A 57,024-nucleotide genomic window follows, 5' to 3' on the forward strand; every position below is an offset into this window, starting at 1 on the left:
CGACGGTGCCGGTACGGATGATCCAGAACCGGTCGGCGCGGCCGCCTTCTTCGAAGAGGCGGGTGCCCTGCGGGAACGACACCTCCCGGGCGAAGCGCATCAGCCGCTGCCGGTGTTCGGCCGACAGTGCCCGCAGCATGCTGGCGGTGGCGGGAGCGTTCATGGCGACCTCCAGTGACGGCGTTCGGACCTGCCACCTCCAGCGTGTGCCCGTGCCCCCTCTCGGGACATGGGCCACCCGGCCCCATGGCCCGAGACCGCCTGGTACCCCGTGAGAGCCCTTGGGCCCCCTGCGCCGGAACGGGCCGGGCGGTTCGATGAAGACGCAAGACAACCCGCTGGAAGGGGGTGTTCATCGTGGGTACGTCACTGACCCCGGAGTTCTGGAGGCTGTTCACCGTCCTCCTGGTGATCTCTATGGCGGTCACCTTCGTGCTCAGCGCCGCGCTCGACGCGCTGGCGCTACGGGCACAGCGGCGGCGCATCCAGCGCCGGCCGACGGCCACGCGGACGGCGGCTGCGTCCCGCCCACCCGCTCGGACCCTGGTCCGGCACTGAGCCACAGAAGTGCGGAGCGTTGCTGTCGCGCCGGGAACCCATGGTGGCGTTGTTCCGGACATCCGAGCCTCCTTGGCGAAGCAGATGCCGACACGCCTGCGAGCCCTTAGCCGGGCTGGAGTGGGGCCGAACGGGTCCATGAAGGGCCTGTACGGCCCCTGCGTACGAGGCCGTTCCTGCACGACGCTCGAACCAGAAGTGCAAGACAGGCTCGGACGGAGGAGGCAGGCAGCATGCTTCGGCAGGTCACCGCAGGAGTTGACGGTTCTACCGAGAGTCTCGCGGCCGCGCACTGGGCGGCTCGGGAAGCGTTGCGTCGCGGGGTCCCGTTGCGGCTGGTGCACGCGTGGCAGTGGCATCCCCACCCGGCCTCCTCTGTACCGGCGGACGCGAGCGAGAGCGATGGGGCCGTGCGGACCCTGGACCAGATGGTCATGAGCGTCCGTGCCGCGCACCCCGGGCTGCGGATCGTCGATCAGCTGGTGTCCGGCTCCGCGGTCGACGCCCTGCTCGCGTCGGCCGAGGAGGCGGAGCTGTTGGTGCTCGGCTCGCGCGGGCTCAGTGGTGTCGCGGGGTTCATGGTCGGGTCCGTGTCCCAGCGGGTGGTCGCGAGGTCTCCGCGTCCCGTGGTGCTCGTGCGGGCGGGTGAGGCCGCCGCGGACGAACACCTTCCGGCGGCGGATGGTGTCTCGCCGGAGGAGATCCCCGAGACCCCGTACCGCGATGTCGTCCTGGGGCTGGACACCCGGCGCCCTTGCGACGAGCTGATCGAGTTCGCCTTCGAGGCGGCCCGCCGCTACGGCGCCGCACTGCACGTGATCCACGCCTTCAACGTTCCGTCGGCCGACGGCGCCGGCCTGCACGCGGTCACAGGGGCCGGGCCGGAGTTTCTCGCGGCACAGGAACGCGCCGTCGTCGCGACGCTGCGTCCGTGGTGCGAGAAGTTCCCCGGGATCTCCGTGACCGAGACCGTCTCCGAAGGCAGGGCGGCCACCGCACTGGTGCGCGCGTCGTCCGGAGCTTCCCTCCTTGTGGTGGGGCGCCGCGCACGCGACGGCCACCTCGGCACGCACATCGGGCCCGTGACGCACGCGGCGCTGCACCATGTCGGCTGCCCCGTCGCCGTCGTACCGCACGCCTGAACCGGCTCTCCAAGTGCTCCCGTCGGCTCCCGGCCCTGCCGACGCCTTGGACCACCCGCATAGAGCGGAACCTGCTCGATACGCACGGCCTCGACGGGCCGGAGGTCACCGACGAGATCTTTCCCCGCCCACCTACGCCTTCGACCAGGCGGAGAACCGATTGCAACTCATCAAGGCCGTGCTGGTCGCCACCCTGGAGGACTGAACCGTGCGCATCGTCATCGCCCTCGGCGGCAACGCCCTGCTGCGCCGGGGTGATCGCCCCGACGCGGCCGTGCAGCAGGCGAACATCGACCGGGTGGCCACCGCCGTCGCCGCTCTCGCCCTGGAACACGAGGTGGTCATCACCCATGGCAACGAGCCGCAGATCGGCCTGCTCGCCATGGAGAGCGCGGCCGACCCGGTCCTGACCGGCCCCTGTCCGCTGGACCTGCTCGGTGCCCAGACCGAAGGGCTGATCGGCTCGCTGCTGGTGCGGGCCCTGCACGACACGCTGCCCGGCCGCAAGATCGCCGCACTCGTCACCCACACCGTGGTACGGGCCGACGATCCGGCTTTCGCGCGGCCCACGAAGCGTGTCGGCCCCGCCTACCCCCGCGACGTCGCCCGCTCCCTGGCGCGAAGGCGCGGCTGGCACATCGCCAAGGACGCCACCGGGTGGCGCCAGGTCGTCGCCTCACCCTCGCCCGAGGGGATCGTCGAGACCGAGACCATCCATGACCTGCTCACTTGCGGCGTGCTGGTCATCTGCGCCGGCGGCGGGGGCGTGCCCGTCACCGCCGACAGCGACACCGGCGCACTGCACGGAGTGGACGCGGTCATCGACAAGGACCTCACCGCGGCCCTGCTCGCCGAGGAACTCAAGGCCGACTTCCTGCTCATCCTCACCGATGTGCCGAACGTCTACGACGGCTACGGCACCCACGACCCGCAGCCCGTCCTCGACGCCACCCCCGCCGAACTGCGCCGCGGCGGCTACCCAGACGGCTCCATGGGTCCCAAGGCAGAGGCGGCCGCGCGGTTCGTCGAACGCACTGGAGGACTCGCAGCCATCGGTGCCCTCGACGCGGCATACGAGATCGTCCACGGCAGATCCGGGACCCTCGTCCGCCCCGACCTGGCCATCGGCTGACGTCCGTCAGGCGGAGGGGTGTGACCCTAACGGGCGGCGAGCCGCTGCTCCAACCCGCCTTCACCGCCTCGGTCCTGCGACGCCGCAAGGAGCCAGCTGTGTGATGTCCGATGAGGCACTCAGGCGGCAGCTCGCGCCGGCCCGGCCGCCTGCTCCCGCTCGGCCGTCCGCAGCAACGGGCCCGGTGCGGCCATGGGTTCGGTCCAGGTGCCGCGCTGGACGACGCGGCCGTGGTCGAGGACGACGATCTCGTCGACGTCCTCAAGCCCTGCCAGCCGGTGGGTGATCAGCACGGTGGCGCGGTCTCGCGTTGCCGCGAGGAGGTCGGTCGTCAGCGCGTCGGCGGTGGGGAGGTCGAGGTGTTCGGCGGGTTCGTCGAGTATGAGGACGGGGAAGTCGGCGAGCAACGCGCGGGCCAGGGCGAGGCGTTGGCGCTGGCCTCCGGAGAGGCGGGCGCCGTGCTCGCCGACCGGGGTGTCGAGGCCGGCGGGCAGGTCCCGTACCCAGGCGTCGAGGCGGGCCGCGGCGAGCGCCGTCCACAGATCAGTGTCGGTGCAGTCGGGGCGGGCCAGGCGGAGGTTCTCGCGGAGGGTGCTGTCGAAAAGGTGCGCGTCCTGGGCGCACAGGCCCACGACACGTCGTACGTCGTCTCCGTTCAGGTTGGTCGCGTCGGTCCCGGCAAGGGAGTAGGTGCCCGCCGCCGGGTCGAGGAAGCGGAGCAGGACGTGGGCGAGGGTGGTCTTGCCGGAGCCGCTCGGTCCGACGACCGCGATCCGGCGCCCGGGGGAGAGGTCCAGGTCGATGCTGCTGAGCGCCGGTTCGCGGCGGTCGGGCCAGACGGCGGTCAGTCCGCGCAGTCGAAGGGGCAGGGACGGCTGGGGGAGTGGGGCCGGGTGCTCGGGTTCGCGGACCGGGACGGGAGCGTCGATGACGTCGACGACCCGTTCCGCGGCTCGGCGGCTGCGCTGCCGTACCTGGGCGGCGGCCGGGAGTCCCGCGACCGCCTCGAACGCGGCGAGCGGGGTGAGGATCAGTACCGCGAGCAGAACCCCGTCCAGTCGGCCGGTGGCCACCGCCTGGACGCCTACGGCCGCGCAGGCGGTGGTCGTGAGCCCGGCGAGCAGCGCGACGAGTCCGGAGCCGAGCCCCGCGGTGGCGGCCGAGCGGGCGGCGATCCGGGTCAGGCGGTGGTCCGAGGCTCGTACGGCGGCCAGTTGGCGGGGCAGTGCCCCGGTCACCGTGAGCTCGGCGGTACCGGACAACGCGTCCAGGACGGTGGTCGCCAGTTCGCCGCGGGCCGGTGCCTGGCGGCGCTCGGTGCGGCGAGAGGTGGTCGCGGTCAGCAGGGGCACGCCGACGCCCGCGAGCAGCAGTCCGGTGGCGAGCACGATTCCGGCGGCGGGCAGCACCGAGCCCAGCAGCGCCGCGGCCGCCGTTCCCACCAGGGCCGCTGCCGCGGCCGGTAGGCGGAAGCGCAGGAGGTGGTCCTGCACGGAGTCGACGTCGGTGACGAACCGGGAGAGCAGATCCCCCTTCCGGTACAGGTGCAGTCCGGACGGAGCCAGCCGCTCCAGGCGTCCGTAGACGGCTGTGCGCAGGGTGCCGAGACCGCGCAGTACGGCGTCGTGGGCCACCAGCCGCTCGGCGTAGCGCAGGACGCTGCGTCCGATGCCGAAGGCCCGTACGCAGGTCACCGCGACCATCAGGTGCAGCACCGGCGGCTGCTGGGAGGCGCGCGAGATCAGCCAGCCCGACGTGCCCATGAGCGCGACGGCACACCCGAGGGCGAGCGCGCCGAGCACGACAGCCAGGGCGAGGCGAGTGCGTATGCGCCCGGTGACGGTCATCCGTACAAGTCGGCGCAGTGGGGAGCCCGTTGAGCCATCGGGAACGAGGCTCGGGGCACTGGGTTCCGTCCGGTGTTCCGACGTCCTGGCAAGGAGATCCACGGACACCGGCCGGGCTGACTCACCCGTGCTCTCCCTACTGGTGGCCGGGAATCGGAGGTCCACGCACCGATCCGCGAGGGCCGTCAGCGCCGGGCGGTGAGAAGTCAGGATCACCGTGCGGGTGGCGGCCAGGCGGCGGACGGAGTCGGCGATCGCGGACTCGTTCTCGGCGTCGAGATGGGCGGTCGGTTCGTCGAGGAGGACGAGGGGGCGGTTGGCGAGGAAGGCGCGTGCGAGGGCGACGCGTTGGCGCTGGCCGGCGGAGAGGCCGGTGCCGTTCTCGCCGAGGGAGAGGTCGTCGGGGAGGTCGAGGGCGTTCGCGTCGCGCAGGGCCCGGCGCACGTCCGCGTCGCTGGCCTCGGGCCGGGCGAGCCGGACGTTGTCGGCGACGGTGCCGGCGACGAGACGCGGGTGCTGCGGGACCCAGGCGATCCTGCGGTGCCAGTGCTCGGGTGCGATGTCGGCCAGGTCCCGAGCGCCGACGGTCACGGTTCCGGACGCAGGGGCGGTGAAGCCGAGCAGGACGGACAGGACGCTGGTCTTGCCGGCGCCGGACGGGCCGGTCAGGGCGACCGTCTCGCCGGGGCGGACCGTGAAGGACAGGTCCTCGACGGCGGGCGCGGCCCGGTCCGAGTGGGTCACGGTCAGGTTGCTGACGGTGATGGGAGTGGCGGAGAGGTCTGGTACGTCTGCGTCGCCGCGCCGGGGGAGCGGGGTCTCCAGGATCTCGAAGATCTTTCCGGCGGCGGTGAGCCCTTCGACACTGGCGTGGTAGTGGACACCCGCCGCCCGGATCGGGGCGTACGCCTCCGGTGCCAGCACCAGCACCAGCAGACCGGTGTACAGGTCGAGCCCGCCCTCGACCATCCGCAGTCCGATGCTCACCGCGACGAGCGCGACGGACAGCGTGGACAGCAGTTCCAGGGCGAAGGAGGAGACGAACGCGATCCGCAGGGTGCGCAGGGTCGCCCGGCGGTACTCGTCGGTGATTCGCCGTATCGCTGCCGCCTGCGCCCTGGCCCGCCCGAAGACCTTCAGTGTCGGCAGGCCCGCCACCACGTCCAGGAAGTGGTGCGAGAGCCGGGACAGGGTCCGCCACTGACGGTCCGTGTGCGCCTGCGTGGCCAGTCCGATCAGCACCATGAACAGCGGGATCAGCGGGAGCGTCGCCGCGATGATCGCCGCTGAGAGCCAGTCCGCGGTCACGATCCTCGCCAGCACGACGACCGGGACCACGACCGACAACGCCAACTGCGGGACGTACCGCCCGAAGTAGTCGTCGAGCGCATCCACCCCACGCGTGGCGAGTGTGGTGAGCTCACCGCTGCGCTGCCCGGCCACGAAGTCCGGTCCGAGCGCGGTCGCGTGCTCCAGCAGCCGCCCGCGCAGCTGCGACTTCACAGCCGCCGAGGCGCGGTGCGCGGCGGACTCGGTGAGCCAGGCGACCGAGGCCCGCCCGAACGACACGGCGGCCAGCAGGAGCAGAGGGCCTTGCAGAGAACCCAGGTCCCGGCCGTCTTCGAAGGCCCCGACCACCACCTCGGCGATGGCCGCGGCCTGGACCACGAGCAGCCCCGCGCCGATCGTGCCCAGGGCCACGGAGGCGAGGAGAAAGAGCCGGGTGGCACTCGCGTGGCGCAGCAGCCGGGGGTCGATGGGTCTCATCGTGTGTGTGCCTTTCGGGCTCTGAGGACGCTGGTGCTCTGGGGCTCGGGGATTGTCAGGCGGCCGGGATGTGCTCGACGCCGATGCGCTTGCGGAACACCCAGTACGTCCAGCCCTGGTAGAGCAGCACGACCGGCGTCATGATCGCCGCCACCCAGGTCATGACCGTCAGCGTGTACGCCGACGAGGAGGCGTTGCTCACCGTCAGACTCCACGCCGAGTTCAGGCTGGAGGGCATCACGTCCGGGTAGAGCGCGAGGAAGAGCATCGCCACGGCCCCGGCGACGGTGATGCCGGAGAGGGCGAACGCCCAGCCTTCGCGGGCCCGTTGGTTCGCGGCGAGCGCGCCGAGCAGCGCGACGACCGTGAGGACGAGCGCGACGAGGCTGCGGACGTTGCCGCCGCTGCCCTGAGTCCACAGCAGGAAGACCAGCGCGAGCCCGGCGGTGGCGAGGCCCGCCCGGCCGGCCAGGGTGCGGGCTCGGCCGCGGATGTCGCCGCGCGTCTTGAGCGCCGCGAACACCGCGCCGTGGAAGGTGAACAGGGTGAGCGTGACGAGGCCGCCGAGGAGGGCGTACGGGTTGAGCAGGTCGAGGACCGTACCGGCGTACTCGCCCTCGGTGTCGATCTTCACGCCGTGGACGATGTTCGCGAAGGCCACGCCCCACAGGAACGCGGGCAGCAGGGAGGTCCAGAACAGGGCGTGCTCCCAGTTGCGCTTCCACTGGGCGTCGTCGCGTTTGCCGCGGTACTCGAAGGCGACGACCCGCACGATCAGGCAGACCAGGATGGCCAGCAGCGGCAGGTAGAAGCCGCTGAACAGGGTGGCGTACCAGACCGGGAAGGCGGCGAAGGTGGCGCCGCCGGCGGTGAGCAGCCACACCTCGTTGCCGTCCCAGACCGGGCCGACGGTGTTGATGAGCACCCGGCGCTCGGCCTCGTCGCGGGCGGGCGAGCAGCTTGGTGAGGATGCCGATCCCGAAGTCGAATCCCTCCAGGAAGAAGTAGCCGATCCACAGGACGGCGATCAGGGCGAACCAGACGTCGTGCAGCTCCATGGCCGTGTCTCTCTCCGTCTCTCCGGAAGTCTCAGACGGTCGTCAGAAGGTCTCGGTGGGTCTCAGTAGGCGAAGGTCATCGGGCGATCGGTGTCCTCGTCGGCGGCGGGACCGCGCAGCGAGGGGACTTCCGGCGGCGGCAGTTCGTCGACGGGGCCGGACTTGGCGTACTTGACGAGCAGTCGCACCTCGACGACGGCCAGGACGGCGTACAGGGCGGTGAAGACGCTGAGCGAGGTGATCTGCTCGGCGACGGAGACGCCGGGCGAAACCGCGTCGGCGGTGGTCATCAGCCCGTACACGCTCCAGGGCTGGCGGCCCATCTCCGTGAAGATCCAGCCGAAGGAGTTGGCGACGAGCGGAAAGCCCATGGTGAGGACGGCGAGCCGCCAGGCCCAGGTGTTCAGGGTCGGGCCCAGCTCACGGTTCGGGGTGAGCATCAGCAGCGGGCCCTCGTCCTCGCCGCGCCGCTTGTCGATGGCCAGCCACCGCTTCTTCCGGGTCAGCCACAGCCCGGCGAGTCCGACCGCGAAGGAGACCATGCCGAAGCCGATCATCCAGCGGAACGACCAGTAGGCGGTGGGGATGCTGGGCTTGTAGTCGTCGGCGAGATCGCCGTACTTGGCCTTCTCCAGCGCCTCGACGGTGCTGATGCCGGGCACCGCCGAGGTGAAGTCGCCCTTGGCGAGATAGGACAGCACCCCGGGTATCTCGACCTCGACCGTGTTGCGGCCCTCGTCGACATCTCCGTAGGCGAAGAGGGAGAAGGGAGCCGACTCCTCCGTCTCCCAGAGCGCTTCGGCGGCCGCCATCTTCATGGGCTGCTGCTCATACATCACCTTGGCGAGCGCGTCGCCGCTGACCGCCGTGCCGAGACCGGCGATGACGACCGTGACCAGGCCGAGGCGCAGCGACGTTCGCATGGCGGCGATCCGGCCGGGAGTGTCCGGCTTCGCGGCCTTCCCGGCGCGGCGCAGCTGGTACGCGGCGATGCCGATCATGAATGCGCCGCCCGTGAGGAAGGTCGCGGTGAGGGTGTGGAAGACGACGACCAGGGTGGTCTTCTGGAACAGCACGGCCGCGATGTCGTTGAGCTCGGCGCGGCCGGTGACCTCGTTGACCTCATAACCGACCGGGTGCTGCATCCAGGAGTTGGCGGCCAGGATGAAATACGCCGACAGGAACGTGCCGATCGCCACCAGCCAGATGCAGGCCAGGTGGATCCTCCGGGGCAGCCTGTCCCAGCCGAAGATCCACAGCCCGATGAAGGTGGACTCGAAGAAGAACGCGAGCAGCGCCTCCATGGCGAGCGGGGCGCCGAAGACGTCACCGACGAACTTCGAGTAGGCCGACCAGTTCATGCCGAACTGGAACTCCTGCACGATGCCGGTGGCCACGCCCATCGCGACGTTGATCAGGAAGAGCTTGCCCCAGAAGCGGGTGGCCTTGAAGTACTTGTCCTTGCCCGTGCGCACCCAGGCGGTCTGAAGCCCCGCGACAAGGAAGGCCAGGCTGATGGTGAGCGGGACGAACAGGAAGTGGTAGACGGTGGTGATGCCGAACTGCCATCGGGCCACGGTCTCCTGAGCCAGCGCCAGCTCCACGGCGGGCCTCCTCGTGTACGGGGTCGCACGCACCCCGGGTCCGGGGGTCGGCAGGGAAATGGCCGGACCGGCCACGGAAGGCGGCGGCCCGTGGACGACACCCTCGCGGGCGGGCGTACCGCCAGGACAGCGCCGTACGGTCCTGACAGTGGGGCCGAACGGACCACATTCCCGGCTTTTCTCTGGGCCTAATGGCGCGCGGGGCTCGCGGCTTCCGGGCAGACGCCTCGCCGCTTCGCATCGCCTTCCGTGTCCAGAGCCTCGAACCCGTCCCCGAAGCCCACCAGGGGCCGCAGGCCGGCATCGACGTCGGCATCACCGTGCCCCTCGCACTCTCTGACGGCCAGACGTACGGGCACGGCGCATGGCTGACCGGCAGGGAACAGGCCAGGCTCCTGGACCTGGAGCAGCGCGCCGCCCGCCGCGAGAAGCACCGCAAGCCGGGAGAGCGCACCTCCCGCCGACTGCACCGCACCTACGACCAGATCGCAGGGCTCCACGCGAAAGCCAAGCGCCGGGCCGCGGACTGGCAGCACAAGACCACCACCAGGATCGCCGACACGTACGGCACCGTGGTGGTGGAAGCACTCCAGATCACGAACATGGTCAAGTCCGCCAGGGGAACCGTGGACCAACAGGCAAGAACGTCGCCCGGAAATCCGGACTGAACCGCTCGATCAGCGGGGAGGCATGGGGCCGCACGGTCACGCTGCTGACGTACAAGCTCGCCCGACGCGGCGGCACCCTGGACAAGTCCCCGCCCCGAACACCTCCCGGCGCTGCTCCACGTGCGGCTTCACCACACCCGGCAGCCGGGAGACCCAGGCCCTGTTCGTATGCAAGAACCCCGACTGCGGATGGACGGCCAACGCCGACCACAACGCGGCCCGGAACGTCTTGCACCTGTACCGGACGGGCCACACGCTCGTCCCGGCTGCCGGAAGGGCAGTCGCCAGGCGCGCTCGCCGCGTCAAGCCCGCCACCGCAAGGCAGGCAGGAATCTCCCCGCTTCAGGACTCCGTTGGGGCCAACGGAGTCCTGAAGCGGGGAGAGCACTTCAATCGCCAGGTATCTCGACCGGTCCGTAATAGGCCGCTCGCATGAGCTGCTGCATGTCGTCGAGCATCGGCATGCGGGGGTTGGCCGGCGCGCACTGGTCCTCGTAGGCGTTGAGTGACTGTCGGGGCAGGGCGTCGAGGAAGGCGGACTCGTCGACGCCGAGGGCCTGGAAGGACGGCTCGATGCCGACGCCGGCCCGCAGCCGTTCCACCGCGGTGGCGAGGGATTCGACGCCCTCGGCGGGGGTGGCGGCGGGCAGGCCGAGGGTGCGGGCGATGTCCTGGAAGCGTTCGGGGGCACGGTAGTTCTCGTACTTGGGCCAGCCGGTGAGCTTGGTGGGGACGGTGCCGTTGTAGCGGATGACGTGCGGCAGCAGCACGGCGTTCGTGCGGCCGTGGGCGATGTGGAAGGTGGCGCCGAGGGTGTGCGACATGGCGTGGACGATGCCGAGGAAGGCGTTGCCGAAGGCCATACCGGCGATGGTGCCGGCGTTGTGCATCTTCTCCCGTGCCTCGGCGCTGCCCGCACGGTTGTTCACCGCGGCGTCGAGATGGTCGAAGATGAGCCGGATGGCGTGCAGGGCAGGGCCGTCGGTGAAGTCGTTGGCGTAGACGGACACGTACGCCTCGATGGCGTGGGTGAGGGCGTCGAAGCCGCTGTCGGCTGCGAGGGCCGGGGGCAGGTCTGCGGTGAGCAGCGGGTCGATGATGGCCACGCTGGGGGTGAGCGCGTAGTCCGCGAGGGGGTACTTCTTGCCGGTGGCGGGGTCGGAGATGACGGCGAACGGAGTGACTTCGGCGCCGGTGCCGGAGGTGGTGGGGATGCACACCAGGCGGGCGAGGCTGCCGAGGACGGGGAAGCGGAAGGCGCGCTTGCGGATGTCGGAGAACTTCTGCCGCATGTCGGCGAAGTCCAGATCCTTGCCGGCGACCTGCTGTTCGTACAGCAGCCACATCACCTTCGCCGCGTCCATCGGTGAGCCACCGCCGAGCGCGATGATTGTGTCCGGGCGGAAGTCGCGCATCAGGCGCGCGCCGCGCTGGACGGAATCGATGCTCGGTTCGGGTTCGACGTTGTCGATGATCTGCAGCGTCACGGGCTCGGGGCGGCGCTGCAGGACGCGGCTCACCCGGTCGGTGAAGCCGAGCCTGGTCATCGTCGCGTCGGTGACGATCGTGACGCGGTGGACGTCCGGCATGGACGCCAGGTAGCGGATGGACCCCGGCTCGAAGTAGATCTTCGGTGGGACCTTGAACCACTGCAGGTTGTTGTGCCGGATGGTGACCCGCTTGACGTTCAGCAACTGGGCGGCGGACACGTTGTTGGACACCGAGGTGCTGCCCCAGGAGCCGCAGCCCAGAGTGAGCGAGGGCAGCAGGCTGTTGTAGATGCCGCCAATGGCGCCCTGCGAGGAGGGTGCGTTGACGATGACTCGTACGGTCTTCATCCGCATGCCGTACGCCTCGGCCACCGCGGGGTCCTCGGTGTGCACGACGGCGGTGTGGCCCTGGCCGTGGAAGGCGACCATGTCGGCGGCCAGGTCGAAGCCCTGCTGCTGGGAGCCGGCCCGCAGCACGGCGAGTACCGGGCAGAGCTTCTCGCGGGTCAACGGCTCGTCCGGGCCGACCCGTTCGGCCTCGACCAGGATGAGGGAAGTGCCTTCGGGCACGCTGAAGCCGGCGTGCTCGGCGATCCATGCGGGGCTCTGCCCGACGGCCGCCGCGTTGACCTTGGGCTCGCAGCCACCGCCCGCGGCCTTGTCGGTCGGGAAGAGGAACGCCTCCAGCTTCGCCTTCTCCTCGGCGGTGGCCAGGTGGGCGTGCAGGGCGTGGAACTCGGCCAGGGCGGCGTCGTAGATCTCGCTGTCCAGGATGACGGCCTGCTCGGAGGCGCAGATCATGCCGTTGTCGAACGACTTGGACAGCACCAGGTCGTTGACGGCCCGACGCAGCTTGGCGCTCTTGTGCACGTACGCCGGGACGTTGCCGGCGCCCACACCGAGCGCGGGCTTCCCCGCCGAGTACGCGGCCTTCACCATCGCGTTGCCGCCGGTCGCGAGGATCAGCGACACCCCCGGGTGGTGCATGAGCGCGCCGGTCGCCTCGATCGACGGCGTCTCGATCCACTGCACGCAGTGCTTCGGCGCTCCCGCGGCGATGGCCGCGTCCCGCACGATGCGGGCCGCCGCCGTGCTGCAGCGCTGCGCGGAGGGGTGGAAGGCGAAGATGACGGGGTTGCGGGTCTTCAGTGCCATGAGCGCCTTGAACATCGTGGTGGAGGTCGGGTTGGTGACGGGCGTGACCGCGCACACCACGCCGACCGGTTCGGCGATCTCGATCATGTCGTCGATGTCGTCGCGGGCTATGACGCCGACGGTCTTCATGGGCCCCATGCTGTGCGTGACGTGCTCGCACGCGAACATGTTCTTGGCGGCCTTGTCCTCGAAGAGGCCACGGCCGGTCTCCTCCACCGCGAGCAGGGCCAGCGCGGTGTGCTGGTCGAGGGCGGCGACCGACGCCTTCTTCACGATGTGGTCGACCTGCTCCTGCGTCAGCGTCTCGTAGTCGGAGAGCGACTTGAGCCCGTTCGTGACCAGTCGGTCCACCGCGATGGCGGTCTCGGACGGCGCGCCGCCCGGGGTGGCGGCTGCGGTTCGGGCGTCCTGTCGGGTCATGGGGATTGCGCCTCCGTCGTCGAGGTCATGGGTCGGAAGACCGGCAACTTGCTGTGTCGGAAGCGGCGTCGCGGGGGATCAGTGCCGCTCCCAGTGCCACCGTCTCGCAGGCGGGAGCCGCCACCCAGGCGCCGGAGGTCCCGGCTGGGGCCCGATCGGCCCGGGATCGCTGGGGCCGGTCGGCACCTGACGGCGAGGTATGCCGGATCGAGGACTGGGGTGGGCATCCGAAGGTCCGGCTGGAGGCCTTCGCCTATGCCGCGGCACTCGGCGAGGTGGTGGTCAACGCGACCGCGGGCGTCGCCCGACCGGCAAGTCGGCAAGACGCTCGGCGAGCGCGCGGACGGCTGCGTCCTTGCTCTCCGCCGTCAGGCCGAGGCCGATCAGTTGGGGATTGATGAGGGGACAGCGGAGTCGGTCATGCGCTCCGCTCCTCGCGGGCTGGGCTGGGCTGATTGGGCGGGGTTTTGGGAGGTCGGCGATGATGCGGGCATCGCCGGGCGAGGGGACGTCGTGGGCGGCCGTGGGTGCCGTACCCCCTGTACGTACGCCGCCAGGGACTACCGCTCGGGGAGCCAGTGGTGGGCGATCCGGCGCGAGGGGTGCTTCTCGGGCGGCCGGGTGTCGTCCATGCGGAAGGTGAGGCTGTTCATCACGCCCACCACGCCGTCCACCCGCCAGGTCAGCTGGACCACCAGCGGGATGTCGCCGCGGCGTTCCAGGCGTCCCTCCAGCGTGGCCGTGCCGTCGTGGACCGAGACGATGACGGTGTGGGGCGGCAGGCACATGGCGCGGGTCAGGACCTCGTCGATGATCTCCTGACGGATCTCCTCGTCGGTGCGCAGGAAGACCCGTAGCAGGTCGCGACGGGTGGCGATGCCGATCAGACGGTCCTCCTCGTCCACCACGGGCAGCCGTTCGATGTGGTGGCGCTCCATTACTCGTGCGGCGTCCGCGACAGGCTGTTCCGGGTGCACGGTGATCGCGGGTGTCGACATCAGCTGCCCGGCGGTCATGGCGCGGGCCTTGGCTGCCGCGATACGCACCTTCCGGCGCAGCGCCGGCAGCCGGAGGTGGCGTCCCCGGCGGTCCTGTTCGGCCTGAGCCGCCTGGCGGCGTATCAGGTCGGTCTCGGAGATCACGCCGAGGACCTTGTCGTCGGCGTCCACCACCGGCAGGCCGCTGATCCGGTGCCGGGCCAGCAGCTGTGCCACGTCCTTGAACGGCGTCTGTCGGCGCACATCGATGACCTCGGAGGTCATCACCTCGCCGACCTTGGAGGCCTTCACGGCAGTTCCCTTCTCCTCTGGAGCGTGCGGAGCGCAACCGGTGTCCTTGCGTACGGCCCCCTGCGGGCCGACGGATCCCTGGAGGGCGTCGTGCTCCTGCGGTGGGCATCGGGGGCCGGAACTCTCGGGTGAGGGCGGCCGGTCCGGTCGCTGCTGTCCTGTTGGACTGTCCCGGGTAGCCGGCCCCCGATGCCTCTTCAGCCTCCCGCGCACCGGCTTGATGGCGCAGGGGCCAACCGGTCCCGAGTCCCCGGGCCGAACCGCCCTCTTCTCGGCCCGCACTCGGTCCGGTCACGGAACCGCCACACAGGAAGGCCGGCCCGCCGCGGTGTGGGCGACGACAGGTTCAGCCATCAAGCGGGGTCCGACAGTTGCCGAACGTCTTGTCACGACGGTGGCGGTAACCGCTCAGAGCGCGGCGGCGATGCGGAACGTCACCGGGGCAGAGGTCCGTGACGGCTCGGCCCGGCTGGACCCGGCCGGTTCTGTACGCTCTGGCGCCGAGCGCCGTCGGCGTGGTTGAGGTCGAAGGGGCCGTCGTGGGCTCTTTGGTCTGCGCAGCCCAGTACGCGGTGGGTCGTCCTGAGCGGTGCCGCGGTTCAGGCCCGGACCCTTGCCCGGGCGGGTCACGCCGAGCGGGTGTCCTGCTGTCCCGCGTCGCGGCCCGAGGGGGCTTCGGCCGGTTGCCCGCTGCGCCAAGGCGGGGTGACCGGCCTGTGGGCGGCGTTGCCCCCGTGGCCTGCTCGCTCCACCTGACGGCGCAGCCGGTCCTGCAGCCGGTCGGTGACTTCCTGGCTGGTGGCCTCCTGCGCGTGAACGACCACGCCGTTGCGGCCCACCTGAAGGTCGGCCACGGCCGACCACGGGTGATCGGCGTGATGGGCCGCCGCCCTGGTGATCCTCACCTCGCCGGTGACCGCCGGCAGCCCCGGCCGGTTCACGACAGCGTCGATCTTGGAACGGGCGTACGCGAGGGCCTCTTCACCGACCTCGCCTTCGGCCCGTACATGGACAACAGCGGTGGTGTCGCGGGCTCCAGCGTCCCTGTCAGTCATGCCGACCACTCCTTCTTGTTCTGGTTCTGTGTCGGCTCCAGCCTTTCGCCAAGGCTGACCGTGGCCCCAGGGCCGGTCGGCCCCGGCGGACGGGCCGTGGGTCCCGTCGTGATCACGGTCGGCCCTGCTGATGGAGCGGGCTCGCACCGGAAACGGAGACGACCCGTCCATGAGGTCTGGCACCCCGGACCCCATTCCGCAACGGGACGGACCGAAGCTCCGCCCGGTGGCGGACGGGGTGCATCGGGGCGCGCGTGACGGCGATGCCGGTGATGCGCCTGTCGTGGGGACCCGACGCGGCGAGAGGGGTTGTGGTTCGGTTGCCGACGAGCAGGGCGCGAGGGGAGGTCAATGGCGTGCGACAGCCGCACTTGCCGGTTCGTCCGTGCCGGAAAAGGGCGGTGCGGGCCGCGGCGCGTGCCTCCTCGGCGGTGTCCGCGGTGCGGGCCGAGGCGGCTGCTGTCGGCACTGGGCGAGGGTGTGCCGGGCCGGTTCGGCGCGTACGTGCGGTAGTGCTGCGGTGCCCATGGACAGGCTGGTGACACCGGGTCCGGTGAGCACGCAGGCGAGCAGGGGGTCGGTGGCGGCCTCGCCGCGCACCCCGCAGCTCTTGCCCTCGGCATTCGCGGCGTCGGCTGCGGCGATCAGGTCGAGCAGGGCGGGGTGCCAGGGCGCGCCTCGAACACCTGGCGATACGCCGCCGCCTGACGTTCCTCGGACGGCGCCTGCCTGCTGTCGTCGAGGAAAAGGAACTCGGTGCGGAAGAGGCCGACGCCCTTGGCGTCCGCCTCTGACCGTGCCCGCCACGTCCGCCGGGCCGCCGATGTTCGCCAGATGCGGCACCCGGTGTCCGTCCGTGGTGGCCCCGGGACCGGAAACAGCGGACAGCGCCGCCGCCTCGTGGGCGGTCGGTGCGGCGCCACACCACCGCACATCGTCATCTCGCGCTGCACCGAGCAGCCCGCCAGGAGGGTCGGAGCCGGGCCTTCAGCTCCGGCCCTCCTGGGGTGCGTCACCTGCTGTCGCTGGCCTCCGTCTCGGTAAGCGCGGCCCGACCCGCCTCCAGGCGGGCGACCGGGACCCGGAACGGTGAGCAGGAGACGTAGTCGAGGCCCGCGCCGTGGAAGAAGTGCACCGATTCGGGGTCACCGCCGTGCTCGCCGCAGACGCCGATCTTCAGGTCGGGGCGGGCGGCGCGGCCCTCGGCGACCGCGATCTCGACCAGGCGGCCGACGCCTTCGCGGTCGATCGTCTCGAACGGGGACACCTTGAAGATGCCCTTGTCGAGGTAGGCGGAGAAGAACGCCGCCTCGACGTCGTCACGGGAGAAACCCCAGGTGGTCTGGGTCAGGTCATTCGTGCCGAAGGAGAAGAACTGAGCCTCCTCGGCGATACGGCCCGCGGTGAGGGCGGCCCTGGGCAGCTCGATCATCGTGCCGACCGGGCATTCGACGAGGACGCCGGTGGACTTGCTGACCTCGGCCAGGACTTGCTCCACCTCCTCGCGTACGAGCCGCAGCTCCTCGACCGTGTCGATGAGCGGCACCATGATCTCGGCCCGGGGGTCCCCGCCCGCTCGTTTGCGTTCGACGACCGCCTCGGCGATCGCCCGCACCTGCATGGCGACCAGGCCGGGCGCGACCAGGCCCAGGCGTACGCCGCGCAGGCCGAGCATCGGGTTCTCCTCGTGCATGCGGTTCACGGCCTCCAGCAGCTCGGCGTCGTGCGCGCTGGGCGGGTTGCCGTGGGCCTCGGCGGCGGCGAGGCGTACGGCGAGTTCGGTGCGGTCGGGCAGGAACTCGTGCAGCGGCGGGTCCAGGAGGCGGATGGTGACCGGCAGGCCGTCCATCGCCTCCAGGATGCCGACGAAGTCCTGCCGCTGGAGCGGCAGCAGCGCGTCCAGCGCCCGTTCGCGTTCGGTGTCGGTGCGGGCGAGGATCATCGTCTCGACCAGCTGCCGGCGGTCGCCGAGGAACATGTGCTCGGTGCGGCACAGACCGATGCCCTCGGCGCCGAACCGGCGGGCCCGGGCGGCGTCCTCCGGCGTGTCGGCGTTCGCCCGCACGCCCAGACGCCGTACACCGTCGGCCTGTCGCATGGCACGGGCCACGGCGTCGACCAGCCCGGGCGACCGCTCACCCTGCCCGCCGGTCTCGAAGTACCGCATCACCGAGGAGTCGACCAGAGGAGCAGCGCCCGGGTAGATGGCGCCTTCGGAGCCGTCGACGGAGAGGACCGTGCCCTCCTCGACGGTGGTGTTGCCCGCGGTGAAGCGGCGGCCCTGCGGATCCACGGTGATCTCCTCGGCACCGCAGACACACACCTTGCCCATGCCGCGGGCGACGACGGCGGCGTGGCTGGTCTTGCCGCCGCGGCTGGTCAGCACGGCCTGGGCGGCGATCATGCCGGGCAGGTCGTCGGGGGTGGTCTCCTGCCGTACGAGGACGACCTTCTCGCCGGCGGCGGCGCGCCGGACCGCCTCGGCGGAGTCGAACACCGCCGCACCGACGGCGGCGCCCGGTGAGGCCGGGATGCCGTGGGCGAGCGCCTCGCCGACGGCCGCGGTGTCGAAGCGGGGGAACATCAGCCGGGCGAGCCCGTCACCGCTGACGCGCGCCAGCCCCTCGTCCGCGCTGATGAGACCCTCGTCGACCAGCTCGGCGGCGATGGCGAACGCGGCCTCGGCGGTGCGCTTGCCGACTCGGGTCTGCAGCATCCACAGCCTGCCGCGCTCGATGGTGAACTCGATGTCGCACAGGTCCCGGTAGTGGGTCTCCAACGTCCCCATGTGGTCGCGGAGTCGGGCGAACGCCTCCGGGTTCAGGCGGCCCAGTTCGTCCAGCGGGACGGTGTTGCGGATGCCGGCGACGACGTCCTCGCCCTGCGCGTTGGGCAGGTAGTCGCCGTACACGCCCAGGGCGCCGGTGGCCGGGTCGCGGGTGAAGGCGACGCCGCTGCCGGACTCGGGGCCGAGGTTGCCGAAGACCATGGTCTGCACGTTGACCGCGGTGCCCAGGTCGTCGGGGATGTGCTCGCGACGTCGGTAGAGGCGGGCGCGCTCGCCGTTCCATGACTCGAAGACCGCCAGAACCGCCCGGCGCAGCTGCTCCGCCGGGGACTGCGGGAAGTCCTCCCGCGTCTCGTACTTGATCAGATTCTTGTACGTCTCCACGAGCTGGGCCAGGTCGCCGGTGTCCAGGTGCAGATCGTCCGGGGCGCCGCGCAGGTCCCTGAGCAGCGTCATTGCCTGTTCGAACAGCGCGCTGTCGACGCCCATCACGGTGCTGCCGAACATCTGCACAAGGCGGCGGTAGGAATCCCAGGCGAAGCGTTCGTTGCCGGAAGACTTCGCGAGGCCGAGCACGGACTCGTCGTTGAGGCCGATGTCGAGGATCGTCTCCATCATGCCGGGCATGGAGAAGCGGGCCCCGGAGCGGACGGACAGCAGCAGCGGATCGTCCGGCTGTCCCAGCCGCCGTCCGGCAGCCTTCTCCAGGGTGGTCAGGTGGTCGGAGACCTCACGGGCCAGGCCGTCCGGCTCGGCGCCCGTGGCGAGGAAGGCACGGCACGCTTCTGTCGAGACGGTGAAGCCGGGCGGCACCGGCAGTTCCATCCGGGTCATCTCGGCCAGGTTGGCGCCCTTGCCGCCGAGCAGGTCGGCCATGTCACGGCCGCCCTCGGTGAACTCGTACACGTAGCGGACCATGACTTGTGTTCTCCTTCCGATATCCGACCCCCGGTACTCGACATCCGGGTGGACTTGCCGTACGCGGCCCCCCGGCGCCCGTGGTCCCCGTCGGGCTACGACGTGTGGCGGACAGGCGCGGGGTGTTTCACATCTCGAAGACGATGCGTGCCTTGATCTGACCGTTCAGAACCTGGGTGATGGACTCATTGACGCTGTCCAGCGGCCGGGTCTCGTAGATCACCTTGGTGCGTCCGGCGGCGTGGAGCTGGAACACCTCGTCCAGGTCCTGGCGGGTGCCGACGATCGAGCCGATGACAGAGGTGCCGTTCAGGACGGTGTCGAAGATCGGGACCTGGATGGTGCCGCCGGCGGGCAGGGCGACCATGACCAGCTTGCCGCCGCGCCGCAGTCCGCCGTAGACGGAGGCGAACGCCTGCTCGTTGACGGCCAGCGCGATCGCGGCGTGGGCGCCGCCGTGCTGCTTCAGCACCTTCGCCGGGTCTTCCTTGCGGGCGTCGATGAGGATGTCGGCGCCCAGTTCCCGGGCGAGTTCGAGCTTGTCGTCGGTGACGTCGATCGCGGCGACGGTGGCTCCGGCGATCTTCGCGTACTGCACGGCGAGGTGGCCGAGGCCCCCGACGCCGGAGATCGCCACCAGCTGGGTCGGCCGGACACCGGCGACCTTCAGAGCCTTGTACGTGGTGACGCCGGCGCAGGTCAGCGGGGCGGCGTCGCGCGGGTCGATGCCGTCGGGGACGACGGCGGCGAAGTCGGCCGGGGCGAGCATCTTCTCGGCGTAACCGCCGTCACAGCCGTACCCGGTATTGATCTGCTGCTCGCACAGTGTCTCCCAGCCGGACAGGCAGTGCTCGCACCGCCCGCAGGCCCAGCCCAGCCAGGGCACCGCCACCCGCTGCCCGACCGCCAGGTGCGTCACCCCGTCGCCGAGCGCCTCGACGATGCCGACGCCCTCGTGACCGGGGATGAACGGCGGGGTGGGCTTGACCGGCCAGTCGCCGTGCGCGGCGTGGATGTCGGTGTGGCACAGCCCGGACGCCTCGACACGGATCCGGACCTGGCCGGGGCCGGGCTCCGGGTCCGGGCGCTCCTCGATCACCAGCGGCTGGCCGAAGGACCGGACGACTGCTGCCTTCATTTTGATGCTCCTCGGGTCTGTCTGGTCAGTGCGGTTCCAGCGTCGAACGGGCCCTGACGTGGTGGGCAGGTCCTGGACGTCCTCGCCTGTGGGGCCGCTCGGCCCTCAGACCGTGCGGAAACCGGCCCTCAGTCGTGCGGGACGACGGCGTCCGGGGCGGCGGCGCGGTGCAGGAGGGCATGAGCGACCGGCCCGATGCGCATACCGAGAGCGGCCCGGTGCACCCTGCGGCCGACCACCACGAGTCCAGGCGGCCTGCACAACGACGCGGGACGCGCGGGCGAGATCGACCGTGTGAGCGACTGGGACCTGAGATGGGTACTTGTCGCGCGGCTTGAGCACGTTGGACAGTGCCTTCTCAGCCTGCCCAGTGATCCCGCCCTCTTGGCCGGCCTGCTGCCCGACCGCGGGGCCGTACCCGTACAGCGGCGGCAGGCTCGGCGCGTGCACGGCGTGCACGGCGTGCACTGCGGTCCTGCGGGTGGCGGCCGCGGCGCAGGCGAAAACCAACAGCGACGTGGCCGGGTCGCTCAAGTCGTCGAGCCCGACCACGACCTCCCCGCCGTCATGCTTGGCGGCCGAGCGGGCGTTCGCCCGCACCATGACCACCGGGCCGTTCGCCCGGGCGAGCACCCGCTGTCCGACGGAACCGAGCAGGAACCCGGCGACGGTGCTGTGACCGTTGGAGCCCAGCATCAGCATCTCCGCCTTCTCCGTCTGGCTCAGCAGCACCTCGGCGGCAGTGTCGGAGATCTGCTCGGTGCTGACGGTCAGTTCCGGATGCCGCCCGCGCAGCTCCTCCTCGGCCTCCCACAGGAGGCGCAGGGCCCAGTGCTTCCGCCGCGACCCCAGGGGCCGATGGTCCCGATCCGGACTGCCTGGCCTTGTCAGCCAGGGCCTGCCCGTCCCACACAGCGTGCGGCACCGCCGGAGGGGAAAGGGCCGATCGGCCCTGGCCCTTCGGCCCGGAATCACGCAGGATCTTTCACAGGGAAGGACCGGTCCCGCCCACCAGGCGGATTCCGGCGCGGGAGACAGACGACGCAGGACAGGAGCCGTCGATGACGGACAGCGAGCAGCCCACCCCCAAGACCCCGATTCGGGTCTTCCTACTGGACGACCACGAGGTCGTACGGCGTGGGGTGCACGACCTGCTGGACGACCAGCCGGACATCACCGTGGTCGGCGAGGCCGCCAATGTCGAACAGGCTCTGGTGCGCGTCCCTGCCCTGCGCCCGGATGTCGCCGTGCTCGACGTACGCCTGCCCGACGGCGACGGCATCACCGTGTGCCGGGAACTGCGCTCGCGTATGCCGGATCTGGCTTGTCTGATGCTGACCTCGTTCGATGACGAGGAGGCACTGCTGGACTCGATCATGGCCGGAGCCTCCGGCTACGTGCTCAAGCAGATCCAGGGATCGGACCTGGTCTCCGCCGTCCGCACGGTCGCAGCGGGCCAGTCTCTGCTCGATGCGAGCGCCACCACGAAGCTGATGGCCCGCCTGCGCAACGACCAACAGAAGGAAGAGGAACCTGACGCGCTGCCCGGCCTGACCAGCCGGGAGCAGGAGATCCTCGCCCTGATCGGCGAAGGGCTCACCAACCGCCAGATCGGCCAGCGGCTCTACCTCGCCGAGAAGACCGTCAAGAACCACATCTCGCGGCTACTGGCCAAGCTCGGTGTGGAGCGGCGCATCCAGGCCGCGGTCATCGCCACCCAGGTCCAGGAGCGGCTCAAGCACGACGGGGCCTGACAGTCCGTACGGCATCGAGGTCCGCCGGGCCGAACGTCCCTCACCTGGCCCCGGACGGCCCAAGCCCGAACCGATCCCCAGCCAGCAGGCTGGCAGCGCACACCAGAAGCGGATCGACCGGGAGGACAACGGACATGAGCGTGCGCGTAGGCATCAACGGCTTCGGCCGCATCGGACGCAACTACCTGCGCTGCGTGCTGGAGCGCGCGGAAGCCGGGGCGGGCACGCCCGTCGAGGTGGTGGCCATCAACGACATCACCTCGCCGGCGGCCCTGGCCCACCTCCTGACATACGACTCGACGTACGGCCGTCTCGGCCGCACCGTCGAACACGACGACGACTCGATCACCGTGGACGGGCATCGCATCGCGGTGACCGCCGAACGCGACCCCGCAGCCTTGGCCTGGGGCGAGTTCTGCGTGGACGTCGTCATCGAGTCCACCGGCCGTTTCCGCACCCGTGAGGACGCCGGCCGGCATCTGAAGGCGGGCGCACGCAAGGTGCTGCTGTCCGTGCCGGGCAAGGACGTCGACGCCACGATCGTCATGGGCGTCAACGAGGGCACCTACGACCCGGACCGGGACCACGTGGTCTCCAACGCCTCCTGCACCACCAACTGCGTCGCCCCCATGGTGAAGGTGCTGGACGAGCACTTCGGCATCGACAAGGGCCTGATGACGACCATCCACGGCTACACCAACGACCAGGTGGTTCTCGACGGCCCGCACAAGGACCTGCGCCGCGGCCGCACCGCCGCCGTCAACATCATCCCCACCAGCACCGGCGCCGCCCGTGCCGTCGGCCTCGTCCTGCCGGAGCTGGCCGGCACCCTGGATGGCATCGCCGTACGCGTGCCGGTCGAGGACGGCTCCCTGACCGACCTGACCCTTGTGCTCGGCCGTGCGGTGACTGCGGACGAGGTCAACGCCGCGTTCCGGGAGGCCTCCGACGGGCCGCTGAAGGGAATCCTGCGCGTGTCCGACGCCCCGATCGTCTCCCGCGACGTGGTCGGCGACCCCGCCTCGTGCGTCTTCGACGCTCCGCTCACCCAGGCGCACGGCGAGCTGGTCAAGGTCTTCGGCTGGTACGACAACGAGTGGGGCTACACCAACCGGCTGCTCGACCTCACCGAGTACGTCGCCGCCCGGCTCCCGCAGAGCTGACAGACCGAGAACCGACAGGCGGCATGGGGCCCGCCGGACCGGACACCGAAGCCGGTCGGCGGCCCTGTACCGTCGCGCAGTTCGATCTCCGGGGTGGGGGCTGCTGTCGCCGTCCCTGGCCGCATCGACTGGTGGACCGACGCCCAGGCTGCCGAGCGGCACCCCGCCATCGGCGACCGGGGCGTCGCGGTGTCGGCGTCGCCGTGCTCGGCCCGGTGAACGCCGGCCATGGCACCGTCGTCGGCGCCCACACCCGAGTCCTGTGTGAAGTGCCCGCCGCATCCGAGCCCGCACCACACCTGCGCCCGGCGGGGCGGCCGTGCGCCATGGCCGTGGGTCCAAGCGTCCCTGGCACAGGGGCCGTTCGGCCTCTGCCCCCTTCCCCGGAGTGCGGGTGAGGCTGGTGCGACCGGACTGGAGGAAGGCACGTGGGAGGTGCTGGCCGCATGGATGCTTCCACCGCCACCTCGGCATCCGCTCTGCGCTTCGCGCACGAGCGGTTCATGACCTCGCTCGGAGCGTCGGAGGGCGTGCGGCGCCTGGTGGCCGACTCGTGGCGGCGCTGCGCGGCGGGTGGCGTACGCCCCGATGGAAGCCGTCTGCCGCCGCTGCGCGGGACGGCCGAACAACTGGCGGCTTACCGGCGCACCCATCCGCTGGTCGCGGTGCTCCCCTTGTTCCGGGAGCTGCTTGGGGCCGGTGCCGCGGACGACGGACATGTCTTCGCGGTCGGTGACACCGACGGCACTCTGCTGTGGGTCGAGGGTGACACCGCGGCTGTGGAGCGCGCCGAGCGGATGCACTTCGCCGAGGGCGCCGTGTGGTCCGAGGCGCAGGCCGGGACCAACGCACCCGGATTGGTACTGGAGTTGGGGCAGCCCGTCCAGATCGTGGCCGGCGAGCACTACAGCACCGCCGCGCACGCCTGGTCGTGCGCCGCCGCCCCGGTCCGCGACCCGGGCACCGGCCGGGTGCTCGGTGTCGTCGACCTCTCGGGCGGCGGCACCATCGCCACGCCTCCCGCTCTGGCCGCGGTGCGGGGTGCCGCGCTGGCGGCCGAGGCGGAGCTCGCCCGCAAGCTGACCGCGCCGGCGGTACTGCTCGGTCCCGACGGGCGCGTGGTGCGTACGCAGGACGCGCCCCGCCCGGGACGGGACGGCGCCGTACAGCTGATGGCGCTGGGCCGGGACAGCGCACTGCTGGAGTGCGACGGGCGTGTCCACCGCCTGAGCCCGCGGCACAGCGAGATCGTGGTCGCGCTGGCTCTGGAGGGCCGTGGTGTAACCGGTGACCGGCTCGCGGTGGACCTGTCGGAGCGGGAGCTGTCCCCTTCGACGCTGCGGGCCGAGCTGACCCGGCTGCGCTCGGTACTCGGCCCCGCGCTGCTCGGGTCACGGCCGTACGCACTGCTGAGCCCGGTGCGGACCGACTTCGCCGACGTGACCGCGCTGCTCGCCGAGGGGCGCGTGCGCGAAGCGCTGGCCGGCTACCCCGGTCCGCTGCTGCCGCGCTCCGAGGCGCCGGTCGTCGTGGAGCAACGGCGGGCCCTGGAACAGCAGTTGCGCGGTGCCGTCCTCGGCAGCGGCGACGCCCGGCTGCTGCGCCGCTGGGTGGACGCGATCTGGGGAGCCGACGACGCTCCCGCGTGGCAGGCGCTCGCTCGCGCGCTCCCGGCCGGTTCGCCGCAACGCGCCGCGGCGGCGGCGCGGGCCCGCGCACTTGACGGCGAGTCGTCTCTCCTGCCCCGACTGCCGCAGGTCGGAAGGCATGCAGCGTTGCTGCAGCGTTCCTCCTCCTAGCGTGCTGAGCATCACCACAACCCTCGCGAAAGGTGACGATCATGAGGTACGAGCCTCCGGGCGGGCCGGGCAGCCCAGTCGACGTCGCGCCCCGGTACGAGAACTTCATCGGCGGCAAGTGGCAGGCACCCACCACGGGTGAGTACTCCACCAACCTGTGCCCCGCCACCGCCAAGCCGATCTGCGAGGTCCCGAAGTCGGGACCCGAGGACATCGAACTCGCCCTGGACGCAGCCCACTCCGCGAAGGACAAGTGGGGCGAGGCATCCACCACGCAGCGGGCCGCGGTCCTGAACGCAGTCGCCGACGCCATCGACGCTCACCGCGAGGAACTCGCCGTCGCCGAGAGCTGGGACAACGGCAAGCCGGTCCGCGAGACCCTCGCCGCCGACATCCCCCTCGCCGCCGATCACTTCCGCTACTTCGCGGCCGCGATCCGCGCCGAGGAGAGCTCGATCACCGAGATCGACAAGGAGACCATCGCCTACCACTTCCAGGAGCCGCTGGGCGTGGTCGGGCAGATCATCCCGTTCAACTTCCCGCTGCTGATGGCCGCATGGAAGCTGGCCCCGGCGCTCGCCGCGGGCAACGCCACGGTGATCAAGCCCGCGTCGCCGACCCCGTGGTCGATCCTGAAGCTGATGGAGGCCATCGGCGACATCGTCCCGCCGGGCGTCCTCAACGTCGTCAACGGCCCCGGCGCCGAGATCGGCAAGGCTCTCGCCACCAACAAGCGCATCGCCAAGGTCGCCTTCACCGGCGAGACCACCACCGGCCGCCTGATCATGCAGTACGCGGCGCAGAACATCATCCCGGTCACCCTGGAACTGGGCGGCAAGTCGCCGAACATCTTCTTCAACGACGTGGCCGCCCACGACGACGACTTCCTGAACAAGGCCGTCGAGGGGCTCGTCCTGTACGCGTTCAACAAGGGCGAGGTCTGCACCGCTCCCTCGCGCGCACTCATCCAGGAGGACATCTACGAGGAGTTCATGGGCCGCTGCCTGGAGCGCATCCGCGCCATCAAGCAGGGCGACCCGCTCGACACCGCCACCATGATCGGCCCCCAGGTCTCCCGGCAACAGGTCGAGAAGATCGCCTCCTACGTCGAGATCGGGCAGAAGGAGGGCGCCGAACTGCTGGTCGGCGGCCACCGGCCCACCCTCGGCGGGGAGTTCGCGGACGGCTACTTCTTCGAGCCGACCGTCCTCAAGGGCCACAACAAGATGCGGGTCTTCCAGGAGGAGATCTTCGGCCCGGTCCTCGCGGTCACCACCTTCAAGGACGAGGCGGAGGCGCTCGAGATCGCCAACGACACGCTGTACGGCCTCGGGGCCGGAGTGTGGGGCCGCGACGGCAACCGCAACTACCGGATGGGCCGCGCCATCCAGGCCGGCCGCGTCTGGACCAACTGCTACCACCAGTACCCCGCGGGTGCCGCCTTCGGTGGCTACAAGGTCTCCGGCATCGGCCGCGAGACGCACAAGATGATGCTCGACCACTACAGCCAGACCAAGAACCTCCTGGTCAGCTACGGCACCAAGCCGCTCGGGCTGTTCTAGCCGAGCCGCCGATTCCAGCGATCCCAGCGGATCCGAAGGGTGCACCGACATGCCCACGACGCTAGTGAACGGTAACGCCGGGCGCGTCACCGCCACCCGGGCGGCGCACCGGGCCATCAGGGCCCTGCGCGCCGCCCACGGTCGGCCGGTGATGTTCGTCCAGTCCGGCGGCTGCTGTGACGGCAGCGACCCGATGTGCTTCCCGGGCGGCGAATTCGCCCTCGGCGAGGGCGACATGATGCTCGGCGTCCTGGACGGCGGCACCTTCCACATCGACGCCGACCTGTACGAGGCGCTCGGCCGCCCGCGCCTCGTCCTGGATGTGGAGGAGGGAGTACCGGGCGGCTTCTCCCTCGCAGCAGGGGACGGGCTGCGTTTCGTCACACGGATCGAGGACCCGGCACAGGGCCGGGTCCCGGCACAGAACCGATTTCCGGCTCAGAGCCCAGTCGAGGAGCAGATCATGAAGGCAGCAGTCGTCACCGACCTGGGGAAGCCCCTGGAGATCCAGGAACTCCCCGTCCCCGAGCCCGGCCCCGGCCAGGTGCTCGTCCGCATGGAGGCCTCCGGCCTCTGCCACACCGACATCCACGCGGCCCACGGCGACTGGCCGGTCAAGCCGCAGCCGCCGTTCATCCCCGGCCACGAGGGCGTCGGCCCCGTGCAGGCTGTCGGCGAGGGCGTCAGCGCCGACCTCGTCGGCAAGCGGGTCGCCATCCCGTGGCTCGGCTCGTCCTGCGGCACGTGCCGCTACTGCGTCTCCGGCTGGGAAACCCTCTGCCAGAGCCAGGTCAACTCCGGCTACTCCGTGGATGGTTGCTACGCCGAGTACGCCGTCGCCGACGCGGGCGCGGTGGTCCCGGTGCCCGAGGGCGTGTCGTCCTTCGACGCGGCCCCGCTGACCTGTGCCGGCGTCACCACGTACAAGGCGATCAAGGTCGCGCGCGTGGTGCCCGCCGAGCGGGTCGCGGTCTTCGGCGTCGGCGGCCTCGGCCACCTGGCAGTCCAGTACGCGCGGCTCGTGGGTGCCTTCGTGACCGCCGTCGACCTCGAACCCGACAAGCTGGGCCTGGCCCACAAGCTCGGCGCCGACCAGATCGTCAACGCCCGTACGCACGACCCGGTCGAGGAGATCAAGGCGGCCGGCGGCGCGGACGTGGCTGTCGTGCTGGCCGCCTCGCCCAAGGCGTTCGAGCAGGCCTACCGGTCCCTCAACCGGGGCGGCCGTCTGGTCATGGTCGGGCTGCCCGCCGACAACGCGGCGATCAACGTCCCGATCTTCGAGACCGTGCTCAGCGGGATCTCCGTCATCGGCTCCATCGTCGGCACCCGCCAGGACCTGGCCGAGGTGTTCGCGCTGCACGCCGCCGGACGCACCCAGGTCATCGCCGAACCGCGGCGCCTGGACCAGGTCAACGAGTCCTTCGACGAGGTCCTCGGCGGACGGGCCGAAGCGCGGCTCGTCTTCGAGTTCTGAGAGTTCTGTGGCCCGGCACCACCGGGCCGCAGGGAGAGGCAGCAGATCATGGGAACCCTCATCATCGGTGCCGTCCGGGAGCGGGCGCCCGGTGAACGCCGTGTCGCCCTCGTCCCCGAGGCCGTAACCCTCCTGCGCCGGGCCGGACTTGACGTCCTGATCGAGACCGGTGCCGGCTCCGGTGCCTGGTTCACCGACGCCGAGTACACCGATGTCGGCGCGACCGTCGTACCGGCGGACGAGCTGTACGCACGCGCGGACGCCGTTCTGTGCGTCGGCGCGCCCGATGCGGAGACGGCTCAGTCCCTGCGCGCCGGGCAGACCCTGGTCGGCCTGCTCGAACCACTGCGCCACCCGGCCCTGGCCGAGGAACTGACCGGACGCGGTGTGCGCACGGTAAGCCTCGACCTGCTGCCCCGCACCCTCAGCCGCGCCCAGTCCATGGACGCGCTGACGTCCCAGGCCAGCGTCGCCGGCTACAAGGCGGCACTGCTGGCGGCCGACTCGTACGACCGCTTCTTCCCGATGCTGACCACCGCGGCGGGCACCATGCGCCCGGCGCAGGTCCTCGTCCTGGGCGCCGGAGTGGCCGGGCTGCAGGCGATCGCCACCGCCCGCCGCCTCGGCGCCGTCGTCTCGGCGTACGACGTACGCCCCGCATCGCGTGGGGAGGTGGAGTCGCTCGGAGCCCGGTTCCTCGACATCCAGAGCCCGCCGAACGGGGCACCGGACGCTGGACAGGGCGGCTACGCACGAGAGTTGACGGAACAGGAACAGCGGGACCAGCGGGAGGCGCTCGACGCGCACATCGCCCGCTCCGACATCGTCATCACCACGGCCCAAGTGCCGGGACGAAAGCCGCCGTTGCTGGTGACCGCGACCGCTGTCGAGCAGATGAAGCCCGGCTCGGTCGTCGTCGACCTGGCGGCGAGCGAACTCGGCGGCAACGTCGAGGGCACCGAGCCCGACAAGACAGACGTCCTGGACAACGGCGTCACCCTCATCGGCGCCGGACGTCTGCCCTCCGCCATGGCGACCGCCGCGTCCACGGCGTACGCACGCAACCTCGTCGCACTGCTCCGCCACCTCGTGCGCGACGGCGAACTGGTCCTCGACCCGGCCGACGAGATCACGGCCGCGCTCATGGGAGGAGCGTCATCATGAACAACCTCGATCTCCTCACCGCGATCACGATCTTCGTGCTGAGCGTCCTGGTCGGCATCGAGGTCATCAGCAAGGTCCCGGCGACCCTGCACACACCATTGATGTCCGGCTCCAACTCCGTGCACGGCATCGTCGTCATCGGCGCGATGCTGATCGCGGCCGAGGCGCACACCTGGCTCGGCTACACCCTGGCCTTTGTGGCCATGGTGTTCGGCGCCATGAACGTCGTCGGCGGATACGTCGTCACGGACCGGATGCTGGAGATGTTCAGGGCCAGGCCCGCCGACCGGAAGCCGGCCGCCGAGCAGCCTGCCATCGACACACACGAGAAGGCGGAGGTGTGAGTGCCATGGACACCGTCTCCAACGCCGTCCACTACGTCTTCCTGGCCGCGGCCGCCTGCTTCGTGATGGGCCTGCACCTGATGAACCACCCGCGCACGGCCCGCCGCGGCAACACCCTCTCGGCCGGGGCCATGGCCCTGGCGATCGCCGCCACTGTCTGGCTGGTCACGGACGAGAACGTGATCAGCCAGACCGGCTGGCTTGTGCTGATCTCCGGAGGCGTCCTTGGCGCAGCGCTCGGCCTGTGGGCCGCGCGCGAGGTCCAGATGACCTCCATGCCGCAACTGGTCAGTCTCTTCAACGCCGTCGGCGGCGGTGCTGCCGCACTCATCGCGGTGGGCGACCTGCTCTCGGCCGACCACGCGGCCGCCCTGGGGGCACGGGTATCACTGCCCGGCGCCCTGGACATCGTCATCGGCGCGGTCACCTTCTCCGGATCGCTGATCGCGGCGGGCAAGCTGCAGGGCATCGTCTCCGGGGCACCGGTGGTCTTCCCGGGCGCGCGGTTGCTCAACGTGCTGCTGCCGACCTCCTTCGTCGCCGGCACGGTCTGGCTGGTGCTGGCACCCGACAGCCAGGTCGCCTTGTACGGACTCGTGGTGGTGGCACTGCTCTTCGGCGTGACGATGGTGCTGCCGATCGGCGGAGCCGACATGCCGGTGGTCATCGCCCTGCTGAACGCCTTCACCGGGTCGGCGGTCGCGATGGCGGGCTTCGTGCTCGACGAGACGGCGCTCATCATCGCGGGCATGCTCGTCAGCGCCTCGGGCGGAATCCTCACCAAGCTGATGGCCGACGCCATGAACCGCTCCATCGCCAACATCGTCATCGGCGGCTTCGGCACCGGCGACGGCGCTCCGGCGGCGGCCGGCGAGGGCGGAGCGCCCGCCCAAGTGCGCCCGGTCTCCGTGGACGACGTAGCGATCCAACTGGCGTACGCGAGCAAGGTCATCATCGTCCCCGGGTACGGCCTGGCCGCCGCCCAGGCCCAGCACGAACTCGGCGACCTGGCGAAGACCCTGACGGACCACGGTGTCGACGTCAGCTACGCCGTCCACCCGGTCGCGGGCCGCATGCCGGGACACATGAACGTGCTTCTGGCGGAGGCCAACGTGCCCTACACCCAGTTGAAGGAGATGGATGACGTCAACCCCGAGTTCCCGCAGGCCGACGTCGCCCTGGTCATCGGTGCCAACGACGTGACCAACCCGATCGCCCGCCGCCCCGGCAACGCGATCTCCGGCATGCCGATCCTCGACGTCGACAAGGCCAAGAGCGTCGTAGTGATCAAGCGGTCGATGGGCCACGGCTACGCGGGCATCGACAACGAGCTCTACACCGACTCGAAGACCGGGATGTTCTTCACCGACGCGAAGAAGGGACTGAGTGAACTGAAGGCAGCGGTGCGGGAGTTCGTCGGCTGAAGTACAACCACCGACCACACGACTACTTGGACCACACGACTACTTGAGCCCTCGCGGAAGGCGCGAGGGCTCAAGTGATGTCCGGTTCAGTTGGGTCCGGTGCGAGCAAACAGCGCGGGGGTGCGACGGTGATCCCGGCCCGTTCCGGCGTGCCGGGATCGGTGAATCACTGGTGCGGGACAACCGCGACCGGGCAGCGGACGTGGTGCATCACCGCGTGCGCGACCGGCCCGGTGTGCGTGCCGAGCCTGGCCGGACGGATCCTGCGGCCGACAACCAGCAGGCCGGCGTCCTGTGCGGAGTGCAGCAACTGTTGCGCCGCACGCCCGCTCTCCACCTGCTCCCGAACCTCCACCGTGGGGTGCTTCTCCCGCCACGGCAGGAGCACGGTGGCCAGCGCCCGCTCGGCGGTCTGCTGCGCGGCGGCGCCCGCCTTCGCTTCCACCGCACCGGGGGTGTACGGCAGACGCCACGTGTGCACGACCCGCAGGGGCGCGGAACGCAGTGCCGCGCTCTCGAAGGCGAACGCGAGCACCTCCTCGCACGGATGCGCGGTGTCCACGCCCACCACGACGTCGCGGTACGGGGTGCGTGGCGAGGGGCGGCCCTCCGTGTCCGGTATGTGTTCGTCTTCGAGGGTCTGGTCGGCCCGCACGAGGACGGCGGGCCGCGTCACACGGGCCACCGTCGCCGACGCCACTGAACCGGCCATGAACCCGCCGAATCCGCTGAACGCACGGCTGCCCAGGACCAGCAGATCAGCCTCGGCGCCCTCAGCCACGAGGGCGTCGGCCGCGGGCCGGGCGAGCTGCTCGGCGCTGAGGTTCACCTGCGGATAGCGCTCGTTGAGCCGGTCCATGGCGCCACGCAGGATACGCCGCGCCCACGAGCGCGGCGCTTCGAGCTCGGGCAGCTCCGACTCCTCGGGCGGGAGACCCTCCCACGCGTGCACCAGGCGCAGCGGCAGGCTGCGCCGCAGGGCTTCCCTGGCCGCCCAGTCGGCGGCGGCGAGGCTCTCGAGTGAACCGTCCAGGCCTACGACAACGGGACGAAGCACGGCCAACACCTCCCCGGATCAGGCCCGCACACCTTGTGCGGACCTCTGCACTTCAAGCGTCCCCGCGAGGGTGCCGACGGGGCAGGGGCCGCGTGGCCTCGCGTCCGGGTCGAACGGCACTTTGTTCATGCTCGAATCGTGTTCGGCGCACTTGGCGGGGAGCCTTGGCCCAGGTGGGTGTCGTCCGGCACAGGCGACGAGAGCCCATCGGAACCCGGCACAGGGCCACTCGGCCCATGTCCCCGGCGGGTCCATGGCCGACCCTGAAGGTGTCGCGCGATATGAACACTCTGGAGGACGCCATGTACGGCACTCCGCACATCGTGAGCGAAGTGATGACCCGCACCGTCGTCGCCCTCGGACGCGGAGCGACGTTCAAGGACATCGTGAAGACCATGCGGCAGTGGAAGGTCAGCGCCCTGCCCGTGCTGGAGGGCGAGCACCTGGTCGTCGGGGTCGTCTCCGAGGCCGACCTGCTGCCCAAGGAGGAGTTCCGCGACGGCGCCCCGGACCGGTACACCCAACCGCGGCGTCTGTCCGACCTGGTCAAGGCCCGCGGGGTGACCGCGGAGGAGCTGATGACCGCACCGGCGATCACCATCCCGGCGTACGCGTCGCTCGCGCAGGCCGCGCGGATCATGGCGTGCAGCAGGGTGAAACGGCTGCCAGTGGTCGACGACGCAGGCACGCTGCAGGGCATCGTCAGTCGGTCCGACCTGCTCAAGGTCTTCCTGCGCGACGACGAGGACATCGCCGAGGAGATCCGGCGTGAGATCGTCGCCCACCTGTTCCCCGAGCCCCTCGAACCGATCCGAGTGGAGGTGCACGACGGAGTCGTGAAGCTTACCGGCAGGATCGCGGACACCGCCCTCGTGCCCATCGCCGCGCGACTGGTACGGGCCGTCGAGGGCGTCGTGGACGTGGACTGCGCGCTCTCAGGGCCGCCCCGCCGTCCGGACCTCGACCCGGATCTTCCGGACGACGGCATGACCTCACAGCCATCGGGAGCCCGCGACATCGCATGAGGCGGTGCCTCAACCGGCAGATGCGAGCTGGGCGTTCGGCCGCCGGCCGGGGCGAAGGGCGACGACGCCACCGCCGCGTACGAGGACCGTGTCCTGACCATCGCGTTCCAGTGCCCGGGAGGAAGACGGTCACCACGACCATCCCCTCCCCATGGGTGGCACAGCTGAGCGAGGGTCGCGAGGCGGTGCCGCATCACGTGTGCGCGGCCGGGTGTGCGTTTCCGGCCGCACTGTTTGTCCGGTCCGTATGGGATGAGAGGCCGCCCAGGCCTGCCCGGTGCCCTTCGGCCCAGTGACGCGACTGCCAGCTCCGCCGAGGCTGGAGATGTACGTGGTGCAGGACGGAACAACGAACGTCTCCAGCCGGAGATCGTCGGACCGGACCGCGCAGCGGCGTGGGTTGTGGCCTGGCCGGCGGAGGACCGGCATGAAAGGGCGGGAAGGGCCCCTACCCGCTTCTCGCGGATCCTGATTGCGCGGTGCACGGCCGTCAGCCGCTTCTCCGCGTCTGCTGGGGTCCTTCCCGTCACTTCAAGCACACCACGTGGACACCAGACACGCCAGGGCCGAACGGCCCCGAAGCCCGGCCGAGGCAGGTCCCGAGGCGGCACCGTGGTCATCCCGGCGTTCGCCCTCGACCGGCACCGAGGTCGTCCTGCACGAGCTCGCCGAACTCCGCCGCCAGGGCCGCCGGCCGGCCACAGTCCGCGTGTACGCCGACAGCCCCACGGCCCTGGCCGCCCTGGACGTCTACCGGGACGTCGTCCTCACCCGGGCCTCGAACTGCGCCCAGGGGTCACGGCCGCTGGTACGGCCGAGCTGAGCCCCGAGCCGTTCCTCGCGGCAGGTTCCATCCAGGAGTGCGTCGAGATCAGCCGCGCCGACGGACCGGCCGTCATCGTCTCGGCGTCCGGCATGGTCACCGGCGGCCGCGTCCTGCACTACCCGCGGCGGCTGCTGCCCGATCCGCGCGAAGCCGTCGTCGTGGTGGGCTTCGCGGCCCAGGGCACCCAGGCACGCGACCTCGTCGACGGCGCCAGGGCGCTGAAGATGTTCGGCGAGTACGTCCCCGTACGCGCCCAGGTCGCCGACCTACCGCACTTCTCTGCCCACGCCGACGCCGCGCAGTTCATCGACTGGCTGCGCCGTCATAGCGCAGCCTACAATTGAAGAGTTCTTCAATTGGTTAGTTGCGTTGGTTGATATATGACTCAAAGTGCGGAGGTCAGGGTGGGGACAGTCACCGAGGCGCTGCTGGCGCGGGTGCAGGAGGCCAGGGCCGAGCTGGCGACCGCCGTGGCAGCCGACGACGTGTACTCCGTGGCGGTGGCGCAGGACGAGCTGGACGACGCCGTACGGCTGGCCCGCGGGTACGGGCTTGACGTCGAGGCGGCAGGGGCGGACAAGGAGTGATCGGCATGCCGGTTCCGCTGTACGAGGCGAAGGCGGAGTTCTTCCGGATGCTCGGGCATCCGGTGCGGATAAGGGTGCTGGAGCTGCTGCAGGACGGGCCGACGCCGGTGCGTGACCTGCTGGCCGCGATCGAGGTCGAGCCGTCGAACCTGTCGCAGCAGCTGGCGGTGCTGCGCCGCTCCGGCATCGTCACCGCCACGCGTACCGGCTCCACCGTGGTGTACGAGCTGGCGGGCGGGGACGTGGCCGAGCTGCTGGCCGCGGCGCGCCGGATCCTGTCCGTTCTGATGGCGGGCCGTCAGGAGCTGTTGGACGAGCTGCGTGCCACGGAGTCGGCGCGGTGACGGGCGGGCGCCCGTTCCGGCCGTGGCGCAGAGGCCGGCCCGCGGCAGCGCTTGAGCATGTGCCGGCGCCGGTGCGGGGCCGCATCGTCTCGGTACCGATCGGGCCGGAGGCGGTGCGGCTGGCCCGTGAGGCGGTGGCCGGACGCTTCGGTGAGGTCGGCGTCGCGCCGGGCTCCGCGTTCGCCGACGCGGTGCAGCTGGTGGTCAGCGAGCTTGTCGTGAACGTGCTGCGGCATGCGGCACGGTCCCCGGTCGCCGACGTGGGCATAACGGTCGGGGCGGGCCATCTGGTCGTCGGCGTCGCGGACACCGAGCCGCGCCTGCCCGATCTCGAACCGGCTGCGATGGGGGCGGGACTGCAGATGGTGGCCGAGCTGGCGGCCGAGTACGACGGTGACGTCAGCGTGGAACGGGCCGTCGAGCATGCCGGGAAGGTGGTCCTCGTGCGGTTCCGGATGCCGTCGTAGACCGGAGGACCGTGGACATCACGGGAAACAGGGAGACAGCAGCGTGAGCGACGGAGCCGAGGCGGACGAGTAGCCGGAAAGCAAGCGCCGCGAAGGGAGACCCAAGGATCGGGACAGCTTGATCGAGCGTGGTATCGCCATCCGGGCGGGCATCTACGTCTTGGGCACCCATCTGATCGCCGGGTTCGTGTGGCTGCTCTTCTACCTGGGCGAGCAAGTGCACAAGTAACCGGGATGCAGAGGGGTCACGTCATCGACGGATGAGGGCCGACCGGCCTCGTCCTGGGGCCGAACGCCCTATAGGAGCACCGGTGCAGCAGTGAAGCTGTGGATCGAAGGAGCCAGGGGCCGTCCTTCTCTCCCGCGCGGCCGCCGGGATGGCGGGAGCGTGGTCGTCACGGGCTCCGCCAGCCCTGTATCGGACCCCGTCGAACTTGCCCGCCCAACGTGCTCACACCCTGGGTCGACACGGAGATGGAGCACGTGGTGCGGATCCGGCCGACACCATGACCGGGCACCGGCTGGTGGGCGGCGGCGAGTCGGGGTCCTGATCGGTCAGAGGTCGTTGCCGGCGTAGGAGAGGTTGAAGCTCTTGTTGGTCAGTGGGAAGTCCGGGACGATCGTGTCGTTCAGGGCGACCGGCAGGGCGGGCCAGTTGAAGAAGGACGGGTCGCCGGGCTTGACCCGGGTGAGGGTGCCGTCGGCGGCGAGCTCGATGCGGGTGGCGATGGTGCCGCGCCAGCCTTCGACGAGGCCGACGCCGCTGCGCGGGCCCGTCCCGGGTGTGGGCGTGGGCCCGAGGACCGCGCCGGTGGTGACGCGGTCGCGCAGTTCCCGGATCAGTGCCAGGGAGGCGTCGATCTCCTCGACACGGACCAGGAAGCGGGCCAGGACGTCGCCGCTGGTGTGCACGGGGATGTCGGCGGGTTGTCCGTGCGGGGTGAAGGGGTGGGAGATCCGGGCGTCCTGGGCGAGGCCGCTGGCGCGGGCGACGTAGCCGAGGCAGCCGATGTCGCGGGCGGCCTCGGTGGGCAGGATCGCGGTGCCGGTGAAGCGGTCGTGGATGGTGGAGTGACCGAGCGCCAGCCGTACGATCTCGCGGATGTCGTCGCCGATGGCGTCCAGTTGGGCGGGGCTGGGCAGGGTGCGCAGGGTGCTGCCGCCGGGGACGACGCCGCCGCGCAGGAGGCGGTGTCCGGTCACCGTGTCGTTGAGGCGCAGGAGTTGTTCGCGGACGCGCTGGGCGTGGGCGTTGAGGATGCCGTGTCCGACGTCGTTGCAGAGCATGCCGAGGTCGGCGACGTGGTTGTGGAGGCGCTCGAGTTCGAGCAGCATCGCGCGGGCGCACTGGGCCGGTTCGGGGACGGCCGTGCCGGTGGCCTCCTCGACGGCCAGGCAGTACGCGAGGGCGTGCCCCACGGCGGTGTCGCCGCTGATGCGCTCGGCCAGAGGCAGCCCGGCCGCTACCGAGCGGCCCTGGAAGAGCTTCTCGATGCCCTTGTGTACGAACCAGAGGCGGGCCTTGAGCTTGAGGATGGTCTCGCCGACGACGGAGAAGCGGAAGTGGCCGGGTTCGATGAGCCCGGCGTGGACGGGGCCGACGGGGATCTCGTAGACGCCGTCGCCGGTGACTTCGAGGAACGGGTACGGCCCTTCCAGTTCGCCGAAGGCGGGCGGGTCCCCGGCGTCGGGGTGCATCGGGTACCAGCCCTTGGGCCAGTGGAAGTGGCGTACCAGGCGGCGGGGCAGCGGATGGTCGAGGGGCACGATGCCGTGCAGGTCGTGCATCTCCCGCTCGAACCGGCCTGCGGGGAAGGACAGTTGGGCCAGGCTGGGCACCTCGGGCCGAGCGGGATCCAGACGCACGTGCAGTTCGATGCGGATGTCGGGCGGCCCGGAGACGAAGAGATACACGAGGCGTACCGCGTCTGCGTCGTGGTGGGCGACGATCAAAGCCAGACGGTGTCCCTCGCGCAGCAGTGCCTCAGCCCGCTTGGGGAGTTCGGCGGTGTGGACGTCGTGCACGGTGCGCATCGGTCACTGCCTTTCGAGGACGGCGGCGGCCTGGGCGAGCAGGTCGCCCAGCGGGCCGGCGGCGATACCGAGAACGGCGCAAGCCGCCAGGCCCAGCGCGAGGGGCCATAGAGCGGAGGGGCTTTCGCCGGTCGGGTCACCGGGGCCGAGCAGCATCCGCGCGGTGCGGGTGGCCAGCGTGGCGAAGGCGATCAGCACCAGCAGAAGGGCGGTGGCCGTGGCCCAGCCCAGTCCCGGGCCGGCGGCGAATCCGGCGCGGGCGATGGCGAGTTCGGAGGCGAAGAGGCTGAATGGCGGGAAGCCCAGCAGCGCCACGACCGACAGCCCGAACAGCGCGCCCAGCCACGGTGATTGGGCGAGCAGTCCGCGCACCCCCCCGATCTTCGACGTGCCCCGCAGGAGCAGGATCTGTCCTGAGGCGCAGAACGCCGTCGCTTTGGCCAGCCCGTGCCCGGCGATGTGCAACAGTCCGGCCGACAGGGCGAGTGGGCTGCCCACGGCGGCGGCCAGGGCGATCAGGCTCATGTGCTCCATGCTCGAATAGGCCAGCATCCGCTTGTAGTCACGCTGGGCCAGCAACAGCCCGGCCGCTAGCGCGAGGGTGAGCAGCGCGATGCCGGCCAGCAGGACCCGGGTGAAGTCCACGCCGAGCGCCGCGTCGGCGATGACCCGGTAGCGCAGGATCGCAGCGAAGGCGACGGACAGCAGCACCCCGGACATCAGCGCGGAGACCGGGGCCGGTGCCTGGCTGTGGGCGTCGGGCAGCCACGCGTGCAGGGGGATCAGCCCCGCCTTGGCGCCGTAGCCGAGGACGACGAGGGTGATACCGAGCCGGGTGACCGCCGGGTCGAGGCGATCGGCGCGGGCGAGCAGGGTCGGCCAGTCCAGGGCCCATGCCTCGGCGATGCCGGCCTGTCGGGCGGCGTAGTAGATCAGCACGGTGCCGAGGAAGGCCAGCGCGATCCCGGCCGAGCAGATCACCACGTACTTCCAGGCCGCCTCCACGGACGTGCGGGTGCGTCGGTGGCCCACCAGGAACGCGGTGACGATGGTGGTGGCCTCGATCGCCACCCACAGCACGCCGAGGTTCGCGGTCACCACGGCCAGGCACATCGCGGCGAGGAAGGCATGTACGAGGGAGTGGTAGCGCCACACGGTCCGGTACGTCGCCTGCCCGGCGGCCCGCTCTCCCGCCAGGTACGAGGGTGACGCGGCGCAGGCGAGGAACGCGACAGCGCCGACCACGAGGAGCATCCATACGGTCAGCGCGTCGGCCCGCAGCAGGCCGGAGTACGCGGGCACGGATCCTCCCCCACCGCCGACATCGGCGGCCAGCAGCGCACCGCAGGTGAGGATCACCGCCGGAGAGGTCAGTCCGGCCCAGTCGGCCGGATGGCGTCCGCGCGCCCCGCGAGCGACAACCGTCTCACCAGGCGCGGAGTCATCTGCTTCCCCGCTGTTGTCTGTCACGCTCGCGGTCTCGCGCGAGGGAGCAGCGACGCTCTTCCCCACCAGCTGTGGACGACGGGTCTCCTCCTGTCGGGCCCCCGGCACCGCAGGAGGAGTTCCGCGTGCGGCGAGGCCGGTGAGGGCGTACCCCGCCGCCACGGCAAGCGGTCCGGCGGAGGGCGCGGTCAGCAGGAGCGCGGTCAGTGCGGCGTTCATCAGTCGTGCAGCTCCCGCAGGTCGTCGATGTCGGTGGTGCCGAACGCCTCCCGCACCCGCACGGTGAGCAGTTGCAGGACCAGGACGGCGAGCAGTACGTCGAAGGAGACGCCGAGTTCGACGATGAGCGGCACGCCGGAGGCGGCCAGGAAGGCGGTTGCGGTGATGCCGTTGTCCAGCAGCAGGAATCCGACCACCTGGGCGAGCGCCCGGCGTCGGGTCACCAGGACGAAGAAGCCGATCAGGACCACGGCCAGGCCGACCGGCAGCGCGCGGGTGGCGGGCGTCGGATCGAGTTCGACCAGGGGGCGGGCGACCGCGTAGGCGAGCAGGGTGAGAGCGGCGGCGGTCAGCAGGGACGCGGCGACGTTCACCAGCGGCTGCGTCTCGCGCACCTCCTCGCTGTGCGCGTACGGCCGTGCCTGCCCCTGTTCCCGGTCGGCGACGAGCGCGGCCAGGGCGCGGCGGATCAGGTAGGGCAGCAGGCCGGCCCGCAGTGCCCCGATCCCGGCGGCCACCACGATCAGGTCCCAGCGGTCCTCATGCAACCCGAGCAGCAGGGCGATGGCGCCGAGCGCGAGGCCCTGCAGGGCGAAGAGCCGTACGATCGCGGCGAGTTCGCGCCGCCACAGCACCACCACGGCTGCTAGCAGGAACGCCCCGCAGGCCAGATCGAGCAGCTGGGTGAACAGGCTGTCGCTCATCACTCACCACCCAGGAAGTACGAGGCCGCCACCGCGAGCAGCGCCAACAGAAAGGACCCGGCGAGGAGTTCGGGCACCCGGAAGAGTCGCAGCTTTGCCCAGAACACCTCGGCCGCCGCCAGCGCCATGCCCAGCACCGCCACCTTGAGTACCACCAGCAGCAGGGCGAGCAGCACGGCCGTGAGCGAGTCGCTGGTGGCGATGCCCCACGGCGCGAACAGCGAGGCGAGCAGCCCCAGCAGTACGGTCAGCCGCAGTTGCGCGCCGAACTCGACCTGGGCCAGGTCCGGTCCGGCGTACTCGAGGACCATGGCCTCGTGGACCATGGTCAGCTCCAGGTGGGTGGAGGGGTTGTCCACCGGCAGTCGGCCGCTTTCGGCCAGCACCGCCACCGCGAGCGCGGCGATCGCCAGCAGCCCCGCCGGGGAGGTCAGCCTGGCCGGCTGGTCCGCTGCTCCGGCGACGATCACGGGTAGGTTCGTCGACCCGGCCGGTATCGACAACGCGAACACCGACATCAGGATGGTCGGCTCCACGAGCGCGGCGATGGTCATCTCCCGGGAGGCGCCCATGCCGCCGAACGCGGTGCCGGTGTCCAGGCCCGCGAGCGCCAGCGCGAGGGTACCGAGCGCGAGCAGTGCCACGACCAGGATCAGGTCCGCCCGGCCCCGTACAGGAGTGTCCGTGGACACCAGCGGCACGAGCACGGCCAGCACCAGCGAGGTGGCGACCAGCAGCGACGGTGCCCAGCGGAAGGCGGGTCCCGTGCCGACCGGGGTGATCGGTTCCTTGCGCAGCAGCTTGCGTACGTCGCGCCAGGGCTGGAGCACCCCGGCGCCGGCCCGGCCCTCCAGACGGGCCCGGGTCTGCCGCATCAGCCCGGTCAGCAGCGGCGCCCCGGCCGCGACCGCGCCCACCTGGAGGGCGATCGCCGTGTATCCGACCGTGTTCACCAGCCCACCACCAACACCACGAGCAGAGTGACCAGGCCGAAGAAGCCGTAGCCGAGATAGGTGTGCACGCTGCCGCCCGCGAGCTGCCGTGCCGACTGCCCGGTCGCGGCCAGGAAGCCGAGGACCGGCCGGTACAGGCGGTGCTCGATTCGATCGGGCACCCGGTTGCGAAAGCGCACCCGCTCCACCAAATACGCCGACTCGCGCACCGGCGTGACGTCCACGTCCTGCTCAGGGGCGAGCACGTCGTCGAAGATCCGCTGGAGCGGCTCGGCGAACGACGTTGCCGTATACGCCATCCGCGGAGTCGGCGCCCCGCCCCCGCAGTCCCACAGCCTCGCCTGCGTACGCCGCTCCCGGCGGCGTGCAGCCCATCGCGGCACCCCGGTCACCAGGCCCAGGGCCACCGTCAGCGCCGCCACGACCCACAACGGGGACAGCGCGGCAGACACCTCGTCGAGCCGTACCTCCAGCCCGCCACCGGACACGGCCCGCGTCCCGTCGTACCCAACTGACTCCACCGCGCGGTCCAGGCCGTCGCCCAGCAGCCCTGGCACCAGGGAGAGCCCGGCGCACAGGGCCGCGAGCAGTCCCATACCGGCCAGCATGAGCGGCGGTGACTCCTTGGCCGCCGCGGCCTGTTCGCTGCGCGGCCGGGCGAAGAAGCCCACACCGAGCGCCTTGACGAACACTGCCGCCGCGAGCCCTGCGGACAGGGCGATCACCGCCACCGCGAGCGGCAGCACGATCGCCGTGGTCACCCCGGGCACGGCCAGTCCGTGGATCATCGACTGCAGCAGCAGCCACTCGCTGATGAACCCGTTGCCGGGCGGCAGCGCCACCGCGCCCAGCGCGCCGACCGCGAACAGCCCGGCCGTGACCGGCATCCGGGCCCGCAGGCCGCCCAGCAGATCCAGGTTCCGCTCCCCGGTGGCCCGCAGTACCGAGCCCGCAGCGCCGAACAGCAGGGCCTTGAACGCGGCGTGATTGACGACGTGCAGCAGCGCTGCCGCGAGCGCGAGCCCGGCCAGCGCCTCGTTCCCGGCGTGGGCGAACAGCCCTGCCGCGCCTACGCCGAGGACGGCGAGCCCCATGTTCTCGCTGGTCGAGTAGGCCAGCAGCCGCTTCAGGTCCGAGGCCATCGCCGCTTGCAGGATCCCGTACACCGCCGACAGCCCGCCCATGGCCATCACGAGCAGCCACCACCAGGCCGGTCCTCCGCCGAGCAGGTCGATTCCGACCCGCACCAGCCCGTAGACGCCGAGGTTGACCATGGCCGCGCTCATCAACGCCGACACAGCGCTGGGCGCCTCGGGATGCGCGCGCGGCAGCCAGGCGTGCAGAGGCACCAGCCCCGCCTTGGACGTGAACGCCACCGCCGTCAGCGCGAACACCAGTCCGCGCACGGTCGGCGAGATCCCCGCCGTACCCGCACGCAGGGCGGCGAAGGTCTCCCCGCCGGCCTGCGCGGCGTACAGGGACAGCCCCGCGAGCAGCAGGACGAGCCCCAGGTGGGTCATCACCGCGTACCAGACGGCCGCTTCCCGTACGGCGGACCGGGCGCGGTGCTCGGCCAGGACCAGGAGCAGCGAGGTGAGCGCCATCAGCTCCCACAGCAGCAGGAACGTCGAGACCGAGGCAGCCGCGGGCACCAGCAGCAGGCTCAGCGCGAACAGCGGGAGCATTGCCTGCGCTCCCCGCGAGCCGAGGCCGTACGCCCCATGCGATCCGTGCCCGGCCACATAGCCGACGGCGTAGACCGCCACCGCCGCCACCACGGTGCCGGCCACCGCCATGAACAAGCCCGACAGTGCGTCCACCGCCAGATGCGCCCCGGCCAGCGGCAGCAGGCCGGAGATCTCGGCCGACCAGCCGTCGCCTCCCAACGCAGCCACCCCCGACGCACTACCAGCCACCCCCACACCCGCCGTGAAGACCCCCACCACCCAGCCGCGCACCCGCTGCGGCAGGACCAGCGCGGTCGACGCGCCCGCCAAGCCCAAGGCAGTGGCCGTCGCGAGGGCGGCCGGAATCAGGCTCACCGTCCGGTCACTCTCCTCAGCGCCGCCACGATCTCGTCCGGCCGCGGCGGGCACCCGGGGACCGCAAGATCCACCGCTACGACGTCGGAGACGGCGCCCTCGACCCCGTACCCGCCCGCGAACTCCCCGCAGTTGATCGCACAGTCGCCGACTGCGACCACCAGCTTCGGTTCGGGCATCGCGGCGACCGTGCGGCGCAGTGGCTCGGCCATGTTCCGGGTCACCGGCCCGGTCACCAGCGCCACGTCCGCGTGCCGGGGCGAGGCCACCAGCCGGGCGCCGTAGCGCTCGGCGTCGTAGACCGGGTTGAAGGCCGCCCCGATCTCGATCTCGCAGCCGTTGCAGGAACCGGCATCCACGCACCGCACCTGCACCGAGCCGCCGAACTCCTGAGCCTGCGGTGGGACGTCGCCCTCCGGGCGCGGCGGCGCGGGTTCGGCCACCCGCCCGGTGTCCCGGATCTTGCGCAACAGGCCCATGAACCCTCCCTGGCGGTGAGGACTTGTCGACAGGAGCCCAACAGGCCGCCCGCGACCGGAGTTACGGCAGTCGGTGTGAAGCGGCCGCCTCCCACACCACGGAGCGCTGTCAACTCCCGGGAGGGGCCGCTGATTGAGGGCCGTCGCTACGCAGGCGGTTTCGCCTGCGTCTGGGCGGCCTGCAGGTCGGCGAGGAGTTCGGCCTGTCCGGCGAGCACGCCGGAGAGTATGGTGCGGGCGACCCTGAGCAGCTCGGCGATGTGCGGGCTGGTCAGCGAGTAGTACACGGTGGAGCCTTCTTTGCGGGTCACCACCAGGTTCGCCCGGCGCAGCACCGCGAGTTGCTGAGACAGGTGGGCCGGCTCGATCCCGACCTCGGGCAGCATCTCCGCCACCGCGTGCTCGCGCTCGCTCAGCAGCTCCAGGACCCGGATGCGCGCCGGGTGGCCGATCGTCTTGAAGAACTCGGCCTTCAGTTGGTACAGCGGCGTGCTCATCGTGCCGTCCCCTCCCCGGCGGAGCAGTACGGCCGTATTGGCCGGTCCTCGGTGCATCGCATCCACCCACTCGTCAAACACATGCGGCCCATCCTCGCGTGCGGCAGCGGCCACGCCGAATCCGCGCACGAGAACCGAAACGCAGGAAACCATCGGTGACGACCTCGGCAATTGCTAAGATTAGCAACTTCATACGTGATGTGAGGGAGGCTTGCGTGAGAATCATTCCGCTGCGTGGCGCGGGCGTCACCTGGTTCAAGTGCCCGGCCTGCCGCCTCAAGTGCCGCCCCACCGCCGTCGGTGCGGAAGGCCGGTGCCCGCGGTGCGGCGAGGCCCGCATGCTCAAGCTGTCCTTCGGCGGCCGGGCCACCACCTCAGCCGCGGACGGCGACCGAAGCTGACCCGCAGGGGAGTGGGTCATGGGTGACTGGGCCGTCCAGTGCGGCAGCGGGATCCGCTTCGAGTGGGGCCCGCCGGTGCGAGCGGCCTCGCCGCGGAGGCCGCCTGTCTTGTCATCGTCGACGTGCTGTCCTTCACCACGGCGGTGAGCGTCGCCGTCGAGACGGGCATCCGGGTCCTCCCGTTCTGGCTGCCGGACGGCCCCGCCACCACGGCCGAGCAGGCGCAGCAGAGAGGGCCGCCGCCGTCTACGCACAGCAGTCCGGTGCGCGGCCGGCCGTCGCCCGCTGCTCCGTCACGCCCGACAGCCCCTGGTCCCTCTCCCCGGCCCACCTGTGCCGCGCGCCTGGTGCCGCCGTCCCCGAACGGTGCGGCGATCGCGGCCGCCGCGGGCACCTGACGTGCGGGTGGTCGCCGCGTGTCCACGGAACATCACCGCGGTCGGAAGCTGGCTCACGGCCCGCGGTTATGGCACGCCCGAGCATCCGGTGGCCGTGATCGCCGCGGGCGGGCGATGGCCGGACGGCAGCCTGCGCCCCGCACTTGAGGACCTGCTGGGCGCCAGTGCCCTCATCTCCGACCCGCACCCCCAGGCGCGGGACCGCTGTCTGCCGCGGCGGCCGCCGCCAAGGCGGCCTACGAGAGCACCGCTGATCGCACTCACGCGGTCGCCGTCGGCGTCTCCGGCCGGGAGCTCGCCGCGACAGGCTTCGCCGAGGACGTGGCCGTCGCCACGGAAGGGACACCCCTGCACTGTCGTACCCGGCCGGGATCTCGACGGCGCCTTCGTCCCCGGCTGAACCCGCCGCGCTTACTCGCCCGCGTCGTCTCCATTGCTCGGCCACCCTGTCGTCCGCCACTCGTGGCGGCCCTCCAGCTGCTCGCCGTGCCGGGTGCTGTGTGAGGTGAGCGCGCCAGCCAGGTCGGCGTGCACGGGAATGGGCGGGCAGTCTCCGTCGGGGACGAGGGACCCGTCAGCGGGGATCGCGGTCAGTTCCAGGCTGCGGCCTGCTTCGGCAAGGCGGCGGGCGGCCTCGGTGATCGCCAGCTGTCCCTCGGCCGACCAGCCGCGCAGTTCGGTCAGGTCGACGATGACTGGGCCGGTCCCCCGTCCCACCACCCAGCCGACGGCGCCGGCGAAGCGGCGCACGGCGTCCGGACCCAGGTATCCGGAGACGGACAGGACGCCGAGATCCTGTTCGACGGTGTAGCGCCACTCGATGGTCATGGTCGTCAACTTCCTTGCACAGTCGGCCTGTTCGGTCACAGGGGGAGGGTGATCCAGATGCTCTTGCCCTTGCCGTCGGCGTCGGCCCGGACGACCGCGGTGCCGCCCAGGCCGAGGGTGAGCTCCATGACGGTGGCCAGACCGCCCGCCCTCGTGCCGGTGTCGGTGACCGACGCGTTCAGCGAGGGCTGGTGGGGGTGGCGGTCGTGCACGGCGAAGGCCAGACAGTCCTCGCCCGCCGCGTAGATGACGGTCACCTGCGGGGAGAGCACCGCCGCATGCCGGACGCTGTTGGTGACCAGCTCGCTGAGGATCAGCAGAGCCGGGCCGACCGTTGGGTGGCGCAGGCTTATGCCCCACTCGGCCATGGCCTGCTCGGCGGTCTGACGGGCTGTCCGGACGGCGGACGGCTCGCTGGGCAGCGTGAGCACATGCCGATAGGGCAGGGCTTCGAGCCGGGTACCCATCACGCCTCTGCGCGGACGAGGCGGAATCCGCTCATCGTCTTGGGGTGTAGGCGCAGCAGCGTGTCATGCGGGCCGTGCGTCCAGCCGGTGAGGGTGCGCTGGTAGTGGGCGGCCTCGTCGCGATCGGTGATCACGTCGACCGGTCCGGAGACGGTGACGGTCCAGCCGGTGCCGGCCACCGCGCGGATCTCGTCCACGTGATACGTCGCCGTGGCGGGGACCGCGGCGGCCGACGCGGGCGTGCGCACCACCAGCCGACCGAACTCCCACGTGTGTCGGCCGGGCCGGATGACGGTCAGGTCCCGCTGCGGGTACACCAGCCGCCCCAGCGAACTGCCCTCCAGCAGCCACAAGGCCTCGGCACCGGAGACCTCGACCATGCGCAGCGATGCGGGCGGAGTGCTCATCCGACGGTTTCCTCTGTTTTCTCACTGATGGGCCGGGACGTCTGGGCGGGGAGCGGCGGCATGACGCCGGTGCACTCCAGGTAGGTGCGGGCGCCCTGGATCGCCTCCGGCGTGGTGGCGTACTCGCGGCCTTCGAGCCGCAGCAGGTCCAACGCGCCGACGGAATCCAGGACCTGGCGTTGGCCGAGGCGGATCCCGGAGGTCATGACGACGATGCCGCGCCGCTTCAGCTTCTCCACCGCGTCCTTCAGAACGAGGGCGCCGGTGGCGTCGATGGTGCTCACGCGGGACATGCGCAGGATGACGACGCGTACGTCGGCGACCTCGGCCAGCTCGAGAAGGAAGCGATGGGCGGCAGCGAAGAACAACGGCCCGTCGATGCGGTACGCCACGATGTGCTCGGCAAGCAGTGCGTGCTCCTCGGCGCTGTGGTCGCCCCGGTCCAGCGGGACCTCTTCGAGGCGGGCCTGTTTGGCCACCGCGCGCAGGGCGAGCGCGCCCGCCACAGCCAGGCCGATGATCACGGCGTACACGAGGTCGAGAGCGAGGGTCGCGACGGCGGTCAGGAGCAGGATCAGGGCGTCCGAGCGGGTGGCCTTCGCCATCGCCCGCAGCGAGCCAACCTCGACCATGCGGATCGCGGTGGCCAAGAGCACGCCCGCGAGCGCGGCGAGCGGGATCTTGGAGACGAGGGGCGCGGCCGCGAAGACGATCACCGCGAGGACCGCGGCGTGGGTGAGGGAGGCCAGCCGGGAGCCGGCGCCAGTGCGGACGTTGACCGCGGTGCGGGCGATCGCGCCGGTCGCGGGCACACCGCCGAACAGCGGTGCGGCGAGGTTGGCCAGGCCCTGGCCGAACAACTCGCGGTCCGGGTCGTGCTTCTGGCCGACCGTCATGCCGTCGGCGACGGAGGCCGACAGGAGTGACTCCAGGGCGGCCAGCGCCGCAACCGCGACCGCCGGGGCGAGCAGCGGGCCGAGCGCGCCCGGGTCCAGGAAGGAGAGGGCCGGTGCGGGCAGTCCGGACGGCAGGTCACCGATCGGCTGCGCCGCGTCCAGGTCGGCCACCTGGGCAACGAGGGTCGCCGAGATCACCGCGAGGATGGAGAAGGGGATTGCGGGCCGCCGGCGGGCGCCGATCAGCATGACGGCGGCGACGGCCAGGGCGAAGGCGACAGCGGTCCAGTTCGGGTGCTTCGCGAACTCCTCCAGGGCGCGCCAGGTCACCACGAGGACGCGGTCGCCCTCCGGCTTGGGCACCCCCAGGGCGTTCGGGACCTGCTGTAGGCCGATCACGCAGGCGATGCCGAGCGTGAAGCCCTCCACAACGGGCGCGGGCACGTACTGCATGTACTTCCCGGCCCTGAGCAGGGCGAGCGCGACGAGCATCAGGCCCGCCATCAGCCCGACGGTCAGCACCCCGGACGGCCCGTACTCCGCGACGATCGGCACGAGCACCACGGTCATCGCGCCCGTCGGCCCGGACACCTGCAGATTGGAACCACCGAACACCGCGGCCAGCGCGCCGGCGATGACCGCGGTCGCCAGCCCAGCCTCGGCGCCGAGGCCGGAGGAGACGCCGAAGCCGAGCGCGAGCGGCAGGGCGACGACCGCCACGGTCAGGCCGGCCAGCAGGTCCCGGCGCGGGTCGCGGCGTATCTCCGCCAGATCGGTACGGCCGGGCAGCAGCGCGGCGAGCCGGGCCCCGGCCCGGCCGAACGAGATCCTCATCGCGGGGCGACCTCGGCATCCCGCAGCTCGGCCAGCAGGCCGTTCCGCCCGGACAGCATCTCGGTCAGGATTCGGCGCGCGGCCTTCATCAGATCGGCGACGTCCCCACTGGCGAGCGCGTACACCACGGTCGAGCCCTCGCGCCTGGAGCTGACGATGCCCGAGCGGCGCAACACCGCCAGCTGCTGCGACAGGCTGGAGGGCTCCACCTCGATCGCGGCCAGCAGATCACGTACCGGCATCGGCCCGTCCTGCAGCAGCTCCAGAACCCGTATCCGCACGGGATGCCCCAGCATCCGGAAGAACTCGGCCTTGGCCTGATACAGCGGAACGGACACGGATCCTCGGCTTCCCGGACAGCGCCCCACCCCGGGGCAAGCGAAGGCTGTGCCCGCGGCTACCTGCGAGAACAGCTAACACAGCATCTAACCAATTGCGAAATTTTGCAATTCAGCATTCGACTACTGCCTGGCCGCCCCGGCGGACGGGGCGGGTGGGGCGGGGGATCAGCCCTTCTTGACTACGCTCGACTTGAGCTGCATCGCACCGAAACCGTCGATCTTGCAGTCGATGTCGTGGCCGTCGACTGCGTCGACCAGCCGGATGTTGCGCACCTTGGTGCCGGCCTTGATGCCCGACGGGCTCCCCTTGACCTTGAGCGCCTTCACGACGACCACGGTGTCGCCGTCCTGCAACACATTGCCGACGGAGTCCTTGACGACCTGCTCCGAGGGGGCGCCGGAATCCGTGCCGCTCTCGGCGGGCACCCATTCGTGGCCGCACTCCGGGCAGACCACCAGGGCGTTCATCTCGTAGGTGTACTCACACGAGCACTTCGGACACGGGGGAAGATTCTCGATCACCCCACCAGCGTATCCGGCCTCGGCCTCCGTCCCGATGGGACGAGAAGGACCACGGGTGGCCGCCCTGGATCCGGCGTGGACCGGCAGGCCGGCCGGGCAGGAGGGTGCCCGCGCGAGACGGAGCCCGCGTCGATCACAAGAGCGTCTTGCACCGCTGAGCGCCGTGGCGCCGGTGATGCGGTAGCCGGGCTGTGCCGGATCCGCTTGGCTCGACGATCTCGCGGGTGGAGCTGCGGGCGGTCGCGTATCCCACCAGGCGTTGGCACTCCGCCCCCTATGCGGCACCACTCCTGGCGAGAGGAGGCCTTTCCACGGCCCCGAGCGTCGACGCGGGCCGCTGGGCGGCGGGCACCGCGACCACGGGAACCGTCGCGTGCCTCAGACACTCACGGCCCACCGTCCCGATCGCGGGCAGCTCAAACTTTCCATGGGCCCTGCGGCCCAGGGCGAGGAGCAGTGCGCCGGGCGCGTGGTGGAGCAGTGCCCGCGCGGGCGGCCCCTCCACGAGAACGGCACGCACGGCGCCACCGATCTGTGGGCCGAAGACCTCTCGCACTGTCGAGGCGAGCAGCTCGGCAGCCTGTTCGCGCTGCTGCTCGGCCGTGGGACGTGCCGATGCCGGAGCATACGGCGCGAATCCGGATGTGGTCGGTTCCCAGGCGTGTACGGCCACGACCTCCGCCCGCAGGGCGCGGGCCTGATCCCTGGCCCAGCGCAGTGCGGCTTTGGACGCCTCCGATCCGTCGACGCCCACCACGATGCTGTTGCCGTCGGCGAGTTGGGTCATGTGCAGCCTCCCTGGATGGCCTCTCGACCCAGCGTGCCCCGATCCGGTAGGGCGGGGCGTGGGCCGAGGGGTTCCCCACGGGTGCCCAACGGTCCCTTGTCAACCGTCGTGGCGGACCGGCTCGGTACGGCGTCGCCTTCCTCCGCTCGTTCGCTCAGAGCGCCGGACGAGCCGATGCCCATAAACCGCCGACGCCGGTTCACCGTTGTGGTGCCGGGAGCCGTCGGCCCTGCCCGAATGCCGGTCATGTCCGTCAACGGTTCGCGCACCGGCGCTCGTTGGGCAGGTGGTCACCGGTTGTGACGAACCTGCTGCGGGCTCATCTCTCGGCGTCCGGTCGAGGCACCGAGCGGCTCAGAGGCCGAGCGGCACACAACGCCGGCGCGATTCCCGACAGGGGCCGAATGGCCCAAGCCGTGGCCGAACCGACCCTCGCGCCGCCCCGCCGTGGGTGCGACGGTGAGGTGAAACCCTGTGCTGCCGCACGTCTGCGCAGCCCGACGAAAGGCGGTGGGAGAGATGGAGCTACCCCTGGTCGTGGGTGTCGACGGATCGGATTCGAGCCTCGTTGCGGTCGACTGGGCGGTCGACGAGGCGGCCCGACGCGGTCTGCCGTTGCGACTGCTGTACGCCTCCCTGTGGGAACGCTACGAAGGCGTCGCTCCGTCCGGCGGCGCCGAACGCCCGTCCGAGCAGGTGCTGGCCGACGACATCGTCGGTTCCGCGGCGGAGCGTGCCCGACGGCGCAATCCCGACGTGAAGGTCTCCGCGGAGGTGGTCCCCGAGGAAGCGGAGCCCGCCCTCCTGCGCGAGGGCCACAACGCCTCCGCCCTGGTTACGGGATCCCGAGGCCGCGGTGAGCTGACGGGCCTGCTCCTCGGCTCGGTCTCCCTGGCCGTGGCGGCCCGCGCCCACTGCCCGGTGATCGTGGTCCGCGGCGACAAGGCCGGCCTGGCAGGCACCCATGAGCGGATCCTGCTCGGCGCGGGCGAGTCCGCGACCGGCGGTGAGGCGGTGCGGTTCGCCTTCCGCGAGGCCGAGGCGCGCGGGTGCACGCTCGAAGTCGTACGCGCCTGGCGCTGCCCCGCGCACGAGACCGCCGAGCACCCGCTGCTCGCCGGGGACCCGGCGCACCACCACGAGGAGCAGGCATCCGCCGCGCTCGATGCTCTGCTCCATGACCCGATGGCCGACCACCCCGAGGTCCGGGTCCGCCGTCACACCGTGGAGGGACCGGCCCGCAAGGTACTTCTGAGCCGGTCGGCGGCCGCCGACCTCCTGGTCATCGGAGCGCAGCGCCGCCACGGTACCTTCGGCCTCCAGCTCGGCCGGGTGGCGCACACGCTGCTGCACCACGCGGACTGCCCGGTGGCGATCGTGCCGCAGCGGGTGTGACCATGGAATCCCCTTACACCCCTGTGACGTCCCGCGATGCGCCGGCACCGGTGCTGCGGGACGTGCGGGCCGTCGTCTTCGACACCGACGGAGTGATCACCGACTCGGCCCGGGTGCACGCCGCGGCGTGGAAGACGGCGTTCGACGCCTTCCTGAGTGCCCATCCGTCCGAGGACCCCGCCCGGTGTCGTCCGTTCGACGTACGGGACGACTACCTGCGCTACGTGGACGGCAAGTCCCGCCTCGACGGAGCAGCCGACTTCCTCGCCGCACGCGGCATCGAGCTGTCGGATGAGACGGTGCGTGCCGTCGCCGCGGACAAGGAGCGGCTGTTCGTACAGCGGCTGCGCGAGCACGGCGCCGACGCGTATCCGGGGACCATACGGCTGGTGCGTGCCCTGCGCCGGGCGGGGGTGCCCTGCGCGGCGGCCTCCGCTTCCCGCCACGCCGGTGAACTGCTGGCCCGCGCTGGGGTGCTCGACCTGTTCGACGTCCTCATGGACGGCGGTGAGGCGGCCCGGCTGGGTCTGGCGGGCAAGCCGCAGCCCGACCTGTTCCTGGAAGCCGTCCGCCGGCTCGGTGTGCCCGCCGACGGCGCGGCCGTCGTCGAGGACGCCCTGGCGGGCGTGGAGGCGGGCCGACGCGGCGGCTTCGCCCTGGTGGTCGGCGTGGACCGCACCGCGGGTACGGACACCCGGGCGCGACTGCTGCGGCACGGCGCCGACATCGTCGTACACGACCTCGGAGAGCTGGTCGCGGGAGGAGCGCCGAAGTGACGGGCTGGAGCTGGGAGTACGAGGGCTACGAGCCCGCCGACGAGCGCCTGCGGGAGTCGCTGTGCACCCTGGGCAACGGCTACTTCGCCACGCGTGGTGCGCTGCCGGAGTGCGTGGCCGACGAGGTGCACTATCCGGGCACGTACGTGGCCGGCTGCTACAACCGGCTCACCTCCGAGGTCGCGGGCCGCCAGGTCGAGAACGAGGACATGGTCAACGTCCCGAACTGGCTGCCCCTGCGCTTCCGCCTCCCCGACGGGCCGTGGCTCACCCCCGACACCGCGACGGTGCTCGAACACCGCGAGACCCTGCACCTGTCAGCGGGACTGCTGGAGCGTCGCACGCGCTACGACCTCGGCCAGGAGCGGGTGCTGGCGGTGCGCCAGCAGCGGCTCGTGCACATGGCTGACCCCCATCTGGCCGCGCTACGCACCGAGTTCACGGCCGAGGGCTTCTCGGGCGCACTCGAGGTCGAGGCGGCCCTCGACGGCGGCGTCACCAACTCCGGCGTGCCGCGCTACCGAGACCTGGACGGCCACCACCTGACCCACGTGCACACGGGCAGCGCCACCCCGGACACGGTGTGGCTGCGCTGCCGCACCCGGACCTCCGACATCCGCATCGGCATGGCGGCCCGCGTCACCGCCGAGGTGCCCGTCACCATCCGCCACGAAATGTCTTGCGCTGTCCAGCAGTTGACTCTCGACCTGGTCCCGGGCAGCACCACCACCGTGGACAAGACCGTCGCCCTGCACACCTCCCGCGACCCGGCCATCAGCGACCCGCTGTACGCCGCCGTCGACCGGGTCCGCCAGGCGCCCGGCTTCGACGAACTGGTCGAGTCGCACCTGACCGCCTGGGACCAGCTCTGGCGCCGGGCCGACCTGGACGTGGCCGGGGAGGCGGGCAGCATCCTGCGGCTGCACCTCTTCCACGTCCTGCAGACGCTCTCCCCGCACACCGCCGACCTCGACGTCGGCGTACCCGCCCGGGGACTGCACGGCGAGGCCTACCGCGGGCACGTCTTCTGGGACGAACTGTTCGTCCTGCCCTACCTCAACCTGCACTTCCCCGAGGTCTCCCGAGCCCTGCTCGACTACCGCCACCGCCGCCTCGAACAGGCCCGCACGGCAGCCCGGGACGCGGGCCGCAGGGGCGCGATGTACCCCTGGCAGAGCGGCAGCGACGGACGCGAGGAGACCCAGCAGCTCCACCTCAACCCGCGCTCCGGACGCTGGCTGCCCGACCACTCACGGCTCCAGCACCACGTCGGCTCGGCGATCGCGTACAACGTGTGGCAGTACTGCGAGGCGAGCGGCGACTCGGAGTTCCTGCACACCAAGGGCGCCGAGATGCTGCTGCAGATATCCCGCTTCTGGGCGGACGCCGCCGTCTACGACGAGTCCCTCGGACGGCACCGCATCAGGGGTGTGGTCGGCCCCGACGAGTACCACGAGGCATACCCCGGCGCGCGCGTGCCGGGCCTCGACGACAACGCGTACACGAACCTCACCGCCGCCTGGGTGCTCGCCCGCACACTCGAGCTGTTGGAGACCCTCCCCGAGCCGCGCCGCCGTGAACTCGTCGAGCGCACGGGACTGGACGGGGGCGAACTCGAACTGTGGGAGGACGTGTCCCGCACGCTCCACGTGCCCTTCCACGACGATGTCATCAGCCAGTTCGACGGCTACGGCCGGCTGGAGGAGCTCGACTGGGACGGCTACCGCGAGCGGTACGGCGACATCCGGCGCCTGGACCGGATCCTGGAGGCCGAGGGCGACACCGTCAACCGCTACCAGGCCTCCAAGCAGGCCGACGTCCTGATGCTCGGCTATCTCTTCTCACCAGTCGAACTGCGAGGCCTGTTCCGAAGGTTGGGCGTACCGCTCGACGAGGACACCTGGCAACGCACCGTCGACTACTACCTGCACCGCACCAGCCACGGCTCCACCCTCAGCGGCCTCGTCCATGGCTGGGTGCTGGCCCGGGCCCGTCGGGCGGAGGCCTGGAAGTTCTGCCAGGAGGCCCTCCAGGGCGACATCGCCGACCTGCAGGGCGGTACCACCGGCGAGGGCATCCACCTGGGCGCCATGGCAGGCACCCTGGACTTCGTCCAGCGCGGACTGACCGGCCTGGAGACCCGGGGCGGGGCACTGTGGCTGGACCCGGTGCCGCTTCCGGAGCTGTCCTCGTACGGGTTCGCCCTGCGCTACCAGGGCCACTGGGGTGTGCGGCTGCGGTTGGAGCGCGAGCTGCTGCGGATCGAGGTGCCCTCGTCCGACGCCTCGCCGATCGACGTACGGCTGCCGGACCGCACGGTGTGCCTGCAGCCGGGGGAGACGGGGCGACTGGTGCTCTCGGAGTGACGGTCACACTCGATCGGCCCGGATTGCGGACAGACCATTCGAGTGGGAGTCGGCCAACTCCGGCCCGGCATGGGCCGGATGGTCCCCGGCCAAGACTTGGCGGCCCATACCCATACCCGCTGGTCGTGCGCAGCGTGAGGCTGGCCGTGAAGGAGCAGTCCAAGCGTTGGAGGTATACATCATGCTTACGCCCGTGACCGCCGGAGTGGATGGATCCGCGGAAAGCCTCGCCGCCGCCGCGTGGGCGGCCCGGGAGGCCGAGCGCCGTGACCGGTCGCTGCGGCTGGTGCACGTCAGGAACTGGAGCCCTCGTTCCGCCGAGGGGGAGAGCGCGGACGCGGTTCAGCGCTATCTGGCCCGGCGGGTGCTGCGCCAGGCGGAGGAGCACGTCCGCGAGGCGTGCCCGGGCGTGCGAGTCCTCGACGAGCACTCGGAGGGACCGGCGACGCAGGCGCTGCTGCGTGCCGCCGACCGGGCCGACGTACTGGTCCTGGGCTCGCGCGGGCTGAGTGGACTCACCGGCTTCCTGGTGGGGTCGGTGGCGCTCGGGGTGGTGGCGCGGGCCACGCGACCGGTCGTGCTCGTGCGGGCCGACGAGGAGGCGGCGGACGAACACCTGCCGGCGGAAGGCGGGAGCGCCTCGACCCGGACCGGATACCGGGACGTGGTGCTGGGCATCGACGTCGATGAGGCGTGCGACGAGGTGATCGAGTTCGCCTTCGAGGCGGCCCGGCTGCGCAGGGCGCGGTTGCGGGTGGTGCACGCCTGGCAGGCGCCGTTGCCGCTCGGCCTCGGCCCGGGGGAGATCGGGCTGATGAATGATCCGCAGCGTGCTGAGGAGTGGCAGGGCTTCCTGTCCGCCGTGCTGCAGGTGTGGCGCGACAAGTATCCCGAGATCGAGGTCGTGGAGACCGTTGCGGAAGGCAGGGCCCAGTCCGTGCTCGTCCGGGCCGCCACGGGAGCGAGTCTGCTCGTCGTGGGACACCGGATCGCCGAGGGAGCGCTGAGCCCGCGCACCGGCCCGGTCACCCACGCCGCCATCCATCACGTCGGTTGCCCCGTGGCCGTCATATCCCACCAGTGAGCGGTGCCCCATGAGCGACCGGGGACCGGGGGCGCCCGCGGTGCGTAGTCCGGTTCACGGTGCGAGGCGGGAGTAGTTCTCCTCCTCCTGCGTGAAGTGCGGACGCAGGACGGTGTACAGCCCGTAGAGACAGGCGCGCAGGTCGTCGAGCCGCTCCGGCGTCGGCTCGCCGTCGCCGTTGGCTTCGGTGAGCGTGAGGTGCACGGCGATGCGCCGGGCGAGCCGTTCGATCTCGGTGTGGGCGCGGCTCATGGTGGCGGTGGCCTTGGGACCGCCGAGTGCGGTGGCGAGCGCCGGGTAGAGCTGGTGCTCCTCGGCGTGCTCGTGCGGCAGGAGCTGTTCGGTAACCAGGCGATGCGCTTCGCGCACTGCCGCGAGGGATTCCGGTCCGGGGTTGTCCGAGAGGCGGTCGGCGGCGGCATGGCCGCGTTCTCGCAGTGGTCCAGGAGGGCCTGTGTGGCCGGGGCCGACACCAGTTCCGTGGTCGGGGCCAGATCGCCGTGGCGGTGCAGCAGTTCGGCCGCGGTCCGCTGCGGTACCTCTCGCCCGTACTGATTCTTGCTGTGGGCGTTTTGGGCGATCGGTAGGCCGAGTGGCTGGGTGGTCCAGGAGTGCGGCGGCACGACGGGCAGGTGCCGGTCCGCGGCTTCGCGGGCGGCCGACCACGCGGCCGTCCCGCTCGCGGAGGAACCATCGAGTCCGACGACGACAGGTCCGGTCATGGCGCACCCCCGGTAGCCGCCGCGACAGCCGAGGGCTCCGCCGCCGCGCACACAGGCCCAGTCCGTGGTCGCGGGCCGGCGACCGCCGGGGCGAGGGCCGGTTGGTGCCGGCTCGGGGCCCGTACGGCCCTGTGCCGGCGGCGGGCGGCGGGGGCGAAGACCGAGACCCGAAAGGTGAGGCTTGAAGGGCTGAAGCCCGCGTATCGGCTGAGGTCAGCCACGCGCGTAGCCCGATCTATCGGCCGCGGCACCACTTCCGGTACGCGGTCACCGCGGTCGGCAGCGTGGGAAAGATCAGGTCCCTTCCCATCGCTTCCGCGAGCCCGTAAGCCTCCAGGTCGTCCAGCAGGTCCTGTTTCACCCGGGCGAGGGCGAAGACGATTCCACGGCGGGTCAGTTCGCGGCGCAGGTCGTCGACCGCGTCCAGGGCGGTGATGTCCACCTCCACGTTCGCCTCGGTGTTGAGGACGAACCAGCGGACCGGGCCGGTCTGTTCGTCGACGGCGGTCAGGGCGCGGCGGTGGAAGTCCTGCGCGTTGGCGAAGAAGAGTGGGGAGTCGTAGCGGTAGACCAGCAGCCCGGGGATGGTGCGGGCCTGCGGATAGTCGTCGACGTCGTGCATACCGGCCACGCCGGGGACCAGGCCTTCGACGGCGTCGTGCGGGCGGGCCACCCGGCTCAGCAACTCGGCCACGGACAGGCCGACGGCGACCAGTACGCCGTACAGGATGTCGAGGGCAAGGACCCCGGCGAGGCAGCCGAGCGCCAGCAACAGCTCCCGGCGGCGGAAGGCCGCCAGCCGTCCGAAGCCCGCCAGGTCGATCATGCGGACTGCGGCGTAGACGACCAGCGCGCCCAGCACCGCCCACGGCGTGCGGGTCAGCAGCGGGCTCAGAAACAGTAGGACGGCGAGTACGGCCATGCCCGCCACCAGGGAGTACGCCTGGCTGCGGGCGCCTGCCGAGGAGGCCAGGGCGGTGCGGCTGGCGCTGCTGCTGACCGGGAATCCGTGCAGAAGGCCGGCCCCGAGATTGCTCGCGCCCAGCGCCAGGAACTCCTGATCGGCGTCGAGCGGGGGACCTGCGTCCACGTCGCGGTCGGCGAAGGCCCGGGCAGTGAGGATGAAGTCGGTGTAGGCGACGAGCAGGACGCCCAGGGCGGGCAGGACCAGGTGCGGCAGCTCGGTCAGGTCCGGCAGCGCCACGGCGGGCAGGCCCGCCGGGACCTCGCCGATCACCTTGATGCCGTAGCGGTCGTCGAGGCCGAAGGCGGCCACGGCCGCGGTGCCCAGCACCACCACCAGCAGGGGACCGGGCACCGTGCGGAGCCACCGTGAACAGGAACGCGAGCGTGACGGCGGCGATCAGCACCGTGGCCGCATGCGCCTGCCCGAGATGCCGTACG

At 71.3% G+C, this 57,024-nt stretch carries 49 protein-coding genes and 6 pseudogenes (1 of these 55 only partly in view); 27 read left to right on the forward strand and 28 right to left on the reverse strand.

The annotated features are described in order from the left end of the window. A partial coding sequence (locus tag ACTWQR_RS39460; protein WP_443232126.1) for a cyclic nucleotide-binding domain-containing protein occupies window positions 1-163 on the reverse strand: 163 nt, incomplete at its 3' end. Window positions 164-357: 194 nt separating this feature from the next. Between ACTWQR_RS39460 and ACTWQR_RS39465 the strand changes: the two genes are divergently transcribed. The 3 genes from ACTWQR_RS39465 to ACTWQR_RS39475 all read left to right on the forward strand — a co-directional run bounded on the left by ACTWQR_RS39465 (window position 358) and on the right by ACTWQR_RS39475 (window position 2,832). Next, on the forward strand, window positions 358-558 hold the full coding sequence (locus ACTWQR_RS39465; protein WP_443232074.1) for a hypothetical protein: 201 nt from the start codon (window positions 358-360) through the stop codon (window positions 556-558). Between the two features lie 233 nt (window positions 559-791). Beyond that, the gene (locus ACTWQR_RS39470) at window positions 792-1,700 is read left to right on the forward strand and encodes a universal stress protein (RefSeq protein ID WP_443232075.1); all 909 of its coding nucleotides are present in this window, start codon (window positions 792-794) and stop codon (window positions 1,698-1,700) included. A gap of 208 nt (window positions 1,701-1,908) precedes the next feature. Next, window positions 1,909-2,832, forward strand: a complete 924-nt coding sequence (locus ACTWQR_RS39475; RefSeq protein ID WP_443232076.1) for a carbamate kinase — start codon at window positions 1,909-1,911, stop codon at window positions 2,830-2,832. A 119-nt stretch (window positions 2,833-2,951) separates the two neighbouring features. On the opposite strand, the gene cydD is transcribed toward ACTWQR_RS39475, so the two are convergent. The 3 genes and pseudogenes from cydD to ACTWQR_RS39490 form a co-directional block, all read right to left on the reverse strand. Beyond that, a complete protein-coding gene (gene cydD, locus ACTWQR_RS39480) occupies window positions 2,952-6,446 on the reverse strand; it encodes a thiol reductant ABC exporter subunit CydD (RefSeq protein WP_443232077.1) in 3,495 nt (1,164 codons plus the stop codon). A gap of 55 nt (window positions 6,447-6,501) precedes the next feature. Continuing rightward, window positions 6,502-7,504 (reverse strand): annotated as a pseudogene (gene cydB, locus ACTWQR_RS39485) (cytochrome d ubiquinol oxidase subunit II). Window positions 7,505-7,566: 62 nt separating this feature from the next. After that, complete coding sequence (locus tag ACTWQR_RS39490) at window positions 7,567-9,108, reverse strand: cytochrome ubiquinol oxidase subunit I (protein WP_443232078.1); 1,542 nt, start codon at window positions 9,106-9,108, stop codon at window positions 7,567-7,569. Between the two features lie 221 nt (window positions 9,109-9,329). On the opposite strand from ACTWQR_RS39490, the pseudogene ACTWQR_RS39495 reads away from it, so the two are divergent. After that, window positions 9,330-10,098: pseudogene (locus tag ACTWQR_RS39495) on the forward strand (RNA-guided endonuclease InsQ/TnpB family protein); the annotation flags it as partial. Between the two features lie 67 nt (window positions 10,099-10,165). Here ACTWQR_RS39495 and adhE read toward each other — a convergent pair. The 7 genes and pseudogenes from adhE to ACTWQR_RS39530 form a co-directional block, all read right to left on the reverse strand. After that, window positions 10,166-12,841: a bifunctional acetaldehyde-CoA/alcohol dehydrogenase gene (gene adhE / locus ACTWQR_RS39500; protein ID WP_443232079.1), complete on the reverse strand. Its 2,676-nt coding sequence runs from the start codon at window positions 12,839-12,841 to the stop codon at window positions 10,166-10,168. 560 nt (window positions 12,842-13,401) lie between these two features. Beyond that, window positions 13,402-14,130, reverse strand: a complete 729-nt coding sequence (locus ACTWQR_RS39505) for a CBS domain-containing protein (protein ID WP_443232080.1) — start codon at window positions 14,128-14,130, stop codon at window positions 13,402-13,404. A gap of 626 nt (window positions 14,131-14,756) precedes the next feature. After that, on the reverse strand, window positions 14,757-15,185 hold the full coding sequence (locus ACTWQR_RS39510; RefSeq protein WP_443232081.1) for a hypothetical protein: 429 nt from the start codon (window positions 15,183-15,185) through the stop codon (window positions 14,757-14,759). 394 nt (window positions 15,186-15,579) lie between these two features. Next, window positions 15,580-16,100, reverse strand: a pseudogene (locus ACTWQR_RS39515) (putative PEP-binding protein); the annotation flags it as partial. A 97-nt stretch (window positions 16,101-16,197) separates the two neighbouring features. Beyond that, the gene (gene ppdK / locus ACTWQR_RS39520; protein ID WP_443232082.1) at window positions 16,198-18,891 is read right to left on the reverse strand and encodes a pyruvate, phosphate dikinase; all 2,694 of its coding nucleotides are present in this window, start codon (window positions 18,889-18,891) and stop codon (window positions 16,198-16,200) included. A 127-nt stretch (window positions 18,892-19,018) separates the two neighbouring features. Then, window positions 19,019-20,029 carry an alcohol dehydrogenase AdhP gene (gene adhP / locus ACTWQR_RS39525; protein WP_443232083.1) on the reverse strand — a complete coding sequence of 337 codons (1,011 nt, stop codon included), beginning with the start codon at window positions 20,027-20,029 and terminating at the stop codon, window positions 19,019-19,021. A 105-nt stretch (window positions 20,030-20,134) separates the two neighbouring features. Further along, the gene (locus ACTWQR_RS39530) at window positions 20,135-21,004 is read right to left on the reverse strand and encodes a universal stress protein (RefSeq protein ID WP_443232084.1); all 870 of its coding nucleotides are present in this window, start codon (window positions 21,002-21,004) and stop codon (window positions 20,135-20,137) included. An 86-nt stretch (window positions 21,005-21,090) separates the two neighbouring features. On the opposite strand from ACTWQR_RS39530, the gene ACTWQR_RS39535 reads away from it, so the two are divergent. The 10 genes and pseudogenes from ACTWQR_RS39535 to ACTWQR_RS39580 all read left to right on the forward strand — a co-directional run bounded on the left by ACTWQR_RS39535 (window position 21,091) and on the right by ACTWQR_RS39580 (window position 30,716). Continuing rightward, window positions 21,091-21,783 carry a response regulator gene (locus tag ACTWQR_RS39535; protein WP_443232085.1) on the forward strand — a complete coding sequence of 231 codons (693 nt, stop codon included), beginning with the start codon at window positions 21,091-21,093 and terminating at the stop codon, window positions 21,781-21,783. Between the two features lie 134 nt (window positions 21,784-21,917). Continuing rightward, window positions 21,918-22,946 carry a type I glyceraldehyde-3-phosphate dehydrogenase gene (gene gap / locus ACTWQR_RS39540; RefSeq protein ID WP_443232086.1) on the forward strand — a complete coding sequence of 343 codons (1,029 nt, stop codon included), beginning with the start codon at window positions 21,918-21,920 and terminating at the stop codon, window positions 22,944-22,946. A gap of 93 nt (window positions 22,947-23,039) precedes the next feature. Continuing rightward, window positions 23,040-23,165 carry a hypothetical protein gene (locus ACTWQR_RS39545; protein ID WP_443232087.1) on the forward strand — a complete coding sequence of 42 codons (126 nt, stop codon included), beginning with the start codon at window positions 23,040-23,042 and terminating at the stop codon, window positions 23,163-23,165. A gap of 227 nt (window positions 23,166-23,392) precedes the next feature. Continuing rightward, on the forward strand, window positions 23,393-24,745 hold the full coding sequence (locus tag ACTWQR_RS39550) for a GAF domain-containing protein (RefSeq protein ID WP_443232088.1): 1,353 nt from the start codon (window positions 23,393-23,395) through the stop codon (window positions 24,743-24,745). 38 nt (window positions 24,746-24,783) lie between these two features. Further along, window positions 24,784-26,307, forward strand: a complete 1,524-nt coding sequence (locus tag ACTWQR_RS39555; protein WP_443232127.1) for an aldehyde dehydrogenase family protein — start codon at window positions 24,784-24,786, stop codon at window positions 26,305-26,307. A 151-nt stretch (window positions 26,308-26,458) separates the two neighbouring features. Further along, window positions 26,459-26,638 (forward strand): annotated as a pseudogene (locus tag ACTWQR_RS39560) (DUF779 domain-containing protein); the annotation flags it as partial. A gap of 132 nt (window positions 26,639-26,770) precedes the next feature. Next, window positions 26,771-27,784, forward strand: coding sequence for a zinc-dependent alcohol dehydrogenase (locus ACTWQR_RS39565; protein WP_443232128.1), 1,014 nt, complete (start codon window positions 26,771-26,773; stop codon window positions 27,782-27,784). A gap of 48 nt (window positions 27,785-27,832) precedes the next feature. Continuing rightward, the gene (locus ACTWQR_RS39570) at window positions 27,833-28,948 is read left to right on the forward strand and encodes an NAD(P) transhydrogenase subunit alpha (RefSeq protein ID WP_443232089.1); all 1,116 of its coding nucleotides are present in this window, start codon (window positions 27,833-27,835) and stop codon (window positions 28,946-28,948) included. Then, entirely contained in the window at window positions 28,945-29,292 is a 348-nt protein-coding gene (locus ACTWQR_RS39575) for an NAD(P) transhydrogenase subunit alpha (RefSeq protein ID WP_443232090.1), read from the forward strand. Before ACTWQR_RS39570 ends, ACTWQR_RS39575 begins: the two co-directional genes overlap by 4 nt. Window positions 29,293-29,297: 5 nt before the next feature. Continuing rightward, entirely contained in the window at window positions 29,298-30,716 is a 1,419-nt protein-coding gene (locus ACTWQR_RS39580; RefSeq protein WP_443232091.1) for an NAD(P)(+) transhydrogenase (Re/Si-specific) subunit beta, read from the forward strand. A 166-nt stretch (window positions 30,717-30,882) separates the two neighbouring features. Here ACTWQR_RS39580 and ACTWQR_RS39585 read toward each other — a convergent pair whose 3' ends face one another. Then, window positions 30,883-31,773 carry a universal stress protein gene (locus tag ACTWQR_RS39585; RefSeq protein WP_443232092.1) on the reverse strand — a complete coding sequence of 297 codons (891 nt, stop codon included), beginning with the start codon at window positions 31,771-31,773 and terminating at the stop codon, window positions 30,883-30,885. Between the two features lie 302 nt (window positions 31,774-32,075). On the opposite strand from ACTWQR_RS39585, the gene ACTWQR_RS39590 reads away from it, so the two are divergent. From ACTWQR_RS39590 to ACTWQR_RS39620, 7 genes are all read left to right on the forward strand, one after another. Beyond that, window positions 32,076-32,798 (forward strand): CBS domain-containing protein, encoded by a 723-nt coding sequence (locus tag ACTWQR_RS39590; protein WP_443232129.1) that lies wholly within the window; start codon window positions 32,076-32,078, stop codon window positions 32,796-32,798. A 544-nt stretch (window positions 32,799-33,342) separates the two neighbouring features. Beyond that, entirely contained in the window at window positions 33,343-33,621 is a 279-nt protein-coding gene (locus tag ACTWQR_RS39595; RefSeq protein ID WP_443232132.1) for a hypothetical protein, read from the forward strand. 47 nt (window positions 33,622-33,668) lie between these two features. After that, window positions 33,669-33,968, forward strand: a complete 300-nt coding sequence (locus tag ACTWQR_RS39600) for an MBL fold metallo-hydrolase RNA specificity domain-containing protein (protein WP_443232130.1) — start codon at window positions 33,669-33,671, stop codon at window positions 33,966-33,968. 60 nt (window positions 33,969-34,028) lie between these two features. Then, window positions 34,029-34,211 carry a hypothetical protein gene (locus ACTWQR_RS39605; protein WP_443232093.1) on the forward strand — a complete coding sequence of 61 codons (183 nt, stop codon included), beginning with the start codon at window positions 34,029-34,031 and terminating at the stop codon, window positions 34,209-34,211. A gap of 5 nt (window positions 34,212-34,216) precedes the next feature. Then, entirely contained in the window at window positions 34,217-34,555 is a 339-nt protein-coding gene (locus ACTWQR_RS39610) for an ArsR/SmtB family transcription factor (protein ID WP_443232094.1), read from the forward strand. Window positions 34,556-34,626: 71 nt separating this feature from the next. Then, a complete protein-coding gene (locus ACTWQR_RS39615) occupies window positions 34,627-35,022 on the forward strand; it encodes an ATP-binding protein (RefSeq protein WP_443232095.1) in 396 nt (131 codons plus the stop codon). 118 nt (window positions 35,023-35,140) lie between these two features. Further along, entirely contained in the window at window positions 35,141-35,251 is a 111-nt protein-coding gene (locus ACTWQR_RS39620; RefSeq protein WP_443232096.1) for a DUF6126 family protein, read from the forward strand. Window positions 35,252-35,577: 326 nt separating this feature from the next. Here the strand turns inward: ACTWQR_RS39620 and ACTWQR_RS39625 are convergent, their stop codons facing one another. The 7 genes from ACTWQR_RS39625 to ACTWQR_RS39655 form a co-directional block, all read right to left on the reverse strand. Next, window positions 35,578-37,056 (reverse strand): hydrogenase large subunit, encoded by a 1,479-nt coding sequence (locus ACTWQR_RS39625; RefSeq protein WP_443232097.1) that lies wholly within the window; start codon window positions 37,054-37,056, stop codon window positions 35,578-35,580. A gap of 3 nt (window positions 37,057-37,059) precedes the next feature. Beyond that, window positions 37,060-38,721 carry a proton-conducting transporter transmembrane domain-containing protein gene (locus ACTWQR_RS39630; RefSeq protein ID WP_443232098.1) on the reverse strand — a complete coding sequence of 554 codons (1,662 nt, stop codon included), beginning with the start codon at window positions 38,719-38,721 and terminating at the stop codon, window positions 37,060-37,062. Continuing rightward, entirely contained in the window at window positions 38,721-39,425 is a 705-nt protein-coding gene (locus ACTWQR_RS39635; RefSeq protein ID WP_443232099.1) for a hypothetical protein, read from the reverse strand. Before ACTWQR_RS39635 ends, ACTWQR_RS39630 begins: the two co-directional genes overlap by 1 nt. Continuing rightward, window positions 39,425-40,378, reverse strand: coding sequence for a respiratory chain complex I subunit 1 family protein (locus ACTWQR_RS39640; RefSeq protein WP_443232100.1), 954 nt, complete (start codon window positions 40,376-40,378; stop codon window positions 39,425-39,427). The genes ACTWQR_RS39635 and ACTWQR_RS39640 overlap by 1 nt, the downstream gene beginning before the upstream one ends. After that, complete coding sequence (locus ACTWQR_RS39645; RefSeq protein WP_443232101.1) at window positions 40,375-42,420, reverse strand: proton-conducting transporter transmembrane domain-containing protein; 2,046 nt, start codon at window positions 42,418-42,420, stop codon at window positions 40,375-40,377. Before ACTWQR_RS39645 ends, ACTWQR_RS39640 begins: the two co-directional genes overlap by 4 nt. Continuing rightward, window positions 42,417-42,899: an NADH-quinone oxidoreductase subunit B family protein gene (locus ACTWQR_RS39650; protein WP_443232102.1), complete on the reverse strand. Its 483-nt coding sequence runs from the start codon at window positions 42,897-42,899 to the stop codon at window positions 42,417-42,419. Before ACTWQR_RS39650 ends, ACTWQR_RS39645 begins: the two co-directional genes overlap by 4 nt. 146 nt (window positions 42,900-43,045) lie before the next feature. Further along, window positions 43,046-43,396, reverse strand: a complete 351-nt coding sequence (locus tag ACTWQR_RS39655) for an ArsR/SmtB family transcription factor (RefSeq protein ID WP_443232103.1) — start codon at window positions 43,394-43,396, stop codon at window positions 43,046-43,048. A gap of 215 nt (window positions 43,397-43,611) precedes the next feature. Here ACTWQR_RS39655 and ACTWQR_RS39660 point away from each other — a divergent pair, with 215 nt between their 5' ends. Together ACTWQR_RS39660 and ACTWQR_RS39665 are read left to right on the forward strand one after the other, a co-directional pair. Next, window positions 43,612-43,797: a hypothetical protein gene (locus tag ACTWQR_RS39660; RefSeq protein ID WP_443232104.1), complete on the forward strand. Its 186-nt coding sequence runs from the start codon at window positions 43,612-43,614 to the stop codon at window positions 43,795-43,797. Between the two features lie 62 nt (window positions 43,798-43,859). Next, the gene (locus ACTWQR_RS39665) at window positions 43,860-44,195 is read left to right on the forward strand and encodes a hypothetical protein (RefSeq protein WP_443232105.1); all 336 of its coding nucleotides are present in this window, start codon (window positions 43,860-43,862) and stop codon (window positions 44,193-44,195) included. 411 nt (window positions 44,196-44,606) lie between these two features. Here ACTWQR_RS39665 and ACTWQR_RS39670 read toward each other — a convergent pair whose 3' ends face one another. From ACTWQR_RS39670 to ACTWQR_RS39700, 7 genes are all read right to left on the reverse strand, one after another. After that, the gene (locus tag ACTWQR_RS39670) at window positions 44,607-45,023 is read right to left on the reverse strand and encodes an anti-sigma factor antagonist (protein ID WP_443232106.1); all 417 of its coding nucleotides are present in this window, start codon (window positions 45,021-45,023) and stop codon (window positions 44,607-44,609) included. A 35-nt stretch (window positions 45,024-45,058) separates the two neighbouring features. Then, a complete protein-coding gene (locus ACTWQR_RS39675) occupies window positions 45,059-45,490 on the reverse strand; it encodes an ATP-binding protein (protein ID WP_443232107.1) in 432 nt (143 codons plus the stop codon). Beyond that, window positions 45,490-45,897, reverse strand: a complete 408-nt coding sequence (locus ACTWQR_RS39680; RefSeq protein ID WP_443232108.1) for a pyridoxamine 5'-phosphate oxidase family protein — start codon at window positions 45,895-45,897, stop codon at window positions 45,490-45,492. The genes ACTWQR_RS39675 and ACTWQR_RS39680 overlap by 1 nt, the downstream gene beginning before the upstream one ends. Continuing rightward, entirely contained in the window at window positions 45,894-47,627 is a 1,734-nt protein-coding gene (locus tag ACTWQR_RS39685; RefSeq protein ID WP_443232109.1) for a SulP family inorganic anion transporter, read from the reverse strand. The genes ACTWQR_RS39680 and ACTWQR_RS39685 overlap by 4 nt, the downstream gene beginning before the upstream one ends. Continuing rightward, a complete protein-coding gene (locus ACTWQR_RS39690; RefSeq protein ID WP_443232110.1) occupies window positions 47,624-47,965 on the reverse strand; it encodes an ArsR/SmtB family transcription factor in 342 nt (113 codons plus the stop codon). Before ACTWQR_RS39690 ends, ACTWQR_RS39685 begins: the two co-directional genes overlap by 4 nt. A gap of 168 nt (window positions 47,966-48,133) precedes the next feature. Continuing rightward, window positions 48,134-48,490, reverse strand: a complete 357-nt coding sequence (locus ACTWQR_RS39695) for a zinc ribbon domain-containing protein YjdM (RefSeq protein WP_443232111.1) — start codon at window positions 48,488-48,490, stop codon at window positions 48,134-48,136. Between the two features lie 274 nt (window positions 48,491-48,764). Next, window positions 48,765-49,277 carry a universal stress protein gene (locus ACTWQR_RS39700; RefSeq protein WP_443232112.1) on the reverse strand — a complete coding sequence of 171 codons (513 nt, stop codon included), beginning with the start codon at window positions 49,275-49,277 and terminating at the stop codon, window positions 48,765-48,767. A 519-nt stretch (window positions 49,278-49,796) separates the two neighbouring features. Between ACTWQR_RS39700 and ACTWQR_RS39705 the strand changes: the two genes are divergently transcribed. From ACTWQR_RS39705 to ACTWQR_RS39720, 4 genes are all read left to right on the forward strand, one after another. Then, window positions 49,797-50,672, forward strand: a complete 876-nt coding sequence (locus ACTWQR_RS39705; RefSeq protein ID WP_443232113.1) for a universal stress protein — start codon at window positions 49,797-49,799, stop codon at window positions 50,670-50,672. Window positions 50,673-50,674: 2 nt separating this feature from the next. Further along, window positions 50,675-51,448: an HAD family hydrolase gene (locus tag ACTWQR_RS39710; protein WP_443232114.1), complete on the forward strand. Its 774-nt coding sequence runs from the start codon at window positions 50,675-50,677 to the stop codon at window positions 51,446-51,448. Next, a complete protein-coding gene (locus ACTWQR_RS39715; protein WP_443232115.1) occupies window positions 51,445-53,814 on the forward strand; it encodes a glycoside hydrolase family 65 protein in 2,370 nt (789 codons plus the stop codon). The genes ACTWQR_RS39710 and ACTWQR_RS39715 overlap by 4 nt, the downstream gene beginning before the upstream one ends. A gap of 181 nt (window positions 53,815-53,995) precedes the next feature. Beyond that, window positions 53,996-54,898 (forward strand): universal stress protein, encoded by a 903-nt coding sequence (locus ACTWQR_RS39720; RefSeq protein WP_443232116.1) that lies wholly within the window; start codon window positions 53,996-53,998, stop codon window positions 54,896-54,898. A gap of 54 nt (window positions 54,899-54,952) precedes the next feature. Here ACTWQR_RS39720 and ACTWQR_RS39725 read toward each other — a convergent pair. Both ACTWQR_RS39725 and ACTWQR_RS39730 read right to left on the reverse strand, forming a co-directional pair. Beyond that, window positions 54,953-55,315 (reverse strand): annotated as a pseudogene (locus ACTWQR_RS39725) (hemerythrin domain-containing protein); the annotation flags it as partial. A 540-nt stretch (window positions 55,316-55,855) separates the two neighbouring features. Next, a pseudogene (locus tag ACTWQR_RS39730) lies at window positions 55,856-57,024 on the reverse strand (SulP family inorganic anion transporter) (it continues 539 nt past the right edge of the window).

The sequence above is a fragment of the Streptomyces sp. 2A115 genome (assembly GCF_052245575.1).
Lineage (GTDB): Bacteria > Actinomycetota > Actinomycetes > Streptomycetales > Streptomycetaceae > Streptomyces.

What these genes read in the sequence shown, in the direction of transcription:
- ACTWQR_RS39650 (WP_443232102.1), bottom strand. Translation starts at nt 42,899, where the DNA reads ATGGGCCTGTTGCGCAAGATCCGGGACACCGGGCGGGTGGCCGAACCC.
- gap (WP_443232086.1), top strand. Translation starts at nt 21,918, where the DNA reads ATGAGCGTGCGCGTAGGCATCAACGGCTTCGGCCGCATCGGACGCAAC.
- ACTWQR_RS39685 (WP_443232109.1), bottom strand. Translation starts at nt 47,627, where the DNA reads ATGAGGATCTCGTTCGGCCGGGCCGGGGCCCGGCTCGCCGCGCTGCTG.
- ACTWQR_RS39625 (WP_443232097.1), bottom strand. Translation starts at nt 37,056, where the DNA reads ATGCGCACCGTGCACGACGTCCACACCGCCGAACTCCCCAAGCGGGCT.
- ACTWQR_RS39580 (WP_443232091.1), top strand. Translation starts at nt 29,298, where the DNA reads ATGGACACCGTCTCCAACGCCGTCCACTACGTCTTCCTGGCCGCGGCC.
- ACTWQR_RS39705 (WP_443232113.1), top strand. Translation starts at nt 49,797, where the DNA reads ATGGAGCTACCCCTGGTCGTGGGTGTCGACGGATCGGATTCGAGCCTC.
- ACTWQR_RS39535 (WP_443232085.1), top strand. Translation starts at nt 21,091, where the DNA reads ATGACGGACAGCGAGCAGCCCACCCCCAAGACCCCGATTCGGGTCTTC.
- ACTWQR_RS39670 (WP_443232106.1), bottom strand. Translation starts at nt 45,023, where the DNA reads ATGACCATCGAGTGGCGCTACACCGTCGAACAGGATCTCGGCGTCCTG.
- adhE (WP_443232079.1), bottom strand. Translation starts at nt 12,841, where the DNA reads ATGACCCGACAGGACGCCCGAACCGCAGCCGCCACCCCGGGCGGCGCG.
- ACTWQR_RS39630 (WP_443232098.1), bottom strand. Translation starts at nt 38,721, where the DNA reads ATGAACGCCGCACTGACCGCGCTCCTGCTGACCGCGCCCTCCGCCGGA.
- ACTWQR_RS39610 (WP_443232094.1), top strand. Translation starts at nt 34,217, where the DNA reads ATGCCGGTTCCGCTGTACGAGGCGAAGGCGGAGTTCTTCCGGATGCTC.
- ACTWQR_RS39655 (WP_443232103.1), bottom strand. Translation starts at nt 43,396, where the DNA reads ATGAGCACGCCGCTGTACCAACTGAAGGCCGAGTTCTTCAAGACGATC.
- ACTWQR_RS39675 (WP_443232107.1), bottom strand. Translation starts at nt 45,490, where the DNA reads ATGGGTACCCGGCTCGAAGCCCTGCCCTATCGGCATGTGCTCACGCTG.
- ACTWQR_RS39590 (WP_443232129.1), top strand. Translation starts at nt 32,076, where the DNA reads ATGTACGGCACTCCGCACATCGTGAGCGAAGTGATGACCCGCACCGTC.
- ACTWQR_RS39550 (WP_443232088.1), top strand. Translation starts at nt 23,393, where the DNA reads ATGGATGCTTCCACCGCCACCTCGGCATCCGCTCTGCGCTTCGCGCAC.
- adhP (WP_443232083.1), bottom strand. Translation starts at nt 20,029, where the DNA reads ATGAAGGCAGCAGTCGTCCGGTCCTTCGGCCAGCCGCTGGTGATCGAG.
- ACTWQR_RS39680 (WP_443232108.1), bottom strand. Translation starts at nt 45,897, where the DNA reads ATGAGCACTCCGCCCGCATCGCTGCGCATGGTCGAGGTCTCCGGTGCC.
- ACTWQR_RS39565 (WP_443232128.1), top strand. Translation starts at nt 26,771, where the DNA reads ATGAAGGCAGCAGTCGTCACCGACCTGGGGAAGCCCCTGGAGATCCAG.
- ACTWQR_RS39575 (WP_443232090.1), top strand. Translation starts at nt 28,945, where the DNA reads ATGAACAACCTCGATCTCCTCACCGCGATCACGATCTTCGTGCTGAGC.
- ACTWQR_RS39570 (WP_443232089.1), top strand. Translation starts at nt 27,833, where the DNA reads ATGGGAACCCTCATCATCGGTGCCGTCCGGGAGCGGGCGCCCGGTGAA.
- ACTWQR_RS39710 (WP_443232114.1), top strand. Translation starts at nt 50,675, where the DNA reads ATGGAATCCCCTTACACCCCTGTGACGTCCCGCGATGCGCCGGCACCG.
- cydD (WP_443232077.1), bottom strand. Translation starts at nt 6,446, where the DNA reads ATGAGACCCATCGACCCCCGGCTGCTGCGCCACGCGAGTGCCACCCGG.
- ppdK (WP_443232082.1), bottom strand. Translation starts at nt 18,891, where the DNA reads ATGGTCCGCTACGTGTACGAGTTCACCGAGGGCGGCCGTGACATGGCC.
- ACTWQR_RS39635 (WP_443232099.1), bottom strand. Translation starts at nt 39,425, where the DNA reads ATGAGCGACAGCCTGTTCACCCAGCTGCTCGATCTGGCCTGCGGGGCG.
- ACTWQR_RS39470 (WP_443232075.1), top strand. Translation starts at nt 792, where the DNA reads ATGCTTCGGCAGGTCACCGCAGGAGTTGACGGTTCTACCGAGAGTCTC.
- ACTWQR_RS39510 (WP_443232081.1), bottom strand. Translation starts at nt 15,185, where the DNA reads ATGACTGACAGGGACGCTGGAGCCCGCGACACCACCGCTGTTGTCCAT.
- ACTWQR_RS39720 (WP_443232116.1), top strand. Translation starts at nt 53,996, where the DNA reads ATGCTTACGCCCGTGACCGCCGGAGTGGATGGATCCGCGGAAAGCCTC.
- ACTWQR_RS39700 (WP_443232112.1), bottom strand. Translation starts at nt 49,277, where the DNA reads ATGACCCAACTCGCCGACGGCAACAGCATCGTGGTGGGCGTCGACGGA.